General features: G+C 62.7%; 52 protein-coding genes and 1 pseudogene (1 of these 53 only partly in view). 23 read left to right on the top strand and 30 right to left on the bottom strand.

The window, feature by feature from the left end:
* On the top strand, positions 1-245 hold the final stretch of the coding sequence (locus tag PQR42_RS24945) for a Rieske 2Fe-2S domain-containing protein (RefSeq protein WP_408387757.1). The gene continues 700 nt to the left of window position 1, outside the view; 245 of the gene's 945 nt are visible here — the last part of the coding sequence; its start codon lies beyond the left edge, outside the window; it ends in the stop codon at positions 243-245.
* A 33-nt stretch (positions 246-278) separates the two neighbouring features.
* On the top strand, positions 279-1337 hold the full coding sequence (locus PQR42_RS24940; RefSeq protein WP_408387759.1) for a Rieske 2Fe-2S domain-containing protein: 1059 nt from the start codon (positions 279-281) through the stop codon (positions 1335-1337).
* A gap of 47 nt (positions 1338-1384) precedes the next feature.
* Here PQR42_RS24940 and PQR42_RS24935 read toward each other — a convergent pair whose 3' ends face one another.
* The 7 genes from PQR42_RS24935 to PQR42_RS24905 form a co-directional block, all read right to left on the bottom strand.
* Positions 1385-2254 (bottom strand): alpha/beta hydrolase, encoded by an 870-nt coding sequence (locus PQR42_RS24935; RefSeq protein WP_408387761.1) that lies wholly within the window; start codon positions 2252-2254, stop codon positions 1385-1387.
* A 7-nt stretch (positions 2255-2261) separates the two neighbouring features.
* The gene (locus PQR42_RS24930) at positions 2262-2867 is read right to left on the bottom strand and encodes a thiamine pyrophosphate-dependent enzyme (protein WP_408387763.1); all 606 of its coding nucleotides are present in this window, start codon (positions 2865-2867) and stop codon (positions 2262-2264) included.
* Positions 2864-3400, bottom strand: a complete 537-nt coding sequence (locus PQR42_RS24925; protein ID WP_408210534.1) for a phosphonopyruvate decarboxylase — start codon at positions 3398-3400, stop codon at positions 2864-2866. The genes PQR42_RS24930 and PQR42_RS24925 overlap by 4 nt, the downstream gene beginning before the upstream one ends.
* A 120-nt stretch (positions 3401-3520) precedes the next feature.
* Positions 3521-4999 (bottom strand): aldehyde dehydrogenase, encoded by a 1479-nt coding sequence (locus PQR42_RS24920; protein WP_408387765.1) that lies wholly within the window; start codon positions 4997-4999, stop codon positions 3521-3523.
* Between the two features lie 40 nt (positions 5000-5039).
* The gene (locus PQR42_RS24915) at positions 5040-5813 is read right to left on the bottom strand and encodes a fumarylacetoacetate hydrolase family protein (protein WP_408387767.1); all 774 of its coding nucleotides are present in this window, start codon (positions 5811-5813) and stop codon (positions 5040-5042) included.
* An 18-nt stretch (positions 5814-5831) separates the two neighbouring features.
* Positions 5832-6482: an RraA family protein gene (locus PQR42_RS24910; protein WP_408387769.1), complete on the bottom strand. Its 651-nt coding sequence runs from the start codon at positions 6480-6482 to the stop codon at positions 5832-5834.
* 134 nt (positions 6483-6616) lie between these two features.
* Positions 6617-7564, bottom strand: a complete 948-nt coding sequence (locus PQR42_RS24905; RefSeq protein WP_408210524.1) for a LysR family transcriptional regulator — start codon at positions 7562-7564, stop codon at positions 6617-6619.
* A 188-nt stretch (positions 7565-7752) separates the two neighbouring features.
* Between PQR42_RS24905 and PQR42_RS24900 the strand changes: the two genes are divergently transcribed.
* From PQR42_RS24900 to PQR42_RS24885, 4 genes are all read left to right on the top strand, one after another.
* Entirely contained in the window at positions 7753-9183 is a 1431-nt protein-coding gene (locus tag PQR42_RS24900; RefSeq protein WP_408387771.1) for an aldehyde dehydrogenase family protein, read from the top strand.
* 48 nt (positions 9184-9231) lie between these two features.
* The gene (locus tag PQR42_RS24895) at positions 9232-10146 is read left to right on the top strand and encodes an NAD(P)-dependent oxidoreductase (RefSeq protein ID WP_408387773.1); all 915 of its coding nucleotides are present in this window, start codon (positions 9232-9234) and stop codon (positions 10144-10146) included.
* 175 nt (positions 10147-10321) lie between these two features.
* Positions 10322-11713 carry an aromatic ring-hydroxylating dioxygenase subunit alpha gene (locus PQR42_RS24890; protein ID WP_408493885.1) on the top strand — a complete coding sequence of 464 codons (1392 nt, stop codon included), beginning with the start codon at positions 10322-10324 and terminating at the stop codon, positions 11711-11713.
* A gap of 40 nt (positions 11714-11753) precedes the next feature.
* A complete protein-coding gene (locus PQR42_RS24885) occupies positions 11754-12320 on the top strand; it encodes a 3-phenylpropionate/cinnamic acid dioxygenase subunit beta (RefSeq protein WP_408387777.1) in 567 nt (188 codons plus the stop codon).
* 86 nt (positions 12321-12406) lie between these two features.
* Here PQR42_RS24885 and PQR42_RS24880 read toward each other — a convergent pair whose 3' ends face one another.
* Complete coding sequence (locus tag PQR42_RS24880) at positions 12407-13123, bottom strand: DUF2889 domain-containing protein (RefSeq protein WP_408493883.1); 717 nt, start codon at positions 13121-13123, stop codon at positions 12407-12409.
* Between the two features lie 144 nt (positions 13124-13267).
* Here PQR42_RS24880 and PQR42_RS24875 point away from each other — a divergent pair, with 144 nt between their 5' ends.
* The gene (locus tag PQR42_RS24875; RefSeq protein WP_408387781.1) at positions 13268-14068 is read left to right on the top strand and encodes an SDR family NAD(P)-dependent oxidoreductase; all 801 of its coding nucleotides are present in this window, start codon (positions 13268-13270) and stop codon (positions 14066-14068) included.
* A gap of 99 nt (positions 14069-14167) precedes the next feature.
* On the opposite strand, the gene PQR42_RS24870 is transcribed toward PQR42_RS24875, so the two are convergent.
* On the bottom strand, positions 14168-15817 hold the full coding sequence (locus PQR42_RS24870; RefSeq protein WP_408210505.1) for an ATP-dependent acyl-CoA ligase: 1650 nt from the start codon (positions 15815-15817) through the stop codon (positions 14168-14170).
* Positions 15818-15957: 140 nt separating this feature from the next.
* Between PQR42_RS24870 and PQR42_RS24865 the strand changes: the two genes are divergently transcribed.
* The 5 genes from PQR42_RS24865 (at position 15958) to PQR42_RS24845 (ending at position 21134) form a co-directional block, all read left to right on the top strand.
* Positions 15958-16773, top strand: a complete 816-nt coding sequence (locus PQR42_RS24865; RefSeq protein WP_408210503.1) for a TetR/AcrR family transcriptional regulator — start codon at positions 15958-15960, stop codon at positions 16771-16773.
* A gap of 335 nt (positions 16774-17108) precedes the next feature.
* Positions 17109-18191, top strand: a complete 1083-nt coding sequence (locus PQR42_RS24860) for an amidohydrolase family protein (RefSeq protein WP_408210500.1) — start codon at positions 17109-17111, stop codon at positions 18189-18191.
* The gene (locus PQR42_RS24855) at positions 18188-19045 is read left to right on the top strand and encodes a fumarylacetoacetate hydrolase family protein (protein ID WP_408387783.1); all 858 of its coding nucleotides are present in this window, start codon (positions 18188-18190) and stop codon (positions 19043-19045) included. The genes PQR42_RS24860 and PQR42_RS24855 overlap by 4 nt, the downstream gene beginning before the upstream one ends.
* Before the next feature lie 14 nt (positions 19046-19059).
* Entirely contained in the window at positions 19060-19962 is a 903-nt protein-coding gene (locus PQR42_RS24850) for a 3-hydroxyacyl-CoA dehydrogenase (RefSeq protein ID WP_408210495.1), read from the top strand.
* Entirely contained in the window at positions 19959-21134 is a 1176-nt protein-coding gene (locus PQR42_RS24845) for a thiolase family protein (protein ID WP_408210492.1), read from the top strand. The genes PQR42_RS24850 and PQR42_RS24845 overlap by 4 nt, the downstream gene beginning before the upstream one ends.
* 125 nt (positions 21135-21259) lie before the next feature.
* On the opposite strand, the gene PQR42_RS24840 is transcribed toward PQR42_RS24845, so the two are convergent.
* The 4 genes from PQR42_RS24840 to PQR42_RS24825 all read right to left on the bottom strand — a co-directional run bounded on the left by PQR42_RS24840 (position 21260) and on the right by PQR42_RS24825 (position 24717).
* A complete protein-coding gene (locus PQR42_RS24840) occupies positions 21260-21805 on the bottom strand; it encodes a glutathione peroxidase (protein ID WP_408387785.1) in 546 nt (181 codons plus the stop codon).
* A 97-nt stretch (positions 21806-21902) separates the two neighbouring features.
* Positions 21903-22262: a nuclear transport factor 2 family protein gene (locus PQR42_RS24835; RefSeq protein ID WP_408387787.1), complete on the bottom strand. Its 360-nt coding sequence runs from the start codon at positions 22260-22262 to the stop codon at positions 21903-21905.
* Between the two features lie 57 nt (positions 22263-22319).
* A complete protein-coding gene (locus tag PQR42_RS24830) occupies positions 22320-23351 on the bottom strand; it encodes a hypothetical protein (RefSeq protein ID WP_408387789.1) in 1032 nt (343 codons plus the stop codon).
* Positions 23352-23430: 79 nt separating this feature from the next.
* Positions 23431-24717, bottom strand: a complete 1287-nt coding sequence (locus PQR42_RS24825; protein ID WP_408387791.1) for a cytochrome P450 — start codon at positions 24715-24717, stop codon at positions 23431-23433.
* Positions 24718-24947: 230 nt separating this feature from the next.
* On the opposite strand from PQR42_RS24825, the gene PQR42_RS24820 reads away from it, so the two are divergent.
* From PQR42_RS24820 to PQR42_RS24800, 5 genes are all read left to right on the top strand, one after another.
* Positions 24948-25925: an AraC family transcriptional regulator gene (locus PQR42_RS24820; protein WP_408387793.1), complete on the top strand. Its 978-nt coding sequence runs from the start codon at positions 24948-24950 to the stop codon at positions 25923-25925.
* A gap of 126 nt (positions 25926-26051) precedes the next feature.
* The gene (locus PQR42_RS24815) at positions 26052-27470 is read left to right on the top strand and encodes a long-chain-fatty-acid--protein ligase (RefSeq protein ID WP_408210475.1); all 1419 of its coding nucleotides are present in this window, start codon (positions 26052-26054) and stop codon (positions 27468-27470) included.
* Positions 27471-27477: 7 nt separating this feature from the next.
* Positions 27478-28932, top strand: coding sequence for an acyl-CoA reductase (locus PQR42_RS24810; protein ID WP_408387795.1), 1455 nt, complete (start codon positions 27478-27480; stop codon positions 28930-28932).
* A 51-nt stretch (positions 28933-28983) separates the two neighbouring features.
* Positions 28984-29718, top strand: coding sequence for an SDR family oxidoreductase (locus PQR42_RS24805; RefSeq protein WP_408387797.1), 735 nt, complete (start codon positions 28984-28986; stop codon positions 29716-29718).
* Positions 29719-29875: 157 nt separating this feature from the next.
* Positions 29876-30631, top strand: coding sequence for a TetR/AcrR family transcriptional regulator (locus tag PQR42_RS24800; protein WP_408387799.1), 756 nt, complete (start codon positions 29876-29878; stop codon positions 30629-30631).
* On the opposite strand, the gene PQR42_RS24795 is transcribed toward PQR42_RS24800, so the two are convergent.
* A complete protein-coding gene (locus PQR42_RS24795) occupies positions 30587-32233 on the bottom strand; it encodes a phytoene desaturase family protein (protein WP_408387801.1) in 1647 nt (548 codons plus the stop codon). The genes PQR42_RS24800 and PQR42_RS24795 overlap by 45 nt on opposite strands.
* A gap of 195 nt (positions 32234-32428) precedes the next feature.
* Here PQR42_RS24795 and PQR42_RS24790 point away from each other — a divergent pair, with 195 nt between their 5' ends.
* A complete protein-coding gene (locus PQR42_RS24790; RefSeq protein WP_408210461.1) occupies positions 32429-33706 on the top strand; it encodes a cytochrome P450 in 1278 nt (425 codons plus the stop codon).
* Between the two features lie 75 nt (positions 33707-33781).
* Here PQR42_RS24790 and PQR42_RS24785 read toward each other — a convergent pair whose 3' ends face one another.
* The 7 genes from PQR42_RS24785 to PQR42_RS24755 form a co-directional block, all read right to left on the bottom strand.
* Entirely contained in the window at positions 33782-34105 is a 324-nt protein-coding gene (locus PQR42_RS24785) for a 2Fe-2S iron-sulfur cluster-binding protein (protein WP_408210459.1), read from the bottom strand.
* 75 nt (positions 34106-34180) lie between these two features.
* Positions 34181-35305: an acyl-CoA dehydrogenase family protein gene (locus tag PQR42_RS24780; RefSeq protein WP_408210456.1), complete on the bottom strand. Its 1125-nt coding sequence runs from the start codon at positions 35303-35305 to the stop codon at positions 34181-34183.
* 80 nt (positions 35306-35385) lie between these two features.
* Complete coding sequence (locus PQR42_RS24775) at positions 35386-36189, bottom strand: crotonase/enoyl-CoA hydratase family protein (RefSeq protein ID WP_408387805.1); 804 nt, start codon at positions 36187-36189, stop codon at positions 35386-35388.
* A complete protein-coding gene (locus PQR42_RS24770; protein WP_408387807.1) occupies positions 36186-37274 on the bottom strand; it encodes an acyl-CoA dehydrogenase family protein in 1089 nt (362 codons plus the stop codon). The genes PQR42_RS24775 and PQR42_RS24770 overlap by 4 nt, the downstream gene beginning before the upstream one ends.
* Positions 37275-37280: 6 nt before the next feature.
* A complete protein-coding gene (locus PQR42_RS24765; protein WP_408387809.1) occupies positions 37281-38429 on the bottom strand; it encodes an acyl-CoA dehydrogenase family protein in 1149 nt (382 codons plus the stop codon).
* Between the two features lie 186 nt (positions 38430-38615).
* Positions 38616-39929 carry an amidohydrolase family protein gene (locus PQR42_RS24760; RefSeq protein WP_408210444.1) on the bottom strand — a complete coding sequence of 438 codons (1314 nt, stop codon included), beginning with the start codon at positions 39927-39929 and terminating at the stop codon, positions 38616-38618.
* 441 nt (positions 39930-40370) lie between these two features.
* Positions 40371-41219, bottom strand: a complete 849-nt coding sequence (locus PQR42_RS24755) for an IclR family transcriptional regulator (protein ID WP_408210441.1) — start codon at positions 41217-41219, stop codon at positions 40371-40373.
* Positions 41220-41564: 345 nt separating this feature from the next.
* Between PQR42_RS24755 and PQR42_RS24750 the strand changes: the two genes are divergently transcribed.
* The 4 genes and pseudogenes from PQR42_RS24750 to PQR42_RS24735 all read left to right on the top strand — a co-directional run bounded on the left by PQR42_RS24750 (position 41565) and on the right by PQR42_RS24735 (position 44454).
* Positions 41565-41795, top strand: coding sequence for a ferredoxin (locus tag PQR42_RS24750; RefSeq protein WP_408387813.1), 231 nt, complete (start codon positions 41565-41567; stop codon positions 41793-41795).
* 20 nt (positions 41796-41815) lie between these two features.
* Positions 41816-42574, top strand: coding sequence for an SDR family NAD(P)-dependent oxidoreductase (locus PQR42_RS24745; protein ID WP_408387815.1), 759 nt, complete (start codon positions 41816-41818; stop codon positions 42572-42574).
* Between the two features lie 43 nt (positions 42575-42617).
* Entirely contained in the window at positions 42618-43568 is a 951-nt protein-coding gene (locus PQR42_RS24740) for a VOC family protein (protein WP_408210434.1), read from the top strand.
* A gap of 2 nt (positions 43569-43570) precedes the next feature.
* Positions 43571-44454: pseudogene (locus PQR42_RS24735) on the top strand (fumarylacetoacetate hydrolase family protein).
* A 117-nt stretch (positions 44455-44571) separates the two neighbouring features.
* Here the strand turns inward: PQR42_RS24735 and PQR42_RS24730 are convergent.
* From PQR42_RS24730 to PQR42_RS24720, 3 genes are all read right to left on the bottom strand, one after another.
* Positions 44572-45912: an MFS transporter gene (locus tag PQR42_RS24730; protein WP_408387819.1), complete on the bottom strand. Its 1341-nt coding sequence runs from the start codon at positions 45910-45912 to the stop codon at positions 44572-44574.
* A 176-nt stretch (positions 45913-46088) separates the two neighbouring features.
* Complete coding sequence (locus PQR42_RS24725; RefSeq protein ID WP_408387821.1) at positions 46089-46943, bottom strand: SDR family oxidoreductase; 855 nt, start codon at positions 46941-46943, stop codon at positions 46089-46091.
* Positions 46944-47067: 124 nt separating this feature from the next.
* The gene (locus PQR42_RS24720) at positions 47068-48621 is read right to left on the bottom strand and encodes a DHA2 family efflux MFS transporter permease subunit (protein WP_408387823.1); all 1554 of its coding nucleotides are present in this window, start codon (positions 48619-48621) and stop codon (positions 47068-47070) included.
* Positions 48622-48736: 115 nt separating this feature from the next.
* On the opposite strand from PQR42_RS24720, the gene PQR42_RS24715 reads away from it, so the two are divergent.
* Entirely contained in the window at positions 48737-49198 is a 462-nt protein-coding gene (locus tag PQR42_RS24715) for a MarR family winged helix-turn-helix transcriptional regulator (RefSeq protein ID WP_408387825.1), read from the top strand.
* A 69-nt stretch (positions 49199-49267) separates the two neighbouring features.
* Here the strand turns inward: PQR42_RS24715 and PQR42_RS24710 are convergent, their stop codons facing one another.
* From PQR42_RS24710 to PQR42_RS24685, 6 genes are read right to left on the bottom strand one after another with little or no spacing between them, the layout of a single operon-like run.
* Positions 49268-50059 (bottom strand): alpha/beta fold hydrolase, encoded by a 792-nt coding sequence (locus PQR42_RS24710; protein ID WP_408210417.1) that lies wholly within the window; start codon positions 50057-50059, stop codon positions 49268-49270.
* Positions 50056-50913, bottom strand: coding sequence for an SDR family NAD(P)-dependent oxidoreductase (locus PQR42_RS24705; protein WP_408387827.1), 858 nt, complete (start codon positions 50911-50913; stop codon positions 50056-50058). The genes PQR42_RS24710 and PQR42_RS24705 overlap by 4 nt, the downstream gene beginning before the upstream one ends.
* Before the next feature lie 4 nt (positions 50914-50917).
* On the bottom strand, positions 50918-51715 hold the full coding sequence (locus PQR42_RS24700) for an enoyl-CoA hydratase/isomerase family protein (protein ID WP_408387829.1): 798 nt from the start codon (positions 51713-51715) through the stop codon (positions 50918-50920).
* A 30-nt stretch (positions 51716-51745) separates the two neighbouring features.
* Positions 51746-52723 (bottom strand): VOC family protein, encoded by a 978-nt coding sequence (locus PQR42_RS24695; RefSeq protein WP_408210408.1) that lies wholly within the window; start codon positions 52721-52723, stop codon positions 51746-51748.
* Positions 52724-52762: 39 nt separating this feature from the next.
* Entirely contained in the window at positions 52763-55270 is a 2508-nt protein-coding gene (locus PQR42_RS24690) for an efflux RND transporter permease subunit (RefSeq protein WP_408387831.1), read from the bottom strand.
* 31 nt (positions 55271-55301) lie between these two features.
* Entirely contained in the window at positions 55302-56429 is a 1128-nt protein-coding gene (locus PQR42_RS24685; RefSeq protein ID WP_408210402.1) for a WD40/YVTN/BNR-like repeat-containing protein, read from the bottom strand.
* Between the last annotated feature and the right edge of the window lie 18 nt (positions 56430-56447).

Raw genomic sequence — 56447 nt, 5'->3', positions numbered from 1 at the left:
TATGCATCGCCTCCAGTGCTAACCGGCGTGGCACCACCAGCGTGTGCTGGCGCGGCTTCAGGCACGACACGCGAGTGGCCGGCGCGCCGCTGCGCTGGCTTATCGCGCGACGTCGGGCACGCGCACCGTTCCGGATCCATCCGATGATCGACGGTGCCGCGCTGGCCGCGTTGCTGGTGGCGCCGTCGCGTGACCTGGCCGCGGCTCGCGCCGCGCGGCGTGCGCCACTGAGCGAGGCCGCCTGAGTTGCTTTCTATTTCGACAAGGAGCATCGCACGATGAATGCCGTCACCGAAACACTCGCCGACGACGTGGCCAATGCCGCCGCTACACCATCCAGATCCGCGCGCCGCGACTGGACACCGCTCAACTACGATTTGCGCGACGCCTGGTTCCCGGTCTCGCATAGCCGCGACGTGACGGAAAAGCCGATTCGCCGCATCGTCCATTCACAGCCATATTTTCTGTGGCGGGACCACGCGGGTCAGCCGCTCGCCGCCGAGTTTCGCCCCGAGCAACTGGAACAGCATCGTGCACAGGCTAGCGCGCTCACTGGCGGCTCCGGCTTATATCCGGTGGTGGAACGCTACGGCTATATCTGGGCGTGGTACGGCAATCCGGATCACGCCGATGCGCAATTGCTGCCGCACATCCCGTTTCTGCCGCTCGACGGCAGCTTGCCCGGCTATACGCAGCGTACGGTGCGCTTCGATTCGACATCGGCGCTCTCGATCGAAAATCTGATCGATCTCACGCACGCAGATTTTCTGCATGCGAACACCATCGGCGATGGGACTTCCGAGTCCGACATTGTCGAAACGGAATGGACTTCGGAGACGGTCACGCGCACCCGCATCGTGACACGGAAATCGGTGGCGCCGATCATGCGCTGGGTCGGCGGCGTGCGCTCGAAGTACCAGGATTTTCGTGCGGTGCTGCACGTGCATTTGCGCAGCAATGTATGCATTTCCTACCCGCGTTTCCGGCCCGGCTACGACGTGCCGAATCTGCAACCGTTCGTGCCGGTAGGCCGTCATCGCTCGCGCTGTGACGTCACCTTCAATACGACAGCCGCGCCAATTCCGTTGCGCTACGTGATGCCGCGCATCGCGTTCGTAATCCAGCCGCAGGACAATTCGGTGATCCGGCCGCAGAACGAACGCTATTTCGATCCGGACGACCGGCTTGATCTGCATTCGCGTTTCGACGCACCGGGCACGCGTTACCGCTTCCTGATGGATCAACTGGCGCAGCGGCAGGCGCGCGGCGACTTCTCCTACGGATCCGACGCGGAGCCGGGACGCGATATCCGTGCGCTGCTTGGCATGATGGATTGACACGGGGCGCGGGCTTGCGGTGAGGAGCATGACGCCCGCGTATTTCGCTAGCGAGCGCGGATGAAATCGCGGCAGAGTTCGAAGAATGGATGAGTGCGATTCGCGAGCGCCTGTACCACGTCGAAATGATCGCAGTCATCGATCCGGTAATGCGGCATGAAACGCTGCGCATTGCCGAATGCCGTTTCGTAAGCGCGGGCCTGCTGATGAAATGCCGGTGTTTCGGCGCCGCCCACCGCGATCAGTTGCGGCGCGTCGGTCGCGGGCGGATTCCGGAGCGCGCTCACGGCCCGCGCCTGCTCGCGGTCGAGCCGCAGTCCTTCGTTGATCGACGTGTCGCACAGTGGCTCCAGGTCGAACAGCGCTGAGATCAGGATCGCGCCGGTGAGCATCCGCTTTGGTAACTCATCGCCGAACGTATCCCAGTGCGTGGCCATCATTCGCGCGGCCAGGTGGCCGCCCGCCGAATGGCCGCTAACGAACCAGCGCTCGCGCGAACACCCCAGTTCGCCGGCATGACGCCATAGCCATGTCAGCGCCCGCTGCGACTGCGCGACGATCTCTTCGACCGAAACCGCCGGGCACAGCGTGTAATTCACCAGCACGACCGACACATCTTCGGCCACGAACGGCTCGGCCACGAAGCTATACACCGACTTGTCGCCGCGTTGCCAGAACCCGCCATGAAAAAAGATCAACAGCGGCGCATCGGCGGACGCAGCGGGAAAGTAGTCCAGACGATCCCGTTCGCCCGGACCGTACGCCACATCCAGTTGGGCGCCGGGCAAGCGCCTGAAAGCGGTTGAACGTGTAAGCCATTCCTGCAGCAGGCTGGCTTCGAATTCGGGGCGCAGCAGGCGCATGTTGTACTGCGCTTCAAGTTCGGCGGACACCGGAGTCGTTGTGGACAGCGTCATGGCGCGATCACAGCGGAGCGAATCCGAGCGCATGACGGAAACGATTCTTCACGAAGACACCATCGCGTGAAGGCAGCGCGCGTGGCAGCTCGTCCGCTTTGACATGCACCTGCGCAAAGCTAAGGCCGGCTCGCGCATTGATCCGGGCGGCCAATTCTTCAACGCCGTCGAGCGAGTGAATTTCCGCAGCCTGTTCGATGCCGCATGCGCGCGCCACCTGCGCGAGTCGTGTGCCGAGACTGCTATGGCTGCGCTGCATGCCCGTCTCGCCGAAGTGACCATTGTCGAGCACGACCACGGACAGATTGGGCGGTTGCTGCGCGCCGGCGGTCGCGAGACTGCCGACGCCCATTAACTGTTCGCCGTCACCGGTAATCGCCAGCACGGGGCGCTCGGGTTGGGCGAGGGCGAGACCTAGTGCGATCGAGGTCGAGCCGCCCATCGCGCCCCACAGATAGAAGTAACGGTCCGAATCGCCGGAAGCGAAGACGTCGTAGGTAGGCGAACCGAGACCCGTCACCACCAGCGCGTTCGGGCACAGCGCGAGCAGACGCGCGACGAATTCGCGCCGATCGATCGACGCGGAAGATGAGATCGAGGATGAGGCGTTCATTTGCGTTCCCACTTTTTGCGTCCGATGAGCCGCTGCGACAGCAGCACGGCAACTTGTTGACCGCCTTCGAAGGCAGCGTCGAGACCGGCGGACACCATGTCTTCGACTTCTTCCGGCGTGGAGGCGCGCAGGACGGTGATCCCCATCAGTTCGAGCGCCGCTTGCGTTGCCTGGCCCATCGGGCATTGCCACGGATTGAACTCGGCATACTCGCCGCGCATCGTCACCAGCGTCAGAAATGGGAAGCGGCAGCTCTGCAGGAGCGAGAACATGTTCACGCAATTGCCCACGCCGCTGCTTTGCATCAGCAGCACCGCGCGTTGGCCGCCGAGCCATGCGCCGCTCGTGAGCGCGACGCCTTCCTCTTCGGTGGTGAGCACGATGTCGCGCATCTGCGGGTCCTGCTGGACACGGCGAATCACGTGGGCGTGCCCGGCATCGGGTACATAAGCGACCTGGCGCACGCCGCCGCTTTTCAGAATGGAGAAAATGTTCTCCTGCCAGTTCGATACTGGCGACTCGGTTGTGCTCATGTCTCCTCGTGAATCCGTAAATGAGTAACGCTATGCTAGGGCGAGAGGCGGGTGCCGCGCCAATAACAAAGGTTGCTGGTGATATCAGCTTTTGGCATGGACGCGTGGCGCCGTACGCCCTCAACGCATCACGAACGGATTGGCGCTGCCTGCGCCCGTGTTGATCCACACGCTTTTGGTTTGCAAGTACTCGTGGATCGCCTGGGCGCCGTTTTCGCGCCCCAGGCCCGAATCTTTATAGCCGCCGAAGGGCGACATGAAGCTGACCGCGCGATAGGCATTGACCCAGATCGTGCCCGCCTGCAACCGCTCCGACACACGAAACGCGCGGCCGATATCCGAGGTCCAGACGCCCGAGCCGAGTCCGAAGCGCACGTCATTGGCAATGCGCAGCGCGTCGTCTTCGTCCTTGAAGCGAATGATCGAGAGGACCGGGCCGAATACTTCTTCCTGGGCGATGCGCATGCCGTTGTCGACGTCGCCGAAAATAGTCGGCTCGACGAACCAGCCGCGTCCGCATTCGGGCCGTGTGCCGGCGCCGCCGCCGAGCAGGAGCGTGGCGCCTTCGCTTTGTGCGGTATCGATGTAGCGCAGCACCTTGTCGTATTGCGGGCGTGTGGTGATCGGGCCGACCTGCGTATCCATCGACATGGGATCGCCCATGCGCGCGGTGCGAGCGAGCTTCAACAAGCGCTCGACGAAAGTGTCGTAAATCGAGTCCTGCAGCAGTAACCGTGAACCGGCAATACAGGTTTGCCCAGTCGCGGCAAAGATGCCGGCGACCGCGCCGTTCACGGCGTCGTCGAGATTCGCGTCGGCGAAGACGATGTTCGGCGACTTGCCGCCCAACTCCAGACTCACATGCTTGAAGTGCCGCGCGGCGGTCTCGTTGATCGCGCGGCCGGTGCTGTCCGCTCCGGTGAAGGTGATCTTGCGCACCAGCGGATGTTCGACGAGCGCCGCGCCCACATCGCGTCCGAAACCGGTCACGACGTTGACCACACCCGGCGGAAAGCCGGCTTCGGCAAACAGCCTGACGAATTCCAGCGTGGACGCCGAAGTGAATTCGGACGGTTTGATCACGACCGTGCAACCCGCGGCGAGCGCCGGTGCAATCTTCCATGCCGTGAGCAGCAACGGCGAATTCCACGGCGTAATCGCCGCGACCACGCCGAGCGGTTCATGGCGCGTGAAGTTGAAAAAGCCCTTTTTATCGAGCGGAATCACGCTGCCTTCGATTTTGTCGGCGAGACCGCCGAAGTAATAGAACCACTGCGGAATGTAGTTCAGTTGCCCGGCCATTTCGGCGAGCAGCTTGCCGTTGTCGCGCACTTCGGTGGCGGCGAGCTTTTGCGCGTCGCGTGCGATCAGATCGCCCAGACGGCGCAACAGTTCGCCGCGTTGCGTCGCGCTCAGTTGCGGCCACGCGCCGCTCGTGAAGGCGCGGTGCGCGGCCTGAACGGCCAGATCGGCGTCGACGGCGGAGCCTTCCGCGATTTCAGCCCAGGCGTCGCCGGTATAGGGGTTATACGACTCGAACCAGCGTTGGCTTTGCGGCGGCGCATCCTGTCCGTCGATGTAGTGCACATAGCGTTGCATGTCGATTCCTGTTTCGAAAGAGGGCGCGGTGGTGAGCCGGTCAGGCGGCTTCGTCGACGACCGGATTGCTCAGCGTGCCAATGCCTTCGATCGTGATCTCGCAGACATCGCCGCCATTCAGCGGGCCGACGCCGGATGGCGTGCCGGTGAGAATCACGTCGCCGGGCAGCAGGGTGACCGCCTGACTCAGATAGGAGACGATGAAGGGCACGGAGAAGAGCAGATCCGAGGTGTTGCCGTCCTGCCGCCTCGTTCCGTTGACGCTCGACTGCACGCGCAAATTGCCGGCGTCGAGTTCCGTGACGATTACGGGTCCGAGTGGGCAAAAGGTATCGAAGGCCTTGCCGACCAGCAAACACCCGTAGCCCATTTCGCGGTTCTGGATTACGCGTTCGCTCACGTCGTTTGCGCAGGTGTAGCCGAACACGTAGTCGAGCGCATTGGCGACATCGATACGGCGGGCCTTTTTGCCGATCACGATCGCCAGTTCTGCCTCGTGATGAACCACCTGGGCCTCGCGCGGCCGCACGATCGCTTCGTTCGGGCCGATTGCAGCGGTGGTCGGCATCATGAAGAATTGCGGAATCTCGGGCGTCTTCGCGCCAGCCTCGGCAATGTGACCGATGTAGTTCATGCCCACCGCGAACAAGCGGGGCGCGGGCAGCGGGCAAAGGAGTGTCGCATCGGCGAGCGCATCCGTCTGGCCTGCCGACGTGATGCCGTCGAAGGGCGAGCCGCTTAGGCGCTCCAGGTGCTCGCCTTCGAGCACGCCGTAGTGAACGGCATCACGCAATTGATAGCGGGCGATTTTCATGTGGGTCTCCTGAGGTTGCTACAGCTTGCCGAACTCGAGGAAAGCGTCATACGGATCGCGACCGCTGCGGATGGCCATACGCATGCGCGAATCCGTGCTCATTGTCTTGACCGTTTCGGTGATGACGAACTCCGCATGTTCGCGCGCGATCAGGAGCGTGCCGTCGCGATCGCCGAGGATGTAATCCCCAGGCGACACCGTCACGCCGCCGATGACCACGGGAACCTCGGTGGCCTCCAGCCGCCAGCTGCCGACGATATCGATCGGGCTGGTATAGCGGGCGAAAACCGGAAAGCCGATGGCCTCGATTTCGTCGGCATCGCGTGAACCGCCGTCGATGTAATAGCCGCGAATGCCGCGCTGCTTGAGCGCCTCAGCGGCGAGATCGCCCATTGCCGAGCGCGCATGGTCATGCGGCTGGCACACGACGACATGGTCGCGCGGCGCGCCTGAAAGCACTTTGGAAATGAATAGTTCGAGCGATTCGCTAACCGAAATCGTGGGATCGGCGCGGCCGGTCACGGTAAACACCGGTCCCGCGAGTTTCATATTGGGTGCAAGACCTTTGATATCGCGCGGCAGTTCGTGGACCGGCAGGCCGTGAATGCGCAGGACGTCAAAAAGGCCGGGCGTGTTGCAGGTGGCCAGTTGATCGGCGAGTGATGTCATTGGAGTTCTCTTTGCCAAAGGGCGGATAACGCGGATGTGCGTGCGATGCCTTGTCTCCTGGCGGCGCATCCGCGGCTAGGGGATTCTAGGAGCCGCCTGCGCGGCATGTCGAATCACAAAAGTTGATGCTTCGATCAGTCAGGCGCATGGCTGGGTCCAATCCAACGCGCGCCTTCCCACGCGCCGCTGCAAGCGATTTCTCTCACGCAGTTCTGCAGTACGCTGGTCGCGCATCTAACCGCTGTGGAGGACCTTCTTGTCGTCGGAATGGCCAGATAAATCCGCCGTAAAAAGGCCTCTGCGTCGATTCGCGCGGCGCTGAACTCTCCACGTTCGATCTCCTGCTGAACAGCGACGCGAGGCATCACCGTCGCGCCGTATCCCTGCGCAACCAACGCTTTCTGCACACTCAAAGCGTTGGTCTCCGCAGCGAAGGTGATCCCGACTCCGGCCACCGCGCAGGCATGTTCGACGAGACTGCGCAACCGATGCGGCGCACTCGGCAGAACCAGCGGCGCTTCTCCAAGTGCCGCGATGGAAACCGGATAGTCGTCGCTCAAGCCGATCGAAGCCAAGCCGACCAGGCTCAGCGACTCTTCCACCAAAGGCTTGACGTCCAGAGCCGGCGAAGCCGCGGGGTCGTACAGCAGCGCGGCGTCGATCTCACCACTTTCGAGCCAGCGCAGCAGATGGTCGGTATAACCCACTGACAGCGACACCCGGATCTGCGGAAATGCCCGCTGTAAGGCACCCACCAGCGGCGCGGTCAGCAATTCGCAGCTGCTAGGCAGCAGGCCCAAACTCACCGCGCCGGACACGAGTCCAGGCGTCGGCCGGATCTCCTGCTGTGCCGACTCCAGTTCACGCAATGCGCGTCGCGCACGATCGAGCAGGATATGACCGGCTTCGGTCAGCTGCATGCCGCGACGATCACGCTCGAATAACGGCGCGCCCACATCGTCTTCGAGCAACTTCAATTGCCGCGATACCGCGGGTTGCACGATATGCAGCAACTCGGCGGCGCGCGTCGCGCTGCCTGTGTCGGCGATCGCAAGGAAGGTGCGAATCTGACGGATATCCATAGCAAGTCCAGTAGTTCAAAACCATGCTGCACGCAATCGGCAACCACGCATGTCAGTGCGTAATACGCCGATCAGTTTTTGTCATTCGACAACGAATCGCACGCAATCCTAAGATGACTCCCTGCCAAAACACCATCGCGTTCAGCCGAGCGTTTTCGCGAGTGCTGCGCATATCGGAGACGAGCCACATGACAGTGAAGCCCAACCTCATCGGCGGGGAATGGCGCGAGGGATCGAGTTCGATCGAGAGCATCAATCCGTCGGATACACGTGAAAGCATCGGACATTACGCGCTTGCGGACGCGACGCAAATGCGCGAGGCGGTCGCTGCCGCTCGCGCGGCGCAACCTGCGTGGAGCGCGGCGACGACCCAGGTGCGCAGCGATCTTCTGCTGAAGACCTCGATCGAACTCGCTGCCCGCAAGGAGGAAATCGGCGAACTGATCTCGCGCGAAGCGGGCAAGACGCGCGCTGAAGGTATCGGCGAGGTGTTGCGCGCCAGCCAGATCTTTCAATTCTTCGCAGGGGAGGCCGTGCGTTATGGGGGCGAGAATCTGCCGTCGGTGCGTCCCAATATCAACGTGCAGATCAGCCGCGATCCGGTGGGCGTCGTCGCGTTGATCACGCCGTGGAATTTCCCCATTGCCATTGCCGCTTGGAAGCTCGCGCCGGCGCTCGCGTTCGGCAACACCGCCGTGCTCAAGCCTTCGGAGGAGACGCCTGGAGTGGCGTGGGAACTGTTTCGTGTGCTGGAGCGCAACGGCTTGCCGGCCGGCGTTGCGAATCTGATCAACGGACGCGGTGCGGACGCCGGTGAGGCGCTCGTCGAAGGTGTCGACGCATTGAGTTTCACCGGCAGCGTGCGCACTGGCAGAGGTCTCGCGCAGCGTGCGATCGCCAACATGGTGCGCGTCCAGCTGGAAATGGGCGGCAAGAATCCACTCGTCGTTCTCGACGACGCGGACCTCGGCGTCGCGGTCGAATGCGCGCTCAACGGTTCGTTCTTTTCGGCGGGCCAGCGTTGCACCGCATCGAGCCGCCTGATCGTGACCGAGGCGATCCACGACCGATTCGTCGACGCGCTGCGCAAACGGATGCGCTCGCTGAAGATCGGCCACGCATTGACGGCCGGTACGGACATCGGCCCACTCATCAATCAACGTCAACTGGACATGGTGCAAGGCTATCTCCAGACCGGGCGCGACGAAGGCGCAGAACTGGTCGAAGGCGGCCAGTTGCTGCAACCCGGTACGCCGGGCTTCTTCATGCAGCCCGCGTTGATGACGGAGACCTCGAACAGCATGCGCATCAATCGCGAGGAGGTATTCGGTCCGTTCGCGACTGTCATCCGCGCAGCCGATTACGACGAAGCGCTGGCGCTCGCCAACGACACCGAGTACGGCCTCTCGGCAGGAATTTGCACGACCTCGCACAAGTACGCGAGCCACTTCCGCCAGCACGTCAGAAGCGGCCTCGCGATGATCAACCTGCCGACTGCGGGCCTCGACTATCACGTGCCGTTCGGCGGCACCAAGGCATCGAGCTACGGTCAGCGTGAGCAGGGCACCTACGCGGTGGATTTCTATACCAACAGTAAGACGGCCTACGTCGGTTACTGAACCGGCCCGGCACCACGGATAACGATGGACGACAACAGGACCTGAGTGATGGAAAAGATCGGATTTATCGGCCTCGGCCGCATGGGCAAGCCGATGGCGGCCAACTTGCGCAAGCACGGCTTCGAGTTGGTCGTGATGGATTTGAGCCGCGCAGCCGTGGCGGAACTGGTGGAGTTGGGTGCGCGGGCCGGCGAAAGCGTCGCGCAGATCGCACGCGATTGTTCGATCGTCGTGACGATGCTGCCGAGTTCGGTGGAAGTGGAGCAGGTCGCGCTCGGCGCCGACGGCATCTTCGCCAACGCCGCACGCGGCAGCGTATTGCTCGACATGAGCACGATCGATCCGCTCGCCACTGACCGCCTGGAAGCGCAAGCGCGCGAGCATGGCCTCTCGGTGGTCGACGCACCGGTGGGCCGTCTCGCCGAGCATGCGGACCGCGGGGAATCGCTCTTCATGGTCGGGGCGAGCGACGCGGATTTCATCCGAGTCAAACCCCTGCTCGACGCGATGGGCACGACCGTCTATCACTGCGGCGCCGTCGGTACCGGTGGGCGCACCAAGCTCGTCAACAACTACGTGGCCGTGACGCTGTGCCAGGTGAACGCGGAGGCGCTTGCTTTGTCGCAGCGTTTCGGCCTCGACATCACGAAGACTTTGCAGGTGCTCTACGGCACCTCGGCGAGCAATGGCCAACTGCGGATGAACTTCCCGAACAAGGTGCTCGCGGGCGACACCACGCCGGGCTTTACGATCGACCTCGCGCACAAAGACATGGCGCTGGTGCTCGGCGCCGCGCACGCGGCGAAAGTGCCGATGCCGGTGGCGGCGGCCGTGTTCGAGTCGTTCAGTCTCGCGCGGGCGAGCGAGTACGGCCGCATCGATTTTTCCGGCATCGCCGACGCGATCTGCGATCTGGCGAAGATCGACAGGGCGCGCGTGCCGAAGGGCTGGACCGCTTCCTGAACGTAAAGACATGGCTTGCTGCCTCGTGGCGAAAACCGGATGCGAGCACGCATGAACGTGCGCGCTTCGCACCCTAGGGGATTATCCGGAGCAAAAACTCAAAATATGTACACAGATCGTAAAAGTGTTTATATTAACAATTCAACCCCACGAAGGGTAAGTCAAGGAGACAAGCATGTTGACGCAGACCAGTCCCACACTGGCGGACGGCACCAAGGTTGCTGATCTGGTGAACGTCGAAACGCGAGAGGTGCAAATGCGCACCCTCTCGGACCCCGAACTGTATGAACTGGAGATGGAGCGGATTTTCGGCAAGACGTGGCTGTTGCTCGGCCACGAAAGCGAAATTCCGAACTCCAGCGACTTCATGGTTCGCGACATGGGGTCGGACTCGGTGCTGGTCACGCGGGACAAGTCGGGCGAGATTCACGTCATGCTGAATGTCTGTCCACACCGCGGTATGCGCGTCTCCACGCTGGATGCCGGCAATACGCAAATCCATACCTGCATTTATCACGGCTGGGCGTTTCGTCCGAACGGCCAGTTTCTGGGCGCGCCGGTCGAGAAAGAATGCATGCACGGCAAGATTCGTACTAAAGACGAACTCTCGTTGAAAAAGGCGCGCATGACGCTGTACGGCGGCCTGATCTTCGCGACATGGAATCTGAACGGCCCCTCGTTCGAAGAATTTCTCGGCGACGCCAAGTGGTATTACGACATGCTGTTCAAACGCAGCGACAAGGGCATCGAAGTGCTCGGGCCGCCGCAGCGATTCATCGTGCGAGCCAACTGGAAGGCGGCAGGCGAGCAGTCGTCGGGCGACGGGTATCACACGCTGACCTTGCATCGCTGGCTCGGCGAAGTGGGCGCGTATTCGAAGAAAGACGAAAAAGGCGGCGATCTGAGCCCGGAGATGTACGGTGTCGAAATCAGTTCACCACATGGGCACGCGCTGCGTTGCATCGACCTCGGCCGCAAGATTCGCCGTCTCACCGGGCTCGATCCGGATCAGCTAACGGTCGAACAGAAACTCGACGTGCTGCCGCCCGCGGGCATGACAAAGGAAATGGTCAGCCAGCTCAAGCGCAATCTGAACGAAGGCCAATTGCAGGTACAGACCTCGATGCCGCCGCAAGTGGGCGGGATGTTCCCGAACGTGTTGTTCGGCTTCCTCTATATTCCGCAGGCCGACGGTTCGGTGATCGGCTCGATCACGCTGCACGCGTATATTCCGCGCGGGCCGGACAAGCTCGAGTTCGTGAACTGGATCTTTGCGGAGAAGGCCTGTCCGCCCGAGGTGCGCGAGCAGATGCTCAAGCAAACCATCCAGTTGTTCGGCACGTCGGGCATGGTCGAGCAGGACGACTCCGACACATGGCCGCACATGACGCTCGCCGCGAAGGGCGCGCAGGGCAAGAAACAGACGCTCAAGTATCAGGCGATCTATGAAACCGGTGCGCCGGCGGGCTGGCCGGGTCCGGGCATCGTCAACGAAGGCTTCACGAAGGACGACACGCAATGGCACTGGTGGCTGCACTGGCGCGAACTGATGACCTCGGAAAGCTGAGCGCCGCGCGCCAATCAAAGCCATTCAAGGAGACAGGGTGATGAGCGAAGTAAAAGAAGCTGTGGACCAGGCGGCAGCGCCGCAACGCGCTCGCGTGCCGCTCGGTTCAGCCGTATATAACGCGGTGGTCGAGTTTCTGTATGACGAGGCGGTGCTGCTCGACGAGATTCGTCTGGAAGAATGGGGCGCGACGCTCGCCACCGATCTCGTCTACGCGGCGCCGCTGCGGCAAACGCGGCCGTATGCGCAGCACGCGTCGTCGGTGATTCGGACGATGCAGCACTATCACGACAACTATCGCTCGATCATGGGCCGCATCATGCGTCTCACGGGCACCAAGAGCGCGTGGGCCGAAGACCCGCCGTCGCGCACGCGCCGGCTCGTGACCAACGTGCTGGTGTATGAGGGCGATGCGGCCGGCGAATATGTGGTGCGCAGCAATCTACTGATAACGCGCAGCCGTTTCAACTTCGATGAACTGGATCTGATCAGCGGCGAGCGTCATGACGTACTGCGCCGCAGCGGCGAGACGTTCAAACTGGCGCGCCGCGAGATCATTCTCGACCAGGCCGTGCTCGGCACACCGAATCTGGCGATCTTTCTCTAGTCGCCGTGGTTTCTTGAGGCTTCGCGAGCCAAGGAAGTTGCCCCCTGTTTCCGGGGGCTTTTTTATGGCCTGTGGCTTCTAGTGATTCATTCGTCGAAGGCTAGCCACGCCTTGTCGTCGGCGCACAGGTCGGCGGGGCGCGTTGCAAAGTCGAGCGTGGAACCGACGATACGAATCGCCTGTTCGGCTCGCACCGGCTGTTGTGCAAAACAGTTGCCGTTGGGGCGCGCATGCACCTGAGCGTCGAGATTCATGCCGCGCCCCTTGGCGATGCCCGTCGCGCGTCTGAGCACCAGTGCCGCCTCGGCCTCTTCACTCGGTAGCGTTGTCAGCGCCCAGCGCGCCATACCGTGATACAGATCGATGCCCGCATACGGCGGTGGACCCTGGATCACCGTGCCCAGAACATTCCATTCGAGTAACGAAACGCCGTCACGCGCGAGCGTCGAACGGGTGCGATCGTTTACCCGCATCGGCACCTCGATGTCGTATTGACGCCGTAGCGTACCGCGCGCAGCCGCGGCGATTGCCAGGCCGGAAAGTTCGAACAGATGGGTGCATTGTTCGCTGGCGTCCGTGATGCGCGTCACTTCGTGGGCCGTTTGTGCGAGTGCCATGCCGACCAGCGCCTGCAATCGTTCAGCCGCTTGCGCGCACAGTGTGTAGGGGCGGCGCGGCGATGCGGCCTCGATGGAACTCACCTGTCCATGCGCGCTCGCGACTTCGACACGGAAGTGATGAAAGTCGTCTTCGAGTGCCGCGCGCGTCACGCGCTGGGACGTCTCGGTGCGACTGCGGATCACGATGCGGCGCCTGAACATGAAGAAACCCTCGAAAACAGCGTAAAAACATCAACGAAGCCCCATTGCGGCCTGCAAAATACTGACACCTCAATTCTTAAAGTGTACGATATCGCAAATTATGTTCAACAAACAAGAGGCGTCGGCATGGCTTTGCTTAAGGAGAGGGTGAGTCTCGTCACAGGTGCCGGCGGCGGCATCGGCCGCGGCGTCGCGCGCGCATTTGCGCGGGAAGGCGCGGCCGTGGTGATCGCCGAGATCGACGAGCAGACCGGCTTGCAGGTCGAACGCGAAATCAAGGAACTCGGCGGTCGCGCGCTGTTCGTCAAGACCGACGTGACGAGCAAGGCTTCGATAGAGGCAGCCGTGCAGAGCACGGTGGCGCATTTCGGTAGCATCGACATTCTCGTGAACAATGCTTTCATTCCAACGCCCAACGTGCTGTTCGAAGACAAGACCGACGAGATGTTGCAGCAGACCCTGACATCTTCGCTGTGGGCCACCTGGTGGGCGATGCGGGCGGTGATGCCGTCTATGCGCGAGCGCCGCTGGGGCCGCATCGTCAACTTCTATTCGATCGATACCGAGACCGGCGCGTGGCTGCATGCCGATTACAATACCGCCAAGTCGGGCATCGTGGGGTTGACGCGTAGCGCGGCTTCGGAGTGGGGACGCTTCAATATCACCGTGAACGCGATCGCGCCGACCGCAATGGGGGCGACCTTCTTCAAGCTGGCCGAAGAGAATCCCGGCTTTGCCGAACGTTCGGCTGCGGCGCGCCCGCTTGGCCGCTGCGGCGATCCTGAAGAAGATATCGGACCGGCAGCGGTGTTTCTCGCGTCGGAGATGTCGCGCTTTATCACCGGCGAGACGCTGCACGTGGACGGTGGGCTGCATTTGCCGGGCTACAACTCGCGGCCGGCCAATGTGCCTGTGCGTGAGTACTGAACGATATAACGGGCACGCGGCCGAGTACTGGGCCGTACATAAAACGAAAGGGGCCCCGCGGGCCCCTTTACTGCTAATCGCCGGCGAAACAGAACACGATCAGCGTTTGGCCACCTTGATGTCGGTTGCCTCGATATCCCAGGTGGACGCCGTCTTGCCCTCATCGCGCAACTGGTACTTCAGAATGCGGCCTTGCGGGTTCTTCGGCAGCGTTGCGCGAAACTCGATGTAGCGCGGCAGGGCGTAATATGGAACGGCGTCGGTGGCCCAGTGGAACAGGGCTTCGGCGGTTAGCGCGGCACCCGGATTCAGAATGGCGGTGACTTTGACATCGTCCTCGCCTTTGTCCGATGGCACGGCATGGACCGCGACCTCGGCGATATCCGGGTGGCGCGCAAAGGCCGATTCCATCTCGAAGCTGGAAATATTTTCGCCACGGCGGCGCAAATAGTCTTTTTTGCGGTCTACGAAATAGAAGAATCCATCGTCGTCGAACTTGCCTATATCTCCGGTATGGAACCACATGTTGCGCATCAGCTTCAGCGTCTCCTCGGGACGGCGCCAGTAGCCCATGAACATGACGTCCGGTCGCAGCGGACGGCAGACGATTTCGCCCGGCGTATTGGCTGGCAGTTCGCGATCGAGATCGTCGACGATCCGCACGTCGAAGTCGGCAATGCGCTTGCCGGACGAACCGGGCGCCGCGTATTCGCCGCCCGGCAGCGAGGTGATCACGCACGCTTCGGTAAGACCGTAGCCGTTGCCGCCCACCTGTTTGGCGCCGAAGCGCTCGCGCCACACCTGCTTGTTTTCTTCGGTGAACGGATTGCCGCGGACCGTATGAATCTGCCCGAAGCAGCGCTTTGCCGCCTCGTGATCCGGCGCATTGGCGAGCAGGCCGCCCATGCCGCCGAGAATCGACGCGATGGTCGCGCCGCTGCGCTCCACTTCGGGCCAGAAATTGGACACCGAGAAACGCGGGATGATGGCCACGCGCGCGCCCACCAGAATATTCGACAGAATGCCCACCGCCAGCGCGTTCATGTGAAAGAGCGGCAGCGGCGTGATCGTTACGTCGTTGGCACTCGCGGGGCCGGCGCGCAATTGCAGGCGTGCCAGATTGCACATGAAGTTGTAGCTGATCATGCAGCCCTTGGACGGGCCGGTGGTGCCGGACGTATAGATCAGGCTGGCGAGGTCCCAAGGGTTCGGCTTGCGCTCGAACGGCGTGTCGTCATGGCCACGGTGGGCGTCGAGCGGCGCGAGCGGCAAAGGTCCGCAGGTGGAGGCCGTCACAGCCGCCGCGCTCGCCTCGGCACTGCGATACAGCACCTGTTTCACTTCGGACAATTGCGCCGCAACTGCAGCGACCCGCTCGAGATAGTCGGCTTCGCAGATCACGAGCGGCGCGCCGGCATCGGCGATCTGATGGCGCAGGAATTCGCCGCGCAATGCCGTATTGATTGGCACGCTGACCGCGCAGAGTTTGTTGACGGCGAGCCACGAGATCACGGCGTCGATATTGTTGTCGAGCATCGTGACGACGGTTTGCCCGGCCTGAATGCCGAGCGACGCCAGCGAATGGGCAAGGCGGGTGGAAAGACGATCGACGTCCGCATAGGTGTAGAGCGCGCCCGAAAAGTCGAGCAGAACCCGGTCCGGATGCGCCGCGACGGCGCGCTCGAGTGCGGCGATGACGGTGTCCTGTTCGCCGAGCGACCACGTCTCTGCTCTTCCCATACCAGCCATATCAACCTCTCCGAAAATGAACCGGGCATGAACCGGGCAGCTCGCCCTCAAATTCTAACCCCAGAATTGAATTCTAGTGTTTGTATTCCGATCCTGATCTGCGGGGAAACCCGCACACTTTTATAAAAACTGATCAACTTATGGCTAAACAGACCGCTTCACCGAAAACCGGCACGTCGAAAGTCGCTGTCAAACAACCGGCGAAGAAACGCGCCGTCGCCGAGAAGAGCAGCAAGAGCGCGGCGCAGGCCGTGGCGCCCGTGCCGAAAGCACGCAAGAGCCGGACGCCTGCCGTGCAAGCCGCGGCCGCAGCGACTTTGGCGCCGGCGGCCGGAGCCGTTGCAACGCCCGCTGCTCCGCGCCGCCGGCGCAGCAATCGCCGCTCCGAGCAGACCATCGACAACATCTTTGAAGCGACGGAAAAGGTCGTGCTGGAGTCGGGTGCGGACCGCATTTCGATTCTTGAAGTGTGCGAAACCGCGGGCGTGTCGCGCGGCACGTTCTACCGCTATTTCGCCTCGCAGGACGAATTGCTCGAAGCGTTTTCACGCCACAAGCGCGAGAACTTCCATAAGACGCTGGCTGAACTGCTGGTGCGCTACCAGGATCCGGACGAGCGCTTCGACGTGGTCATCAACTACCTGCAGGACTACCTCGATGCGGGCAATTCGCGGCGCATGCTGCTGGTTGCACCGGAGTTCGCGCTGCGTTTCTTCAAGCGCATCTTTCACGACGCCGTGGTGCGCTTCCAGGACTTGCTGGCGCCGGTATTCGACGCCTGGGACGAACGCCTGGGCGTGAAACTCGACCGCGAACTGATTTGCGATTTGCTGATCCGGTTCGTCATGAGCGAACACCTGGTGTCGAACGAATCCGAACGTGGCGCGATGCAACGCCGTATCGGGCGTCTCATCGATTCGATCCGCTTTGGCGGCGTAACGCGCGCGCGCCGGTGAGCGTCTGGTGTTCACGAATCCGCTCGCGCGCACGCCGCCGCCTCGGCAACGGTCTTGCGGCCGGTCTCATGGCCGCAGCCAGCGCGTTGTGATGCGGGATCGCAAGTGGTCGGCCGTAGCGAAAGGCAAACCGAAGACAGGCAATGAAGAACCAGAAGCGCCCGAGAGGAGGTCGCGTAAACGTTAATTTGAACACATTTGCATTAAGTGACTAATATTGGCATGATGGCGAACAGTCTGATCTGCTTCGCGCATCTGGCTTTCGTACGTCCGGGTGTCGGTGAACTGCAGACAGGTCAATCCCACATCTGCGCCGTCGAGCGCCAGGAGACGTCATGCTCATCGACCTACACGCCCACGCTCCCCACCCGGGCTACTACAACCAGCATCCCCATTGGGGCCCGTTCTTCGAACAGCATGAGGACGGAGACGTCAAGCTGCGGGTCGGCGACTGGATCCTGACACTGGGCTCGCCGGAGCGCAAAGCAGCGGTGCGTTCAGGCAAAGGACTGAAGCTCGACGAGTACTTCGCGCGCTGGGCCAATCCGAACGTTCGCCTCGCCGGCATGGATGCCGCCGGCCAGAATGCTCAAGTAGTCTCCGTGCCTTCGCATTGCTACATGTACTGGGCGGAAGCGGACTTTTCGGTGCGCTACGCGAAGAAGGTCAACGACACGCTCGCCGAATACTGTTCCGCCGCGCCCGATCGTCTGATGTTCTGGGCGCATGCGCCGTTGAATGTGCCGGACGAGGCCGCAAAGGAAATCCGCCGTGCGTGCGGCGAACTCGGTGCGAAGGGGCTCGTGGCCGGTGGCGCCAATTTCGGCGGCCTCGAATTCGATTCGCCGGAACTCGATCCGGTCTGGCAGGCGCTGTGCGATCTCGACCTGCCGATGTTCATCCACGGCTACAACCAGTCGGTCACGTGGGGCAAGAAGGCGAACGAGGACCGCTACGAGACCACGGCGATCGTCGGCATGCAGTACGACGAAACGCGCTGCTTCTGGAATCTGGTCTGCGGCGGCGTTTTCGACCGCTTCCCGGATCTCAAGGTGTACATCACGCACGGTGGCGGCTATGTGCCGTATCAGCTCGGCCGCCTCGCTCAGTGCAATACCAATCTCGACTTCGCGCACAACAAAAAGCCGGTGCTCGAGTATCTGAAGAACTTCTATTTCGACGTCGAGTTGCATGAAGTGCCGATGCGCCAGGCGCTGATCGACATCATCGGCGCAGACCGGATTCTGTATGGCAGCAACTTCGGCGGTAGCGATGCGGTGCGTCACGATCTGACCGACGGTTTGCGTTTGTCGGATGAAGACCTGCAAAAGATCCGCTGGCAGAACGCCTGCAAGCTGCTGCATCTCGACCCGTCGAAAATCGGCGTGCCTGCGCCCAAGCAGGCGGTGAGCGCATGAAGCTCGCGCGCTGCACGGACGGTGGCGCGCCGTTCTGGGCCGTGGTGGATACGGAGCGTGGCGAAGCGACCCCGATCGCCGGGGCGTTCGCAGAATGGGCGCCCGCGCTCACGGCGAGACCGGAGAACGGTTCGGACGCCCTCAAGCTCGCAGGCGAGCCGCGCAAGCTGGCTGAGTTGCGCCTGCTGCCACCCATTGAGCGCGGCAACCGCGTGGTCGTCGCCGGCGCCAACTATGCGAAGCATCTGAACGCCGACTTCGGCATGAAGAGCCACAGTCAGCCGGTTGCGTTCCTGAAAGCGTACGGCGCGCTGATCGGCGCGCACGATCCGATTCGTTATCCGCCGCTCACCATGGAACTGGACCATGAAGTCGAACTGGTTGCCGTGATCGGCGCGCAGCGGGTGGATCGAAACGATCCACTCACTAGCGTGCTGGGTTACACGGTGGGCAACGACGTTAGCGCGCGCGATCTGCAACGCAGCGGGCCACCGGGCGTCGGGATGGATCTGTTCGCCGCGAAAAGCCAGGATCGTTCGACGGGACTCGGCCCCTGGATCGTCACGCGCGACGAATTCGCATCCGGCAGTCCGGCGTTGCGAATGACTCTGAAAGTGAACGGCGATACGCGGCAGGACGCATCGTCGGGAGAGATGACCTGGGACGTGGCGGCGCTGGTGCGTTTCGTCGACGAACGCTCGAGCTTCGAAGCGGGGGACGTGTTGTTCACTGGCTCGCCGGAGGGCACAGGCCAGGGCACTGGCCGTTTCCTGAATCCCGGCGACGTGGTGGAAGCCTTGATCGAAGGCATCGGCGCCTTGCGTAATGTCGTATCGGCAAAAGAATCAGCGTGAAGGGAGACAGCGGCATGACTCTGAGAAACAACAAGGTGGTGGTGGTCGGTGCGGGACTGATGGGCACGGGCATCGCGCATGCGTTCGCGAGCTCGGGATTTCACACGGCGCTAGTCGACACGGATGAAAATGCCTTGGAACGAGCCCATAAGGGCATTGGCAAGATTCTCGATGACGGTGTGCGCCTAGGCAAATTCCAGGTCACGGCGGCCGATGCCGCGAAGGCGCGGCTTGCGATCAAAACCGATCTCGCCGCAGCGGCGAATGGCGCGCATCTCCTGATCGAAACCGTGTCGGAGAAACTCGCGGTCAAGCAGGCGGTGGTCGCGCATGCGGCAGACGTGATGGCCGACAGCGCGCTGTTCGCGACCAACACGTCGGCGCTCAGCGTGACCGAGATCGCCACCGCGGTGGCGCATCCCGAACGCGTGATCGGCATGCATTTCTTCAACCCCGTGCACAAGATGAAGCTGGTCGAACTGGTGCGCGGCCTCGCCACGAGCGACGAAACCGTCGCGCTGACTCGCGAGTATTCGGACGCGATCGGCAAGACCTCGATCATCGTCAACGAATCGCCTGGTTTGACGACGAGCCGCATGTCGGCGCTTGCCGGCAACGAAGCAATGTGGATGCTGCAGGAAGGTGCGGCCAGCGCGGAGGATATCGACACGGCGCTGCGCCTCGGCTTCAATCATCCCATGGGGCCGCTGGAACTCGGCGACCTCACCGGCTGGGACACGCGCCTGTCGGTGCTGAGGTATCTCCATCAGACGCTCGGCGACAAGTTTCGCCCGTGTCCGTTGATCATCAAGATGGTGGCCGCCGGGCGCCTCGGCCGTAAGACCGGTCACGGCGTGTATCGCTACGAAGACGGGCAGCGGGTGCCCGGGTCGGGTCTGAAGGGGAGTTCGTTATGAGCAGCGATGTCGTGATCGTCGGTGCGGTGCGCACGCCGATCGGCAAGTTTCGCGGCTCGCTCGCCAGTGTGCGTGCCGATCATCTTGGCGCGCATGTGATCGATGAACTGGTCAAACGTGTCGGACTCGCACCGGATGTCGTGAACGACGTGATCTTCGGTTGCGTCACGCAGATCGGCGAGCAGTCGGCCAATATCGCGCGCACGTCTTTGCTCGGCGCGGGTTGGCCGGACAGCATTCCCGGTCTCACGATCGACCGAAAATGCGGCTCGGGCGAAGAAGCGGTGCACGTTGCCGCCGGCCTGATTGCATTCGGTGCGGCCGACGTGGTGGTGGCCGGCGGTGCGGAAAACATGAGCCGCGTGCCGATGGGCAGCAATCGCGATCTGCATGGCGAAGCGTTCGGCTGGATGGCAAGCGAAAGGTACGAGCTGACGAGCCAGGGCGAGGCCGCCGAGCGTCTGTGCGACGAGTGGGAACTTGGACGCGAACAACTCGATGCATTCGCGGTTGAGAGCCACCGGCGTGCGGCGGCCGCGGCGGCGGAAGGCTGGTTTACGCGCGAGATCGTCCCAGTGCCGGTGCAGCGTCTGCGCGAGAAATCGCTGGAAGGTGATGCACCGCTTTTCTCCGCGGATGAAACAATCCGTCCCGGCACGCATACCGAGAAACTCGCCACGCTGAAGACCAGTTTTCGCAGCGAAGGGCGTCTGACAGCGGGCAATTCATCGCAGATTTCGGATGGCGCTTCGGCGGTGCTGCTGATGTCCGCCGCCAAAGCCAAAGCATTAGGCGTGAAAGCGCGGGCACGTGTGCGAGCGGTCGCCACCGTCGGCGCCGATCCGACGCTGATGCTCACAGGCCCGATCGCCGCAACGCGACAAGTGCTGGCGAAAGCAGGCCTTGGCATCGACGATATCGATCTGTTCGAAGTCAACGAAGCATTCGCTTCGGTGCCGCTCGTGTGGATGAGAGAACTCGGCGTGCCGCATTCAAAGCTGAACGTGAACGGCGGGGCGATCGCGCTCGGGCATCCGTTGGGCGCGAGCGGGGCGCGCATCATGACCTCGATGCTGCACGAACTGGAACGGCGTGGCGCGCGCTATGGCTTGCAGGCGATCTGCTGCGCGGGTGGTCTCGGAACGGCGACGATTATCGAGCGGCTGGACTGAATCGCGGGCCGGCCTGTCGAGAATGATGCTGGAAAACAAACGGCGCGCTATAAACAGCGCGCCGTTTTTTCACGCGGCAGAAGCAGGTGACCGAAATCAGCGAGTGAAATCAGCCAGCCTCATACTTACTTCGCGAGTTCCGCATCGATTGTCGCCACGAGGCGCGGATCGTCCGCGGCCACATCCGGCGCAAAACGCGCGACCACATCGCCGTTACGGTTCAGCAGAAACTTTTCAAAATTCCACAGTACTTCGACCGGATCACCCGACTCGATGCCATAGCCTTTCAGACGCTCACGAAACGGACCATCGCCGATTGCCGACGGCTGCGCGCCTGTTAGTGCCGCATACAACGGATGCTTGTCTTCGCCCGTCACCGAGATCTTCGAGAACAGCGGGAAGTGCACGTCGTAGCTGGTCGAGCAGAACGATTTGATTTCTTCGTCCGAGCCGGGCTCCTGGCCCTTGAAGTTGTTGGCCGGAAAGCCCAGCACTTCAAGCCCGGCTGCGCGTTTGTCCTGATAGAGGCTTTCCAGCCCCGTGTACTGCGGCGTTAGCCCGCATTTCGACGCTACATTGACGACCAGCAGCACTTTGCCGCGATACTGCGCGAGGTTGGCGGGTGCGCCGTCGATAGTATTAACGGGAATGTCGTAGATCGGTGTGCTCATTGCGAGTCCTCTGGTTGCAGACAGATGAAAAAACTCTGACTTGCACTGTACGTGATTCTGCTCGATCTCGTGCGGCGTGCCTTCGTGCGAGTGCAGGTTACTGTTTGATGAAGTAGCGCACGAATAACTGGCCGGCCGTGAAGCGAAAGAGTTCGACCGTTTCGATCGCGCGCTCGGTGCCGACCACGACGTTGCGCACGTAGCAGGCAGCTTCGTTGCCGTTAATGATCTTCGCTACCGGCTCGGCGCGGATATTCGCCCGCTGGTTCTCCCACATATGCTCGAGGACGGCCCAACCGTCTTGCGGCGGCCGGCCGATATATTCGATCGTGAGCCCTGCCGGTGCGACGCGGCGGTAAGCATCGAAGAATGCGGCTTTGTTGCCGGCATTCCAGTGCTCGGTCTGGTCGTGGAGGAAGGCCGCGATGGATTCGGTCGTTTCGTGAGTAGTGGACATGGTCATCTGTTCTGGAGGGAACGCGCCCTCATGGTTCAAGGATGCGTTCGGAACACGTCAGAGATCCGCACCGCGCACATTGCGCGCCGTGCCGTTGCGTCGATCGGATTCGCCCCAGCCGAGCCAGCGGTCCGGCTCGCGCGTATCGCCGACGCGACGCCAGCGGCCCTCCTGCTGCGCCGTAATGGGAAAGCCGCCGACGAAGTCGATCATCTCGCCCTTCGGACAAGGCAGATATTCCCATTCTTCACGCCCGTCGAGCACGATACGCGCGCTGTCCACAAAGTAGCTGCCGTCCTTGTGCGTGACGCTGCCTTCGATATCGGTGGTGGTGCGGATTTCGCCCTCGTGGTTCTGGAAAATCGCATAGCCGAGGTTGTCGTGACCGACCATGAAGGAGCCTGCATCCCACGTGCCGTCTTTATAGACGGTCGCGAACGACCACCAGATCACATGCATCTTGTTGTTGACGACCAGATCCTTCTTGAAGTGGATCGCACCTCCTTCGGCCATATATGCCTGGTCGAAACACATCAGGCCTTTGACCTTGCGGCCGTCGCAGGTGCCGGCGATATCGTAGATCTGCGAGACGTAGAATGTGCCCCATTCGGAGCCCGGCAGATACCACTGCATGCCCTGGCCCAACAGCGGACCGCTCAGATCGAACAAACCGTCCTCTTTCCAGCTCAGACGTTCGGCGGATGCCGTCAGTCGCCACGCCGCGCCTGGTTCGCCTTCCAGGCTCGACCAGCACGCGGTATCGCCTTCGAGCCAGCGCTTCGGGAATAGCGTCATCGCGCGCGGTTCGATACGCGACTTGTCGATCCGTAAATGCTTGCCGTCCACCTGCGTCGACAGGTAGATGAATTTGGTCGGGTTCGGCGTGCTGCCGGGTTCGTTGACGGCGCGCACGAACGCGTAGATTTCGCCGCTTTCATCACGCACGCAACCGAACGGCATGCCCTTGGTCAGTTGCAGTCCGTAGAAGCCGCGCAGGTCGTGCATTGCGCGGCCACTCACTTTATGCGGTGCGACCAGTGTCTGAAATGTGAAATCGCCGCGCTCGGGAACGGTGTCGAAGTGCTTCATGGTTTATTCGAGAGAATTCGTGCTGTAAGGACGCGCAAGGTGCAAACGCGCCGGTATGAACGCGGTATCAGATCCAGAATCAGTCCCAGACGACCGGCACGGACTTCGCACCACGCAACTGGGCGCCGGCAATTTTCGGTGCCGGTTTGCTCGGGTCGAGCCGTACATTCGGGAACAGATCGAGAATCGCGTTCACCGCGCATTGCAATTCCACTTTGGCGACAAACTGCCCGATGCACATATGCGTGCCGAAACCGAAGCCGAAAGAAGGCTTGGGCTTGCGGTCGATATCGAAGGTGTCGGGGTTGTCGAATGCATCTTCGTCGCGGTTCGCGGAAATAACCATGCATTGCACCAGTGCGCCTTTCGCCACCTTCACGCCGCCGATCTCGACGTCGCGCGCCGCTTGTCGCACCTTGAAGGTCGCGACCGGTTCGAAGCGCACGGCTTCGTCGATCAAACGCGGGATCAACATGCGATCGTTGCGTACGCGCTCGACCAGTTCAGGACGCTCGAGCAGCAGCGTCATGACCGAGCTGAAGGTGCGCGTGGTGGTCTCGCCGGCTGCGGGCAGCAGCGAGCGCACGAAGGTGGTCACCTCGTGGTCGTCGAGCATGTGGCCTTCATACTCCGCACGCATCAAGCGGCTGATCAGGTCGTCGCCATGGGCGCCTTCGGCGCGGCGTTGCACCACCACTTCTTTCACCGCGTCGTAGAGATGCTTGACAGCGGCGCCCGCGAGCGGCCCATAGATCTTGATCTTCTCCGGGTCGATCTGATTGCCCGCCACCATCGAAAGCGCCCACGTGGCGTATTGATTGAAGCGCGCGGTGTCGTCGGTAGGGAAACCCATTAACGCGTACATCTCGCGAATCGGAAAGTACAGGCCGAAGTCCATCAGTTCGGCCTGCTTGTTCGGCACCAACGGCTCAAGGAAGTCTTGCCGTATCACGCGGTCGAGCTCGGGCCGCCAGCGGTTCACTGTTTCCGGCATGAAGACGGGCTGTAGCAGGCCGCGTGCGCGACGGTGCGCGTCGCCGTCCATCGCCAGCACGATCAGCCCGTCGAAGAACGCACCGAGACCCTCGGCGATGAAGCCGCTGGTGAAGGTAGTGGCATCGCGCATGACTGCCATCACGTCCTGATACTTGAAAAGCGTCACTGCGCATTGCGCGGCTTTGGCGCCCGCGTTGGTCGGCACGCCGAGGCGGGTGGCGACGAAATCTCCCGGCATCACAGGCTGCGTATGGCGCATTTCGCGGCACAGCGCCTGCAAATCGAGGTCAGGGCCGCGGAAAGTGTCGGAGACGGCGTGATAGGCCGCCTCCAGATCGAGCGTGAAGCCTTCCTGCGTGGGTGCGTTCATGTGTCTCCTCATGGGTCTGTTCGGTCCGGCTGCACGATCGGACTTTGCGATGTGAGCGGACGCGATATCCGTGTTGTCGTGCAGCTTAGCGAGCAACGGCTGTGCTGTCCGCTGGCTTCGTTTGACGCGCTGTCAAACTCGAAGGGATACGGGTTGGTCGCTATTGGCGTCCCGGCGGAAAGCGGCTTATATAGACACATTATCTGTAAATGTTCATGTCGAGGACGCAAATGTCGCACGTTCAGACGGCGAACCCAAACGTCTCCGACCTCTACACGGTGGCCGGCAGCGGCCGTCTGGTGCGGCGCGAACGGATGGCGCCCTCGCATTTATCGGTGGATGCGCATCTGACGACGCCCTCGGTGGAGGTCAACGTGCGCACCTTCACGCTCGCCCACTCGCTCGACGCCGTATTCCGTCCGTCGCTGGGCTACCTTGATCTGTCGCTCGATGCACGCGAGCGCGGCGCATGCGGTGCATTTCGTGGCGCCGCCGGGCAGACAGCATTCGGCCGCCTCGGCGAGAGCGTGCTCGTGCCGGCCGGTCAGACCTTTCATGTGCGTTGCGATCCGATGCAACGGCGCGTGGTGTGCTGCATGTTCGAGCCCGCGCGCTTCGATCAGCTACGCGACTGGCAGTGGGACGCTGCCCGGCTCGAACGGTGCCGTGATTTAAGGGTGCCCCAGGTGCGAGACGCGATGCTGCAACTGGCCGCCGAGGCGCTCAGTCCGGGCTTCGCCAGCGCGGCGCTCGCGGAAAGTCTGTTGATGTCGATGCTCGTGCAGATCGCGCGGCACGTTCGCGGCGCCGATCCGCGTGGCAACGAAGGCGAGGGGAGCAAGCTCGCGCCGTGGCAGTTACGCCTGATACGCGAGCGCGTCGAGAGCGCGTACGGACCGTCACCGGGTGTGATCGAGCTGGCGCAGGCATGCCGTATCAGCGCGCGGCACCTGTCGCGCACTTTCAGGAACAGCACCGGCATGACATTGAGCGCTTTCATTGCCGACGCGCGCATCCGCCAGGCCAAAGCACGGCTGGCCGATGCCGACGTGCTGGTGAAAACGGTCGCGTATGAATGCGGCTTTGCTAATGCAGCGGCATTCGGCGCGGCGTTTCGCAAGCTCACCGGGCGCACGCCGCGCGCCTACCGGCTCGATATGTTGGGCTTACAAACGGCGCCGGAGCACGACATGTCCGTTCAACGATAGTTTGACCGCGCAGCGCGACAACTGGCGGTTCTGTTCGGCGGCTCGTTTTCATAGCATTCATGACACGCACCGCGAACCTTTGCCGCGAGCGGTCCGAATAGTGCAAACAGTCCGAACGGAGACACCATGTCCACGCTGTACCAGCAGCTCCTTGCCGACCCCGCCGCGCTCGTCACCGCCTGCTATGACGACGCCTTCCGCTTCACCCCGCAACAGATCCTCGACGTCCAGCTAAGCGGCGCACGCCGGCGCTTCGGCGAAATGCGCGCGAAGATTCCGGTACTCGATCGTCTCGCCGCCGAACAGGGCATCGAGACGATCGAGAGTATCGACGACGTCGCGCCGTTGCTGTTCGCGCACACGGTGTACAAGTCGTACCCGCTGTCGTATCTCGAACGCGGCCAGTTCGACAAACTCACGCGCTGGCTCAACGGTTTGACCACGGAAGATCTGAGCCACGTCGACGCATCGGGCATCAAACTGATCGACGACTGGATCGATCTGCTCGACGCGCAAACGAATCTGCGCGTGTTCCATACCTCGGGCACCACGGGCAAGCTGTCTTTTCTACCGCGCACTGATTGCGAGTGGCGCCAGAACATCACGCTATCGGCGAGCCGCATTCGCGACTGGCGCGGTCCGGGCACCGGTCCCGACCTGATCGCCAACCCGCGCCCGTTGATTGCGCCGACTTATCGCAAGGGGGCAAGCGCGGCGGCTCGCGGCAGCGGTTATCAGGTCGAGATGTACGCGGGCGGCGAGCACAACGCATTGTTCATGTATCCCGACGCGCGTTTTTCCGCGGATGTCGCCTCGCTATCGGGCCGTCTCGCGGCAGCCGAGGCACAAGGAGAACTCGGCTCGCTGCACATCTCCGAGGCGTTGCTGGCCAAACGCGACGAACTCGTGCGAGTAGAGCGCGAACGTCCGGAGCAGTTGCGCAAGTTCTTCGCCGAAGCGATCAGCCGATTTGCCGGCTGCGACGTCTACATGGGCGCGGTCTGGACGATCCTGTACGACACCGCCGCCGAAGGTCTCGCCCGAGGCGCCCGTCAGGTATTCGGCAATGGCAGCGTCCTCCACACGGGCGGCGGCAAGAAAGGCAAGAACATGCCTGATAACTGGCGCGAGCAACTGGTCGAGTTTCTCGGCTTCGATAATTTCTACGAGTTTTACGGCTGCAGCGAACAGATGGGTTTTTGCATGCGCTGCGAGGAAGGCCACTATCACGTACCGCCTACCACCATCGCATTCCTGCTCGATCCGGCGACCGGCAAACCGCTACCTCGCAAAGACGGCTTGACGGGGCGTTTCGCTTCACTCGATCTGCTGCCAAGCACGTACTGGGCGGGCCTCGTAACCGGCGACGAAATCACGCTGCATGGTTACGAGAAACCCTGCAAGTGTGGCCGTGGCGGCCCCTATCTGCTGGCCGCGATTCGCCGCTATAGCGAGAAGGAAGGCGGCGACGACAAGGTGATCTGCGCCGGCGCACCGGCGGCGCACGATGAAGCACTGAACTTCCTCACCGAACTTTCGGAGTAAGCCGCCCATGAGCACTTCCTACAACGTGCCGCTGATCATTCGCGGCAAGCTCATCGAAGGCGACGAGCTGACATTCGGCGGCCGACGCGGCGGCGTTTCATTCACGGCGCCGGACATAACGCGTCACGTCGACGAACTCACGTTGCGCGCGCCATCGCAGATGGCCGATTTGTACACGCTGAGTCTCGAACAGATCGTCGACTATCTGGTCGAACTCGGCCAGCACCTCAATTTCGCCGATAACCGTCACTTGCAACAGGCCTTCGAATTGTCGTGCGCCACTTCGGGTCTGTCGGAAAGCATTTTGCGTTTTCACTACACGCGCACGCCACGCCTCTTTCAACGGGACGAGTTGTACAACATCGTCGCGCGTTCGGTCGGCGCCGAGTATCTGGAAGGCTGGGTCGAGCAACCGGGCAGTCTGCCGGGCGTGACCGCGCGCACGCGTGCATTCGGCGCACGCTGCGTTCATGTGATAGCGGGCAATGCGCCGGTCGTCGCGGTCCTGACGCTGATTCGCAATGCACTCACGCGCTCCGACGCGATCATCAAGGCGCCGTCGAACGATCCGCTGACCTCGATGGCCCTGGCCCGTACGATGATCGACATGGCGCCGGACCATCCGTTGACGAAGCATCTGAGCGTCGCTTACTGGAAGGGCGGCGATGAAACGGTGGAGCGGCATATCTACGATCCTCGCAAAGTCGAGAAGCTGATTGCATGGGGCGGCTTCGATTCCGTCAAGCACATCACGCGCTATCTGCAGCCGGGCCTCGATCTGATTACGCTGGATCCGAAACTGAGCGGCACGATCATCGGCCACGAAGCCTTCGCCGATGAGCCGACGCTCACGAGCGTAGCGCGGCGCCTCGCACTCGACATCGGCGCGCAGAACCAGGAGGCCTGCGTAAGCGCGCGCGTGATCTACGTGCAGTCGGGCACCGATGAAGCCGGCCTCGCGCGGTGCGCCAGGCTCGCCGAACTGACGTTCGCGGCACTGCAGGCGTTGCCTGAAAATCTCTCCACGCCTCACAAGGCATTCGATCCGCAACTGAAGGAAGAACTCGACGGCATCCGCATGATCGGCGACGACTACACGGTCTTCGGCGGCAGAAGCAATGAGGGCGCGTTGATCGTTTCGCACGACGGCGCGCCCGTCAGCTTTTCGCGCATCCTCGGTTGCCGCGTGGGCAATCTGGTGCCGATCGATGAGATCGACACGGCGGTGCGCTCAGTCAACGCCTATACGCAGACTATCGGCATTTTTCCAGAAGCACTCAAACACACGTTGCGCGACCGGCTCGCGTATCAGGGCGCGCAGCGGCTGGTGTCGCTCGGTGCGGCGGCCACCTTGCAGCACAACCTCGATCGGCAGGACGCGATCGAACCGATTCGCCGCACCGTGAAATGGGTCACTGAAGAGACGGCCGATCCGGTGCTGGTGGAATCGCTGGCGGGTTAGCGCGGTTGGGGCGCCTTTCAACAATCAACCTTAAAAGAAGGGATGTAGCGTATGAATTCGCTTGAAGGAAAGGTGATCATGATTACCGGCGCGAGCAGCGGCATCGGCGAAGCGACGGCCAAACGGCTCGCGCAGCAGGGCGCCAAACTCGTGCTGGCCGCACGGCGCGCGGACAGGCTGAAGCATCTGGCGGAGCAACTCGGCGGCGAGGCCAACGTGCTGTGGGCCGCTACCGATGTCACGCAACCAGCCGAGCTGCAACAACTCGCGCAGAAGGCGCGGGAGCGCTTCGGCCGCGTCGACGTGCTGGTCAACAATGCCGGCATCATGCCGGTATCGATGATCGCGCAAGGCTGCGTGGATGACTGGAACCGCATGATCGACGTGAACATCAAGGGCGTGCTGTATGGCATCCACGCGGTGCTCGGCGGCATGCTCGAACAGGGCACGGGACACGTGATCAATATTTCGTCGGTTGCGGGACTCACCGTGGGGCCGGGCGGCGCGGTTTATTCGGCCACGAAATTCGCGGTGCGCGCGATCAGCGAGGGCTTGCGTCAGGAATGCGCGGGCAAGGTGCGCGTGACCTCCATCTGCCCAGGTCTCGTTGCGAGCGAACTCACCGACAGCATCACGGTGCCGGCTTTCCGCGAGCGCGCCCAGAAACTGTTCGAGGGCGCGATGTCGCCGGACGTGATTGCCGACGCTATTGTCTATGCGATTACGCAACCGGAGCAGGTTGCGGTCAACGAGATCGTCGTGCGTCCGCTCTCGCAAAGTTTCTGAAGCAGAGAATGGCCGGCGGCCCAAAAACGCGGCGCTTATTACCGCCGATCAGCACTACAATGCACTAGCCGAACACCGCCGCGGATTGCGTTCGAGAAAGGCGCATTCAACCGCGTCAGCGGTGCTTCGTTTTCCCTGCATTGTGTGCTGCCTATCCATGCCTTCGACGCTCACCGATACCGCCGCGCCAGCTACGTGCGCAGCACCTTCCTCGCCTTCACGCAAACGCGCCACACTCGGCCGCCTGCTGAAGGAGGCGCGTCTGGCTTTTTCGGAAAAGGGCCTCGCCGGTGCTCGTGTGGACGATATCGCAAGGGCAGCGGGGGTGACCAAGCAACTCGTCTATCACTATTTCAGCAGCAAGGAGCAGTTGTTCGCCAGCGTACTCGACGAGTCCGCGCAAGACGTGCTGGCCGATCTGCTGGCACTCGAACTCGATCACCTGCCGCCGGTGGAAGCGCTGCGAGTATTTCTGCAACATGCGATCGATCAATACCGGTCCGATCCCACGCTCGGCTCGTTGGCGCAGGAAAGCCTGCGTTTTCACGAGCACAACGCGCATCCCGTCGAACGCAATCGCTTTGTCGATCTGGCGCCCGCGCTGGTCGCGCAGATGGAGCGCATCCTGCAGCGCGGGGCGGTGAGCGGGGAGTTCCGCGACGGCGTGGATGCGCGCATGTTCTACGCCGCGTGCGCGCTGCTCACTACTGGCGGTTTCACCAATCACTACACGGTGTCCGCAGTCGCCGGTTTCGATACCACATCCGCCACGGGTGCGGCGGCATGGCGTGAATTCTCGGTGGACTTCGTGCTTTCCAGCGTGCTTGTCGACGGCCGGCCACCCTTGAAGCGGCCGGCGCTGACCGCGTTAGCAGACACCCCACGCGGCGAGAATAGCCGTCACGAAGCCTGATTGCGTCGTGCCGCGGCGCGCGGCCTGGCCGAGATAGCGCTGCACCCGTTGCGCGGCGATGCGGCCCGGCATGCCGTTCACACCACCTCCCGGATGAATGCCCGCGCCGCCGAAGTACAAGCCGCGCACGGGCAACGTAGCGCCGCCCAATCCATAAGCGGGCCGGAACTTGTTCGAACGCATCGTGCTGGTGTCGATATGTACCACGCAGCCGTTGACCGTGTTCAGACGCTGTGTGAAGTCCGGAGCCGCTTCCATGCGGCGCGCGATCTCGAACTCTTTCAGGCCGTCCACATACTCGCTTGCCTGATCGATCACCTGCTGCGTGACGCGCTCGCGAATCGCATCCCAGCCCTCGCGCGGCTGGGTCGGCATGGCGGGCGGATATAGATAGACCGTGTCCTGTCCAGCAGGCGCCTGTGACGGATCGACCGCACTGGGCGCCGTGATCGTCAGGTAGGGCAAGGTGGGTACCTCGCCGCGCGCCGAAGCCCGGAAGTTTTCCAGTACCGCTTCCGTGGTGCCAATCAGCAAGCAGGTCTTGCGCAGATCGAGACCGTCGCCACGTTTCGCCTCGAAGCGCTTGAGCGAAATCTGGCCACGCAGCGCCATGTCGACCTTCAATGGCGACGCGCCGTGCGCATTGGCCGGTGCATGCGCGATGCGCGTCAACAGGCGTTTGTCGACCCGGCCGGGTGTCACCAGTTCGAGCGCGACCTTCGGATGGCAACTCGCGATGACCGCATGCGCATAGAACGTGCGGCCGTCGGCGAGACGTACGCCACGCGCGGCGTAGTCATCCGCGATGATCTCCGCGACACTCGCCGAGGTCATCACTTCACCGCCCAGTTCGCGCAGCCGCGCGGCCATTGCATTGGACAAGGTCTGCATGCCACCCACCACACGGCCCACGCCGAAGCGGTGCAAAAAGCCGAGCAGCGCGTAATAGATGCCGCTGCCGTCGGCTGTAATCGGACCGGCGAGGCCTGTCAGGCAGCACATGGCGGAGATCGTGACCGGATGCTCGAAGTGTTCCTGCGCAGCCTGATAAGCAGAGCCTGTGAGCAGCGCCATGAGTTCGGGTTTCAGCTTGCGATTGCGTAGCGCCGCCTTGAACGCTTCGAATTTGGCTCCGAGGTTTTTATCGGCGGGGTCCACGCGCATCATCGGAATCGCCATGTCGATGAATGCGAACACGACCTTGATGAAGGAAAGAAACGCGTCGGCGTCTTTCGGACTGTAACGGCGAATCTCGGCCGCGGTCTTCTCCGGGTCGCGCCAGAACACGAGAGAGGTGCCATCAGGATGCAGATACACGTAGCCGGGCGTCAGTTCGATCTGGCGAAAGCCGTGTCGCTCCAGCTGAAGTTCGGCCGGCACGCGCGGATGCACGCGCATCGACATCATGTCGAGTGCACACGGATGAACCATGTGCTGCGGCGCGCCATCCAGCAGATACCCCGACGAAGCCATGCCACCCACCTTGTCGAGGGCTTCGAGCACCAGCACCTTCTTGCCGGCCTCGGCGAGATAGCAGCCCGCGGACAGTCCGTTGTGCCCGCCACCGACGATCAACGCGTCGTAAGTCACTTCTGTTGCCATGTGTCTCCGTCCTTTTTTGTTGTCAGGGTGCAGGGGCGTTTGCGTCGATCGCAGTGCGCGCCTTTTGTCTTGCCTCCATGTCTTAAGTGGATCACAATCTGCAAATCTGTTCAATATAATGCGCTGACCTTGGGTCAAACGGTTATCGGGCCGATCCCTGAGATGGCGCGTCGAATATCAACGATGGAGACAGGCATGAGCACACCCGCCGCAGCAACTTCGCTTGAAAGCGCCTTCGCGGGCGTCGCGGACAACTACAAAGGCAGCGACGTCGACCTGTATGCGATTTATCGCGACATGCGCCGCAATTCGCCGGTGATTGCGGAAGACTTCATGGCACGCCTGGGCGTGCCGAACATCGCCGGTCTCGATGCGAACCGGCCTACGTTTACGCTGTTCAAGTACAAGGACGTAATGTCGGTGTTGCGCGATGCGACGAATTTCACCAGCGGCTTCATCGCCGAAGGACTCGGCGCGTTTTTCGACGGATTGATCCTGACCGGCATGGATGGCGAAGCGCATCGCCGCGCTCGCTCGCTATTGCAGCCGGTGTTCATGCCCGACGTGGTGAACCGCTGGCGTGAAACGAAAATGGCGCCGATCGTGCGCAACGAATATATCGAGCCGATGGTGCCGAAGCGCCGCGCCGATCTGATGGATTTCGGCCTGCATTTTCCGATCCGTTTGATCTATTCGCTGATCGGTTTTCCGGACAACCGCCCGGAGCAGATCGAACAATACGCGGCATGGGCGCTGGCGATTCTGGCTGGTCCGCAGGTCGACGCGGAAAAGGCCGCTCAGGCCCGCAAGGCGGCGATGGAGGCCGCTCAGGCGCTCTATGACGCGGTGAAGCGCGAAGTGACCGAAGTGCGCAAGAACGGCGCACAAGGCGACGACCTGATTTGCCGGCTGATCCGCGCGGAATACGAGGGCCGTCATCTCGACGATCACGAGGTGGCGACTTTCGTGCGCTCATTGCTGCCGGCGGCCGGCGAGACCACCACGCGCACGTTTGGCTCGCTGATGGTGGCGTTGCTGGAGCGGCCCGAACTGCTCGAACGGGTGCGGGCGGATCGTAGCCTCGTGCCGAAGGCAATCGACGAAGCCGTGCGTTTCGAACCGGTGGCGACGTTCAAGGTGCGTCAGGCGGCGCAGGACACGGAGATTGGGGGCTTCAGCATTCCGAAGGGCGCGATGGTGCAATGTATCGTGTCGTCGGCGAATCGGGATGAAGAGGTGTTCGAGAACAGTGAGAGCTTCGATATCGACCGCAAGCTCAAACCGTCGTTCGGCTTCGGTTTTGGTCCGCATATGTGCATCGGTCAGTTCATCGCCAAGGTGGAACTCGCGGTGGCGGTGAATACCATCCTCGACTTGCTGCCGAACCTGCGGCTCGATCCGGATATGCCGAAGCCGCAAATCGTCGGTGCTCAGTTGCGCGGACCGCACGCGCTGCATGTGATTTGGGATTGACCAGAAAAGCCGTTGACGTAAAAAAAGGCGACCCATATCGGGTCGCCTTTTACTGCTGCAAGAAAGGCTATTCGCCTAGATTTGCGAAGCGGGCAGGTGCACGACAAGACCGTCGAGTTCCGCATTCATGGTCAGCATGCACGACAGGCGGCTATTGGCCCGGCGTGGTTCGGCCGTGCTGTCGAGCATCGCGTCTTCCATGTCGTCGACCGGCGGCAATCTGTCTTGCCACGCTTCCTCGACAAACACATGGCACGTGCAGCATTGGCATGCGCCGCCGCAGTCGCCGCTGATGCCGGCGATGTTGCGTTCGAGCGCGCTTTGCATCACCGTCGCGCCGACGGCTGCGTCGACGTCGACACGTGTGCCGTCGTGCGCGATGTATGAGAGTTTGGGCATGGTTGTCTCCTGATAGCGTTGTTGAAGCGCCGGTTTTCAAACGGGGTGGGCCTGCGCTGAGCGTAAATGGCAGCCCTACAGCGACCGGCTGATAATTTCCTTCATGATTTCCGACGTGCCGCCGTAGATACGCGCGACGCGTGCGTCGACCCAGGCCTTGCCGATCTTGTACTCGCTCATATAGCCGTAGCCGCCGTGTAGTTGCAGCAGTTCGTCGAGCAGCTTGCCTTGCAATTCCGAGCCGACCAGTTTGCACATCGCACCGACTTCGGCGGTCAGCTCGCCGCGCATTGCCTTGCCCAGACATTCGTCGACGAAGGCACGCAGCATGGTGGCTTGCGCCTTGACCTCGGCCAGCTTGAAACGGGTGTTCTGAAAGTCGAACACGGGTTTGCCGAAGACGCGCCGGTCGCGCGTGTATTGAACGGTTTCGTCGAGCAAGGCGTCGACCGAGGCGGCCGCGCGAATCCCGATGATGGTGCGCTCCCATGCAAGCTGATGCGTCAGATAACCGAAGCCCTGATTTTCTTCACCGAGCCGGTTGCCGACCGGCACGCGCACGTTGTCGAAGAAAAGCTCGGAGGTGTCCTGTCCTTTCAGTCCGATCTTCTCCAGCAGCTTGCCCTTGGAAAAACCTTCGGTGTCTTCTTCGACGCAGATCAGCGTGAGATCGCGCGATTGCGGATCGAGCTTGGTGGCCGTCACGATCAGACCAGCGTTGCCGCCGTTGGTGATGAACGTCTTCTGCCCGTTGATCACGTACTGATCGCCTTCGCGCCGCGCGCCGGTGCGCATTGAACGCAGATCGCTGCCGATGCCCGGCTCGCTCATCGCGATCACGCCGATCAGTTCGCCGCTCGCCATGCGCGGCAGCCAGCGCTGTTTCTGCTCCTCGCTGCCATATGCGACGAGGTACGGCGCGACGATCTCCGAGTGTGTGGTAAAACCGATGGCCGTGGCATTGACGCGCGCCAGTTCCTCGATCATCACCGCGGAATGGCCGAAGTCGCCGCCGCTGCCGCCGTACTCCTCGGGCACGGTCGAACACAGCAGTCCGATTTCCCCAGCTTTGCGCCACAGGGATTTCGGCACGATGCCGGCGTGTTCCCATGCATGCAGATTCGGCACGATCTCGGTTTCGATAAAGCGCCGGGCCTGCTCGCGAAATAATTCGTGGTCTTCCCTGAAAACGGTCCGCATGGTCATGTCCTGCGAGAGTGTTGCTGTACGTGTGGTGGAATGGATGCGTCTATTGCGCGTGACTTATCTCGCTCGTTAAATCATCTGTCCGTGTAGCGAGGCGGCCGTTTGTCGAGAAACGCGTTGACCGCTTCCAGATGATCGTCGGTGTGATGCGCAAGCGCCTGATACGCGGCGGATAACTCCAGCAAGGAATCGAGCCGCATATGCTGCCCTTCGCGCAGAAGCCGTTTGGTCAGGCGCAGTGCATGCGACGGATTGTCGGCAATGCGCCGCGCCATGGCCTGGGAATGCGCGAGCAGATCGTCGGCGGCGACCACATCAGCCACCAGGCCCCATTCGAGCGCTTTGGCCGCATCGATCGTGTCGCCCGTGAACGACATCACGCTCGCGCGCTGCATGCCGATCACGCGCGGCAGCAGCCATGCGCCGCCATCACCGGGCACGATGCCGACTTTCACGAAGCTCTCGGCGAACAGCGCCTTCTCCGAGGCGATGCGGATGTCGCACATGCACGCGAGATCCAGTCCCGCGCCGATCGCCGGACCGTTGATGGCGGCGATCACCGGCACGTCGAGCTCATACAGTGCGAGTGGAATGCGCTGGATCGTATTGCGGTAACTGTCGCGCACCTCGTGCGGCGAACCGGCGAAGATGCCGCCGCGCTCGCGCATGTCTTTCACGTTGCCGCCGGCACAAAACGCGCTGCCGGCACCGGTCAATACGAGTGCTTTGATCGTGCGGTCGCGGCGCACCCGCTGGCACAAATCGACCAGTTCATCCATTTGTGCGGGTTCGGACAGTGCGTTGCGCGTCTCGGGACGGTTCAGCCACACGGTCAGTACGCCGTCATCGCGTTCGACATTGAGAAAGGTGTCGCTCATGCCGCGACTCCTTGCGACGCTGCCATTACGGGCCGATCGAGTGGCGCGAGGCGTCCCGCGGTCAGCGCCGGCCATAATCCTGCGGAGCCGGCTGCGCACACGGCTGCGCCCAGCCGTTGCGCCCACACGGTCGCGTTGCCGAATTCGCTGCGCCACGACCACAGCCGCCGTGTCGAGTGATGCAGCGCGTGTTCATGGGTAAAGCCGATCGCGCCATGCACGGTGTGCGCCACGGCCGCTGCGAAACTCGCTGCCTCGGCGCTGCACACTTTGGCTGCGGCGATCGGCAGCGCCGCGAAGCCGCCGGCGCCGTCGAGCGACGCACTGAATGCGCACTCCGCAGCCACCGCTGAGGCGGCCGCATGCTCGGAGAGCACGGCGATTTGCTGTTGCAGCGCCTGGAACGCGCCGATGGGCTTGCCGAACTGCACGCGCTCGGTGGCATAGAGAATCGTCAGGTCGAGCACCGTCTGCAAGGCGCCTGCAATCTGCGCGCTGCGCAACATCGCTGCGCCTAGTTGCAGCGCGTCGGCTTGCAGATCGCCCGGCAAAGGCACGCAACTCACGCAGGCGGCGCGCTCGAAATGCAGATCGTCGCGCGGTTCGCCCGCGATGTTCTGGCGTAGTGTCGTTTGTGCGTCGGCCGTGTCGAGCAGCACGAGGGCCGGCTCCTTGCCCGCGGTGATGGCGACCACGTGGGCTACATGACGGCCCCATGGCACGTCGAGCAGCGTGCCGCTCACGCGGCCCTGTTGCAGCGTCACCGAGCCGCCGCCTGCGATGCCGAGCGGCGCGTTGATCGCTTCGAGTCCGCATTCGCCGAGCAGCGCATTGGCGAGCAGTGTTTCGGCGAGGGGCAAGGGCAGGTTATGACGGCCCGCCGCGCGCGCTACGACGAATAGATCGGCCCAGTTCGCGCCGGCGCCGCCTTGCGCTTCAGAAGCGGCCGCGACGGCGAAACCGGATTCTTCGATGGCGCTCCATAATGACGCCGGCCAGGCGCCTGCTTCGCTGTCGCGCAGCACTTCGGGCGTGACGATGTCACCGAGCAGTCGCTCGATGGTGGATTCGAAAATTTCTCTCATGGCGTTTTACCGCAGTCCAAGTCCGCGGGCGATGATGCCGCGCAGGATTTCGCGCGTGCCGCCGCGCAGGGAAAAGGAAGGCGCCATCTGCATCAGGTAGGCGAGTACTTGCGTGTGGTCGTTGCTGCCGCCGGTACTGGGCAACGAATCGAGCAGCAGTTGCGCGACTTCGGGAATCTCCTGTTCGAAAGTCGTGCCGAGATCCTTGACGCACGACGCGGCCCACGCGGGGTTTTGTCCGGCGGCCAGTTCCGCAGTGACCGAGAGCGACATCTGCCGCAACGTATAGAGCCGCGCTGTCAGACGGCCGATTTCACGCGCCTGCAAGGCATCGGGCCGGCGGCCGATCGCATCGATCAGCGTATGCAGCAACGCGATGCTGCTGAGAAAGCGCTCGGGGCCACTGCGTTCGAAGGCGAGTTCGGCGGTGACCTGGTCCCAACCCTGGCCTTCGGTGCCGACCAGCGCGTCGGCGCCCAGTTGCACGTCGTCGAAGAACACTTCGTTGAAGTGCTCGCCGCCGGCCAGATCACGGATCGGGCGGATCGTGACGCCCGGCGCTTTCAGGTCGATGATGAATTGCGACATGCCTTCGTGCCGCGCGCTGGATTTATCGCCGGTGCGCACGAGCGCGATCATGTAGTGCGAGTAATGCGCGTTGGTGGTCCACAGTTTGTGGCCATTGAGCACCCAGCCGTCACCTTTGCGTTCGGCGCGCGTGCGGATCGACGCGAGGTCCGAGCCGGAATTCGGTTCGCTCATGCCGATGCAGAAATAGCTCTCGCCGCGGCAGATCGCCGGCAGATAGCGCTCGCGCTGCGCCTCGGTGCCGTAGCGCAGAAGCAGCGGACCGCTCTGGCGATCGGCGATCCAGTGCGCGGAGACAGGCGCGCCCGCCGCGAGCAGTTCCTCGATCACGACGTAGCGCGCAAACGGCCCGGCCTCGCTGCCGCCATAACGTTTTGGCAGCGCCATGCCGAGCCAGCCGCGCCGCCCGAGTTCGCGGCTGAAGGCGGGATCGGCGCCCATCCACGATTCGGCACGCTTGAGCGGCGGGCGCGTTTTCAAGGCCTCGGAGAGGAACGCGCGCACCTGCTCGCGCAGCGGTTCGGCGTCGGTGGGAATGCGGTGATAGCGAAAGGCGGTAGCGGACATAGTTCGGATGGGACGCAAAGGAGCGGGCACCGGGCTGCGCCGATCACGGCGGTGGACGTCGAGCCCTTTACGCAAGCCGCCCCGGCCGCATCGCTCGCCTGTACCACGAAGCCGATATGTGCAGCGCGGCCCGGTCTGTGTTGCCGACGCCGTGGCGATGCGTTGCCACGGCGTGAGTGGACCGCTTTACAACGCGGCCTGTGCGTCGGCCGCGGCGAACATCCGGTTGATGTCGCCGGACGTCACCGGCTTGTTCGGATCACGCACTGGCGCGGCGCCGCCCATGCCAAGCGCGGGCTCGATGCTCACGTGTTTCGCCTTGGCGCGCAGCGCGCCGACCGTGCAATTCTCGCGGCCGAGGATCGAGAACGGGTCGTAGGAAAACTCGCGCATCGCGTTCAGGTGAGTGATCTTGTTGATCACTTCATCGGAGACGTTTTGCGCTTGTGCCTGCTCCCAGAACACGTCGGCGGAATTGGGCCATGTGCAGTCAGAGTGCGGGTAGTCGCATTCCCAGGTGACCTTGTCGAGGTTGATCGAATCGAGATTCTTCAGACCGAACTGATCTTCGATGAAGCAGGTGATGATGTGCTCGTTGAAAATATCGCTCGGCATCTTGCCGCCGAAATTCGACATGGTCCATGCGTGATGGTGACGATGCGTGAAGTCCGCGCGTTCGAGCAGATACGGAATCCAGCCGATGCCGCCTTCCGAGAGCGCCATGCGCAGCGTCGGGTATTTCTTCCACATCGGCCCCCAGATCCAGTCCGCGGCCGAATTGGCGATCGAGATCGGCATGGAGGTGATCCACGCGTCGATCGGCGATTCGTCGGAGGCGTGGTCGGCTTTCGCACCGGTACCGATATGGCAGCAGATCACCACGTTGTTGTCCGCACAGGCTTTGTAGACCGGATCCCAGTGATCGTTATGGATCGACGGGTAGCCGTGCAGCGAAGGATTGTCCGAGAGCGACAGGGCGTGCACGCCTTGTTTGGCCATCCGTTCGATTTCAGCCGCGGCGGCTTGCGGGTCCCACCATGGCGTGATCATCAACGGCATGAAGCGGCCCGGGGCGGCGTTGCACCAATCGTGCAGATGCCAGTCGTTGTAGGCCTGGATCGCTGCGAGCGACACGCCGCGATCTTCATAAGCCTGAAAGCGCTGCCCGGCGAAGCCAGGGAACGTCGGGAAGCAGAGCGAACCGAGCACGCCGTTGGCGTTCATATCGTCGACGCGGGCTTTGATGTCCCAGGTGCCGCGCCGCATATGTTCGTAACCGAGCGGCTCCATGCCGTACTCTTCTTTCGGACGACCCACGACGGAATTCAGGCCCATGTAGCCGGTGGCTTTTTCTTCGAATTCCCAAACATCGCGGCCACTGCGTTGCACGACTTTCGGTTCGCGGCCCTTGTATTTGGCGGGCATGTGGCGTGCGAAAGCGTTGGGCGGCTCGATCGCGTGATCGTCTACGCTGACGAGAATGAGGTCTTCCAGTTTCATCGGGGGTCCCCGTAGTGAAGGGCTCACCTGCGATTCGGCGAGCCGGGTTTGGAGCAAGTTGGTAGTGAGATAGTAGATAACAAGTTGAACACAATCAACGATAATGTTCACTTAAACGCATGTGACGAGGCGTTTTTAGGGTTTACAGGGAGAAGGGCGGGGGGATTTTTTCGTGAGCGACGCACTCTGGCCGCACGTCCGCGGCGCAGCGCGTCGCTGAGTTTGCGTGCGGAGGGCGCCGTCCGAGGCGAAGGTGGTGCGAGTGAGGGGACTCGAACCCCTACACCTCATGCGGATGCGGATCGATACTTCGAAAAGGAATGCTGATGTCTCGAGCGAACGTCGAGACTGCAACGGCGCGCCGGCCTGTGAACAAAGCGTAACGCGAAAAATGCCAACGCTCCGGGCGCACGACCACCGCGCCCGAACGAGAAGAAAAACTCAGAAGAGCACTGACTCCAGCCGGTGAGCCAGATCGCGAACGGCCTCGCCTAGCGCATCGACTTGCGCCTCCCCGCGGTCGCCCCGAATCATGACCGTGGACACGGTAAACGCGATGTTGTCGCTCTTGTCACAGACAGCGGCTGCGATCGCCATGACGCCCGTGGCAAAGTACCCATCATCACTGGCCCAGCCACGCCGCCGCGCTCGATTCACTTCGCGCACATAGGCCTCGAGCGAAATGGGCCGCGCCCAACGCAGTTGTTCGAATTCTTCGCGCAACTGTTCATCGGTGAGGCCGAGGCGCGCGGCGAACAGGCGTCCGCTGGCGCCCATCAAAATCGGCAGCCGCTGTCCAGCCGGCATATCGATGTGCAAATCCGTCGGACTCGACTCCGAACTCACCAGCACGATCCGGTCCGCGCCGAGCCGGCGCCACAAGGTCACGGTAACGCCAAACTCGGCGGCAAGATCCTGCATCAGCGGCGCAGCCAGTTGCAGCCGTTGCCCTTGCGTGACCAGTTGCTCCACCAGTCGCGCCAAACCGAGGCCAGCTGAATACGTCTTCGACAGCGCGTTGAAATCGACCACGTCCTCAGCAACGAGCGTGCGCAGAATGTTGAAACAGGTACTCGGATTGATCGACAGATGCCGCGCGATATCAGCGGCTCGCTCCGGCGCACCTGTGTGCGTGAGATAACGCAGGATACGGATGGCATTCGCAACGGGCTTCACCGTCACCGCGCTGGTTGCGCCACGGCCTCCCGGCACTTGATCAGCAGAGCGGCGCGCCACGCTCGCTCGGGTTCCTACCGACTCGCTTGCAGCAATGTTCTTCTTCGTCGTCATGGGTGGCGGTCTCTTGGTTGCCGTCCGGGCACTGGCATGTGCCGTTCATTTTCTGTCCTCGCCCGCATGAAACGCGGCGCCAAAGGGTGTTCACGGTGTTCTGAAATCGTTCTACAGGCAGTGATTATATTCTGTAGCCAGAATAGTCCCGGCGCAAAGCCTTTGTTCATAGTGGCTTACCCGATCAAAGACGTACAGTCGACGATGCCTCCGCCCGCAACGAGACGTCTCCGTGAAGACACGTCGCCAGGGTCAACCCGGATCATAAAATAAACACATTTGAATAATGTGTGCATATAATTTCCAGCCAATAGCCATGCATGGCCACGCACTCAAGGAGGAGACATGAATTCGGAGATCAGGGCATCAGTGGTGCTGCGCGTGAGCGCGGATCGGAGCCGCTGCTGCGGTTATGGACTCTGCGCGCAGCTGTGTCCGCAGGTCTACAAACTCGACGAGAACGGCCTCGTTTATCTGGAAGCGGAAACGATTCCCGCCGAACTCGAGGCAGACGCGCGCGAAGGCGCGGCCGCCTGTCCCGCTGAAGCGTTGAGCGTCGAAGCAATTGCCGGCTGAGCCGACGGGAGACCGATCGTATGGGACGGTTCGAAGGAAAGGTTGCGCTGATCAGCGGCACAGGTGGCGGCCAGGGCAGGGCGGCTGCGTTGCGCTTCGCGCGGGAAGGCGCCAAAGTGTTCGGTTGCGATCTGAACGCGGCAGCGCAGGCCGAAACCATCGCGTTGCTGCGTGACGAGGGTTTCGACATGGCGGGCGCGGGCAGCGTCGATCTGGGCGATCCGCAGGCGGCACAGGCGTGGATCGAAGACGCGGTCGCCACTTACGGCGGCATCGACATTCTGTACAACAACGCATCGGCGGCGCGCTTTGGTCCGATCAGTGAGATGTCGGTGGACGACTGGCGCTACACGCTGCGCAACGAGTTGGACATCGTGTTCTATCCGACGCGCTTTGCCTGGCGTCATCTCGCGGTGCAAGGCGGCGTGATCGTCAATATCTCGTCGGTGGCGGCTTGGGGTGCGTCGGCGGCGACCGGCATCGGCGCGCATTCGGCGGCAAAGGCCGGCGTGATCGCCCTCACGCGGCAACTCGCCGTGGAAGGCGTCAAGCATCGGATTCGCGCCGTGAGCATCAGCCCGGGCGTGGTTGTGACCCCTGGCACCAAACCGTTCCTCGATAACCCGGCCACGCGCTCCATGCTGCTCGCCGGCATTCCAATGGAACGCGCGGGAGAAGCGGAAGAAATCGTCGCGACGGCGCTGTTCGTCGCGTCGGACGAGGCCTCGTACATCACCGGCACCGACATCGTCGTGGACGGCGGCATGCTCGCGCTGTAACAGCGCCGGGCATGCCTGACAGATCACTATTTCAGGAGACGTCGTGGATATTATCGGCATCGGCTACCTCGGCTTCGAGACGGCCAACATGGATGAGTGGCGTACCTACGGCCCCGAAGTGCTGGGTCTGCAAATCGGTGCATCGCCGGAAACGGACCGCGATTCGCTGTACTTCCGCATGGACGACCGGCGTCACCGCTTTGCGTTTCATCCCGGCAAGGTCGACCGGCTCGCGTATATCGGCTGGGAAGCGCGCGGCAAGCTCGAATTTCAGGCGGCTGTGGCGCGGCTGCGCGAAGCCGGCGTCGAAGTGACCCCAGGCGACGCAGAACTGCGCGGCGTGCGTGACGTGGTGCGTTTTCGCGATCCGGTCGGCTATCAGCACGAACTGTTCTACTCGCAGAAGTGGATGCCGCGCTCGTTCATCCCGGGCCGTCCGCATGGTGGCTTCAATGCTGGCGCGCGCGGCCTCGGGCATATCGTGGTGATCACGCCGGAATTCCCGCCGGAGCTGGAGCACTTCCTGACCGTCGTAATGGGTTTTCACTACTACGGCGCGGGAGCGGGCAAGGGCAAGACCGCGTTCTATCGCTCGAAGCTGAACACGAGCACCAGCCACGATATTGCCTACGGACTTGGGCCGAACAAGATGGGCATTCAGCACATCGGCCTCTTCGTGAACAATCTTCGTGACGTGGGTGAAACCTACGACATCGTCAAACAACGCAAGCTGCCGATGATGATGACGCTCGGCCAGCACACGCAAGACCCGCACGTATCGTTCTATCACTTCTCGCCGGGCGGTTTTGCGTTCGAGATCATCACCGAACTCGAGCCATGGCACGGCGACGGCTTCGAGCTGAATCCGGAAAAGTTGAGCACGTGGGGCCACGAACTGGTCGGTCCGATTCTCGGGCCGAGCGTGCGCACGCCGGAAGAAGTGATGGACGCCGAAGGTCTTGCGATTCTCGCTGCCAGACGGCAGCCAGCCTAGCCATGAAGCTCGCGAGAGTCCGCGACGCGGCGGGCGAGAGTTTCTGGGCCCAGGTCGACGAAAGCGCGCGCGAAGTGCAGCGCATTCGTGCGCCATTCGAAGTGTGGGCGCCAGTGGTTGCGGAGGATGGCAGTGCGGCACTCGAACTCGATGCGCGCCGTTTACCGCTCGCGGAACTGCAATTGTGTCCGCCGGTGAACCCCGGGGCGCGCGTGTTCGGCGTCGGTCTGAACTATCTGTCGCACCTGGCGCGGCTCGGCCGCAAACAGGCGCCGCCGCATACGCTCGCCTACATCAAGCCCGCGTCGACGCTGGTGCCGCCGGGCGGTGAGATTCAGTATCCCGCCGTCACCAATCAGCTCGACTATGAAGTCGAACTGGTCGCGGTCGTTGCCCGTGCATTCGGTGACGAACCGCAGGCGAGCGCGTGTCTGCTCGGCTATACGGTCGGCAACGACATCAGCGCGCGCGATGCCGGCAAGCAGCTCGGCTCGCTCGATCTGTTCACGCAAAAAGCGCTGGACAGCACCGCGCCGATCGGTCCGGGATCACTACGCTCGATGAGTTCGGCGGCCCTGGCCAGCCATGCGTGACGCTGAGTTTGCGCATCAACGGCGAGGAGCGTCAGCATGATACGACCGACCAGATGATTTTCCCGGTCGACGAATTGCTGAACTATGTGGATGCACGCATCGCGCTGCGTCCGGGAGATCTGGTCTTTACCGGCTCGACGTGCGGCGTAGGGCTCGAAGATGGCCGCTTCCTGCAGCCAGGGGATGTGATCGAAGCGCAGATCGAGCGCATCGGTGTGCTGCGCAATCGGATCGGCGCGAAGCGCGTGCTCTCGCCGATGCGCGCGATCGGCAGGTTGGGGCGTGCCGAATAAACAGCTTCGATTGACATGCGCGATTGGCGGATGCGAATGGCAAGCGCGAATGGCTGACCTTACGCACCAGAGTCACACGGCGGCTGAGCACTCACGCTCCGCCGCCGTTTTTGTTATTCACCGACGCTGCTGCGCAGCGTGCAAAGCGGCAAGCGTGCGCGCATACGGCTTCACGCCCGAGCCGATCAGCCACAACCCGAGCAGCGCAGCGGGTGCCGCCGTACACGCCACGGCATAGCGCAAAGCGCCGTCGTGATGAAAGACGTGATCGGTGACGAGCGCAACGGCGGTCGGACCTAGGCCAATGCCAAGCAATCCCGCCAGCAGCAGATACACGGCAATCGCCTGGCCGCGCATCCGGTTAGGGACCAGCGCCTGGATCGCTGCGGGCGCCGCCGACTGCGCAATGCCCAGACCGAACACGCTGACGAACAACAGCGCGAATGCAAGGCGCGCATCCGGCATCAGCGGCCACAGTACGCACGGTAGGGCGAACACCGCTGAGCCGAGCAGCGCGACGTGAAAGCGCGCCGCTGTGACGCCGCGCGCGCTCCATGCGTCGCTGAGAAAACCGCATACGAGCGTGCCGCCCGCGCCGGCAATGGCGATGATAAGGCCGAGCACCGGCCCGGAATGCGAAGGCGGCATACCGAAGCTGCGCTCGAACAATGCAGGCGCCCAGGCAAGCGCGCCATAGCCGATGATCGACAGCAAGGCCGGATAAGTCAGCACGCGGGCAAACGTCGCGGAATGCAGGCGTAGATAACGCACGAAATCACCTGCAGAAGCTTGCTCGCTCGCATCAAGTTCGGCGCTTGCAATAGTCACTTCCTTGCGCGCAGGTTCGCGTACTGTCGCGACCAAAAGCAAGGCGAGCGGCACGGCGGGCAGCGCGGCCAGGACAAACGCGAGGCGCCACGCTGGCACGCTGCCGAAGCCCGCAAGCGCAAGACCGTGCGACGGAATCGCAGCAAGCAACCATCCACCGAGCAGCAATGACGCGCCTGAACCGATTGCAATCGAAACGTAATAGACCGCGATTGCCCGGCCACGCTGCGTCGGCGCAAAGTTGTCGGCGATCAGCGAATAAGCGGCTGGCGCGAGCACGGCTTCGCCGATTCCGACGCCGACCCGCGCGAGTAGCAGATGCATATAACTCTGGCCGAAGGCGAATAGCGCGGTGGCCACGCCCCAGAACAGCAGTGCGACGAAGATCAGATTGCGGCGGTTGCGGCGATCGACGAGACGGCCAAGCGGCAAGCCGGCCAGCGTGTAAAAGATCGCGAACGCATAGCCTTGCAACAGACTGAATGCCGTATCCGAGATGCCGAACTCTTTGCGCAAAGGACGCACCAGCAGGGCGGGCAGTTGACGGTCGAGCTGAGACAGCAAAGTGGCCGCGAATAAAACGGCGATGACGTACCACGCGTAGCGGGCCGATGGATAGCTTGACGCCATACCTGATGCCGTCGCAGTAGACGAGGCGTGCTGCGTCCGTGGCGTTAAAGCGGTGGGCAAAGCGGAACTCCTCGAGGCAGATGGACGACCGCCCGCGCGAGGCGGGCGGTGTCATACGTCATGGAATGCAGCGTGTTGAAACATATGCTGCGAAAGCGCGCTACTTCGCCGCCCGCTTACTGTTCGACCACGGCCTCGCCACGTGCTTTCACCGCTTCGTAGAAGTCGCGTTTGAGCGTCGGATAGTAGGCGATCTGTCCACCCATGCCGCCGGCGATATCGATCGATGCCGCGCTGATGAAACTCGCGTAATCGCTCGACAGGAACAGCGCCATGCCCGCGACGTCTTCCGGCTTGCCGAAGCGGCCCATCGGCACGACCTTCAGCACCATCTGGTCGAACTCCTCGCGCGTGCAGCCTGCCGGCATCTCGCGATAGTGGCGGTCCCATTGGCCCGTGTCGATCCAGCCCATGTTCAATGTATTGACGAGAATGTTGTCTTTCGCGAGCGACATGCCGAGCGATTTCGACATCGCCACACAGGCCGCGCGATTGACGACAGACGGAATACCGTCCGGTGTCGGCACCACGCCGGCGAGCGCATTGATCTCGATGATGCGGCCCCAGCGCTGCTTGCGCATATGCGGCACCACGGCCTGCACGAAACGGAAATGCCCCATTTGCAGGATGTTGGCGTGTTCGAGGATCTGTTCGGGCGTCAGTGTTTCGAGGTTGCCGCCGCGGCCCTGGCCGGCATTGTTGATCAGCACGTCCACGCCGCCCCAGCTTTGCGCCACGTGTTCGACGAACTGTTTGACGCCTTCGGTATCGGTCACGTCGACCGATTGCGCGATCACGGCCGACGCGCCGCGAGCCTTCAGGTCTTCCGCCACCGCCTCGACGTCGGCGCTGGTGCGAGCACAGATGGCGACGCGCGCGCCTTCGGCTGCAAAGGCCCGCGCAATCGCGCGGCCGATGCCGCGTGATGCGCCAGTGACAATCACGCGCTTGCTGCTCAGGTCGATCTGCATATGTCTCCTCATGTCGGGCGCCAGGATAGGCGGCCCGCTGAATGGTTTCTGGTTTTCATAATCTAAACAGAAATGCGATAAATGTACAGATAAACATTCCGCGTCAAGCCGTCCTCATTACCGGCTAGTCCATCGCGACATGAGCGTCGGCGGGCGTGGCCCTCGAATGACGGGCGGGGCGGATGATGGCCAGTAAGGGAATCACCAGCAAGGTGGCGATGAACATTAGCTTGAAGTCATCGATATACGCGATCATCGAGGCTTGCTGGGTAATCTGCATGTCCAGCAGCGCAATGGCGCCTGGTGAATGCAGATCGACCTGGCTCCGCACCACAGGGTCGTACACGGACACATGCGTGGCCAGCGATGCATGCGCCACCTGGGTATTACGCGTAATGAAGGTTTGCACCACCGAAATCCCGATACTGCTGCCGATATTGCGCATGAGGCTGTAGATGGCGGTGCCGTCGCTGCGCAAATCGCCAGATAGCGTGGAGAAGGTGACGGAACTGAGCGGCACGAACACGAGGCCGAGGCCGAAGCCCTGTACGACACCCGGCCAGACAATGTCCGATGGCGATAGCACCAGCGTGTAGTGCGTCATTTGCCATAGCGCGAATGCCGAGATCAGAAAGCCGGTAACGAGCAGCACGCGCACGTCGAAACGGCCGATCAGCCGGCCCACCACCATCATGGCGATCATCGTGCCGACGCCGCTCGGCGCACTGACGAGGCCAGCGGTGGCGGCGTCATAGTTCATCAGCGATTGCAGCATCGGCGGCAATAGCGCGCGCGTGGCGTACATCACCGCGCCGACTACGAAGATAAAGAACACGCCGGTCACGAAATTGCGGTCCTTCAACAACTGATAGCGGAAGAAAGAGCGTGGCCCCGCGGTCGCCGTATGCGCAATGAAAAAGGCAAAACTGACGACAGCCAGTAGCGCTTCAATACGAATTTCCATCGAACTGAACCAGTCGAGCTGCTCGCCGCGATCGAGTAACGCCTGCAATGCGCCGACGGCCAGACTGAGTGTGGCAAAGCCGAAGAAATCGAAACGTTCGCCGCGCTTTCGGCGGTTCTCTGGCAGATAGGCAAGGGTACCGAACAGCGCGAAGGCGCCCACCGGCAAATTGATGAAGAACACCCAACGCCAGTTATAGCTTTCGGTCAACCAGCCACCGAGCGTAGGTCCGAGAATCGGTCCCACCATCACACCCATGCCCCACACGGCCATCGCCTGGCCCTGCTTTTCGCGTGGATTGATATCGAGCAGGATGGACTGCGACAGCGGCACCAGCGACGCCCCGAAGATCCCTTGCAGCAATCGCGCGATGATGATTTGCGGCAGCGAGTCCGCGAGTCCACATAACCCCGAGGCGATCGTGAAGCCCGTAATCGACGCGGCCAGCAGATGCTTGACGCCGAAGCGGGTGGCGAGCCATCCGGTGAGAGGCGTGGCGATCGCCGCGGAAACGATATACGAGGTCAGTACCCACGTGATCTCGTCCTGCGATGCGGATAGCGCCCCCTGCATATGTGGCAGCGCCACGTTGGCGATCGTGCTGTCGAGTGATTGCATCAGCGTGGCCAGCATGATCGACACGGTGATGAGCGGCCGGTTGAGCCCGGCTCCGGGTTGCAGCGGCTGGGCGGCTGCCGTGGAATGTCCTGCCATAACGTAGAGGTCTCAGTCGCGTCGCGCGCAAAATTGATAAGCGTGCTTATTGTAATTGAGACAGATATCGACGTCATGTTCACATTTGGTCGAGTGGACTCGTATAATCGCCGGCATGGAAAACGGCCACGACAATCGCTTGGGCTTTCTGATCACGGACGCGGGCCGTTTGTGCGGCCGGCTTTTCGATGAGCGGGCCAAGGCTCGCCTCGGGTTGACGCGTGCACAGAGCCGCGTGCTCGCTTACCTGTCGTGGTACGGCGAGACGAATCAGGCGAGGCTTGCCGAGACGCTGGAGATCTCGCCGATTTCGTTGACCAGGCTGCTGGACAGGATGACCGAAGGCGGCTGGGTGGTGCGGGTGGCGGATGCACACGACCGCCGGGCTTACTGTGTGCAAGCGACCCGCAAGGCGCGCGCAGCGCTCGCCCAGGTGCTGGACGTCGGGGACCGGGTTGCCGATGAAGCTTTAGCCGGCCTCGACGCTCACGAACGTCAGATGCTGATCGGCTTGTTGCATCGCATGAGGGCGAATCTGGCACAGGCGTTGGCAAGCTGCGGCACTGAGGAAGCGTGAGGTGGCCTTGTTCCCACCCAGCCTCTGACCATGCGCAGAGAGCTACGCGCTGTGCGTCCGACGTTACGCTCAACATCGGCTCAACAAAATCTCCGCCAGCTTCACCGGTTCGCTGATCATTGCGTTGTGGCAGGTATCGAGCTCGATCACTTCATCCACGCCGCCCAGATTGCCGATGAATTCGCGCTGCACCTTCGGCCTTAACGCGCGGTCACGTTGCGTCAGCACCCAGCTCATCGGCACACGCGGGAACGCCGAACGATCGACTGGTTCGGTCGTCACCCGCGTGCTTTCTGCGCACAGACCCGCCACGACGCGTAGCTTCTGTTCCCGCGTCATGCCGTTGGCAAATACCAAGCGCGCGATGAACGCGGGTAAGGGCGCGCTGACGGCCGTGCGCCGTGCGGCTCGCGAAGCGATCACGTTCATCGGCGCGTGCAAGGTATCGAGCACCGTTTTGCCGTCCGGCGGGATGCAGCAGGCGATGAAAACCATCCGTTGCACGAGCGCAGCACCGAGCCGCGCCGCCACACCGGGCAACGTGATGCCCGCCATCGAGTGTCCGACCAGCATCACGCGAGTCGGCCGCGTCGACAGAATCTGCGAGGTCACGCTCTCGACGCATTGCGCGATGGTCAGCGTCGCGAGGTCGCCCGGTTCGTTACCGTGGCCGGGCAGGTCGACGGCGAGTACCTGCGCTGAAGGATCGAGCGCGCGCAATGCGTCGACGGTGGGCTGCCAGCACGCGCCGCTGTGCTGGCCACCGTGCACCAGCACGATGGTCGGCTTGTCGGCGGTCTGCGGCGTCGCCATCGAAGCATCGAAGCCCGAGCGCGCATGAGACGACGGCAGGGCGCTCAATATGCTTCTCTACCGCGCGCGGCAAACAGCGCACGCATCGGCGCCAGCGTCGGCGCATGGCTCGTGAAGCCGCCATCGACGGGCAGCGTCGCGCCGGTGATGAACGCGGCCTCGTCCGAAGCGAGAAAGCACACCACGTCCGCCACATGCTTCGGTTCGCCGAGATAGGGTGTCAGGTGGCCGTCGAGAATCACCGCCTTGATGTCGTCGGGCAGCGGGTGCGCGCCACCGTTCTCCGCGACCACGAGACCGATCTGGATCGTGTTCGAGCGGATGCCTTGCTTGCCGTACTGCGCGGCAATCGACTTGCTCAAAATCGTCAAGCCGGCCTTCGATGCCGCGTACGCGCTCAAGGTGAAATCGCCCTGCGCGCCGAAACCAGACGACGCATGAATGATCGAGCCGCCGCCCGCTTTCAGCATCGCGGGAATCGCGTGCTTCGAACACAGCATCGGGCCGCGCAGATTCACCGCCATGGCGCGATCCCATGCTTCGACATCGACGTTGCACACGTCGCGGTCGCCACTGCGCTGCGCGGCGTCGAGCACGGCCGCATTGTTGTGCAGGATGTCGATGCGGCCAAAGCGCTCCAGCACCGCCGCGATCATCGCCTTAACCTCGGCCTCGGACGAGACGTCGGTACGCAGCCCGATCGCCCGATCCCCGATTGAGGCGGCCACCGCCTCCGCCGCGTCGCCATTGATATCCACCACCGCCACGCACGCGCCTTGCGCCGCGAGACCGCGCGCGCAGGCCGCACCGAGTCCGCCGCCCGCGCCCGTGACGATAGCCACTTTGCCTTCTAGCTTGCCCGTCGCCTGCGTGCCGCCGTTGCCTCCAATACCGCTAGTCATCTGCTCAGTCTCCAGTGAATACAGGGGTGCGCTTTTCCTTGAAGGCCAGCGCCGCTTCCTTCACGTCGTCGCTCGGCGCGAGTAGCGCGAACAGATCGAGCTCGCGATCCAGCCCGCGGCGCAGATCGAGTTCGAGCGCGGCGCGTGCGGCCTGCTTGACGTAGATCGTCGCCGCCGGCGATTTCGCGGCGAGCCGGTCCGCCAGCGTCTGCACTTCGGCGATCAGCGTTTCGGGCGTCGCCGAAATGCGCGTGACCAGGCCGATTTCCTTCGCCTGCTGGGCGCTCATGCGGTCGCCGGTCAGGAGCACGTCGAGCGCGCGGCCGTGGCCGACCACTCGCGCGAGGCGCTGCGTGCCGCCACCGCCGGGAATCAGACCGAGGCCGGTTTCCGGCAACGCGAGCACGGTATCCGGCGACGCGAAGCGGATATCGCAGGCGAGCGCGATCTCCAACCCGCCGCCCATGCAGAAGCCATGCAACGCGGCGAGCACCGGCTTCTGCACCTGATCGAGTGCTTCGATCCAGCGCGAGCGTTCCATCCGCCGCCGCACTTGCAGCGACGATTCGGGCCCGCGCTTTTCCTTGATGTCCGCGCCCGCGCAGAAGCCGCGCGGACCTTCGCCGCGCAGCAAGATCACGTGAACGTCGGGATCGGTGTCGAGGAGTTGCAGTGCCTGCGGTACGCCACGACGAATCTCGTCGTTGATTGCATTGATCTGTTCGGGCCGGTTCAGCACGATCCATGCGGTCTTGCCGCTGCGCTCGATGCGTACAGTGGGGTTGATCGTCAGCCCATTCATGGTTGGGGTCCCCTCGTCGGTAGTCAGCATTTAGCGGGGTGCCTGAAATTCTTCGAACTCGAATAGCTGGCCGTCCAGTTCGGCGGGGTGGATGCGAATCAGCGATCGGCCGCCCACGGCCTCCGACGATTCGACCCAGTCGAAGCCAATGCCGCGCGCCTTCAGTTCTTCCGCCTTCACTTGCAGGCCGTTCACGGCGATGCGCACGAAGTAGGGGCCCGGGCCCCAGCTGTTCAGATAGCGGCCGGCCTCGCCGTCCCAGCGGGTCGCCTCGAGCACGTCGAGCGAGGCGCTATTGGGCAGCGTGAAGCCCATTCGCGCGCGCCGATAACCTTCGCCGACCAGCGTCTCCACCGCGCCGACCGGTTCCCAATCGAGATTCGCCGAGCAACGGCGCAGGGTGTCGTCGAGATCGCGCACGAGAAAGCCGCGCGCGGTGACGCGCACGAGTTGGCCCGGCTGCAGATCGCGTGGTTGCGGCGCGGGCGTCGCGAAGGTTTCCGGCGGCAGTTGCAGCGGCTCCATCGGCATGATCTCGATGCACAGGCCGCCGTCCACGGAAGGTTCGTACTCGGGACGCTCGGGCGTCACGCCGACCCACAAACGGTCGAAGGGCATTTCCGGCGTGCGCTGCGCCATCCGGAAGGGCAGGCGGCGACGCATCAGGCGCTCGACAGTCTGCTCGAACTTCGGACCATGCGCGGCCACCACGATCGAATGCGTGAGAATCGGCCGATGCTTGCCTTGAAACGCTTCGAGGCTCTGCAGAAAATGATGGAACGACGGGTCGCCCGGGTTCGGACGATCCAGATGCACTTGCGGCTCGACGCGCGTCGGCGCCACGGCCAGCGACTTGTGCACGCGCAGAAAATGGGCGATGTACGGATGGTTGTCGAACGCCTGGCGCCAGTTCGGGTGTTTGTGAATCCCCAGCTTGTTGACCAGCAATTCGGTCATCCCGTCCGGGTCCGGAACCATCATGTCGGCGGTCATCAATAGATCGAACATATCGGCGAATCTCCAAAGAGTGTTTGAATGGACGGCGTGTCAGGATGCCTGGCGGGCCACCGGCGCGGCGGCGCGCAGGCGGGTGGCCGAGGTCGCGGGAACGGTGCTCTGCGTGGCCTCGGCGGGTTCGCTGCCGGAGCCGCCGCGCAGGCGTTCGGCTTTCGGCCGCAACAGGAAGTACGAGAGCGCGGGAATCAGCACGAGCGCGCCGACCATGTTCCACAGGAACATGAAGGTGAGCAGGATGCCCATGTCGGCCTGAAACTTGATCGGCGACCAGACCCACGTGACGACTCCGCCCGCGAGCGTGAAGCCGACCAGCATCACGACCTTGCCGGTGAACATCAGCGCGTCACGGTAGGCCTCGCGCAATGTAGCGCCGGCGCGTTGCCGCGCGAGTTGCACGGAGAGCAGATACAGCGCGTAATCGACACCGATACCCACGCCAAGTGCGATCACCGGCAACGTGGCGACCTTCACGCCGATGCCGAGCAGCACCATCAGCGCTTCGCACAACACCGAGGTGAGCATCAGCGGAATCAGCGCGACGACCACGGCGCGCCACGTGCGGAACGTGATGAAGCAGAGGATCGCCACCGACGCATACACCAGCAGCAGCATCTCGCGATTGGCCTGTTCGACCACGATATTGGTCGCGGCGTCGATGCCGGCCGAACCTGCGGCCAGCAGAAAGTGCCGATCGGGTGTGTCGTGCACGGCGGCGAAGTCGTTCACCACGTGCACCACGCGCGTCAGCGTCTCGGCCTTGTGGTCGCTCAGGAAGACCAGCAGCGGTGCGACCGTGCGGTCGGCATTGGTCAGCTCGGGCATGGCCACGACGACGTTGGAAAACGCGTCGCCGGAGACGAATGGGTCACGGTTCACCGTCAGCCACTTGGGCGAGCCTTCGAAGTTGCCAGCCGTGTATTGCCGCACCACGCCGGCCGCCGATACCGTGCCGCGCACGCCCTCGGTCTCGCGCAGCTTCGCTTCGAGGCGGTCCATTTCGGTCAGCGTCGGAAAGCTCTCCACGCCGCCGGCCGGCGTCTTGACGATCACGGCGAACACATCGCTCGACAGGTTGTAATGCTGGTTGATGAAAGCGTTATCGCGGTTGTAGCGCGAGTTCGCTTTCAGTTCGGGGGCGCCGGAGTCGAGATCGCCCACCTGCAGGTGCGTGCTGATCGCCAGGCCACCAATGAACAGCAGCAACGCGCCGACCATTGCGCCGATCGCCCATTTGCGGGTGGAAAAGCGGTCGAAGGCCTGATAGCTGCGCACCACGAAGCCGCGCTTTGCTTGCGGATCGGCGCTCAGGCGAGCGCGGCGCACCGCGGAGCGGCTCACGCCGGTGTACGACAGCAGCACCGGCAGCAGCACGAGGTTGGTGAAGATCAGCACGCCTACGCCAATGCTGGCGGCAAGCGCGAGGTTGCGGATCACGGGCACGTCGATGATCATCAGCACCGCGAAGCCGACCACGTCCGCGAGGAGTGCGGTCAGGCCGGCCAGGAACAAACGCCGGAACGTATGGCGCGCGGCCGCATAGCGATGCACGCCGCGGGCGACGTCGCGGGTAATGCCGTTCATTTTCTGCGCGCCATGCGACACCCCGATCGCGAACACAAGGAACGGCACGAGAATCGAATACGGATCGATCGAGAAACCTAGCCACTGCACGATGCCGAGTTGCCAGATCACCGCGGCGGCGGAACATAGCACGACCAGACCGGTGCTGCGTAGACAGCGCGTGTACGCATAGAGCGCGAGCGCGGCGATCAAGGCCGACACGCCGAAGTAGATCAACACGCCGTCGAGGCCGTCGATCAGATCGCCCGCCAGCTTCGCGAAGCCGACGATGTGAATCTTGACGTTGCGGGTTTCGAGCGAGCGGACCTGTTTTTCCAGATCGTGCGAGAGCTCGCGGTAATTCAGCGGCGCACCGGTGGCCGGATCCTTGTCGAGCAGCGGCACGAACACCACGCTCGAACGCTCGTCGTTGGCGACCACCGAGCCGCCGATGCCGGCGCGCGCCACGTTGCGGCGCAATTCGTCGAGGCTTTTCGCGGAGCCGTCGTAGGCTTCGGGCATCACCGGGCCGCCGCGAAAACCGTCCTCGGTGATTTCCGTCCAGCGCACCGAGGGCGTCCACAACGACTTCATGTAGGCACGGTCCACGCCGCGCATCAGGAACACCTTGTCGTTGATCTTTTGCAGGGTGCGTAGATAGTCGGCGTCGTAGATCGAGCCGTTGGTGTTCTCGACCGAGATGCGCAGCGAGTTGCCGAGCGCACGCAATGACGCGGCGTTGTCGAGATAGTTGCGCACGAACGGATGCGACTGCGGAATCATGTTCAGGAAGTTCGCATTGACTTCCAGCCGCGTGGCGCGCGCGCCGAACAGCGCCGTCAGCAGGATGCAGACGATCACGATGAGCGCGCGATGATTGAAAATCAGCCGCTCGACGGGACCGCCCGAGCGCCGGTCGAAGGGCTGCGCCGGTTGCGGTTGATCCTTCGCTGCCGACTGATCGTGGGGGTTATGCATGTTGAACACCTCTAGTGATGCGATTCAATGCTCAGCGACGCGCGCCGATCGCTTCGACACTCATGCCGCTCGACCCGCCGAGCGCCACGCGATCCGCGCCGTCCGCGGCAATGCCGGCGAACAGCATCGGCGTATCGGCCGACACGCGCTGGAACACGCCGCTGACCGGATCGGCGACCAGCAGCATGGCGCGGCTACCGCAAATCACGATGCGGCCGTCGCCGAGCACGGTGGCGCCGTTCAAGGTGGAGTCGGTGCCTGTGTCGGCCTTTTGCCAACTGGCGCCCTGATCGGTGCTTTTATAAACCGTGCCGCGCAGACCGAACGCAAAGAGCCGCTTGTCATTGCCGACAATGCCGAAGAAGCTGCCCGTGTAGCCCGATTGCAGCCGCTTGAATTGACCGCTCGCGCGATCGAGTTTGAACACCGTGCCACGCTCGCCCGCGATATACACCTCGCCGCCCACGCCGCGAATTGCGTTCAGGTTCAGAAAGTCCGGGTTGTCGATATGTTCGAGGCCCGGTTGCCAGGTCTTGCCGCCATCGCTCGTGACGGCGAACGAGCCGAACGAGCCGACCGCGTAGCCATGGCTTGCGTCGTCGAACCAGACGTCGAGGTAGGGCAGTGAAGGGCCGGCCTTGGCGTTGTTTTCTTCCTGCTTCAGATAGCTCTGCCAGGCCGCGACATTTGCATCGCCTCGCGCAGCGGCGGCGCGGTAGTAGGCGACGAAGCGCTCGTTGGAGACGCGTCCGTCGAGCTGTTTGGTCCAGCTCGTGCCGCCGTTGGATGTGTGCAGAATCACGCCGTCGTGGCCGACCGCCCAGCCTTCGGCAGCCGTGGGAAAGGTGATGGCCGTTAGATCGCTTTGCACGGGGCTGGCAACCTGACGCCAGTGATGCCCGTGGTCGTCAGATACGACGATCACGCCGCGCTGCCCCACGCCGACGAGGCGCTGACCCGCGCTCGCCACCGCCGTCATGGGGCGGGTGGCTGGTGAGACGGCGGTTTCAGCGGGCGCGTCGAGCGGATCGATAAAGCGCGTCGCGCTCGCTGTCTGGGGTCCGGCGCCAGTCGCCGCGGCGAACGCCGGCGGGCACGCGAGTGCCGCAACGAGCGCGGTAACACTCGCCGTCATGTATTGCACTGACCGGAAAGTCATGGGTAAGTCTCCGCGGAC

This window comes from Paraburkholderia sediminicola (genome assembly GCF_046027355.1).
GTDB lineage: Bacteria > Pseudomonadota > Gammaproteobacteria > Burkholderiales > Burkholderiaceae > Paraburkholderia > Paraburkholderia sediminicola_B.
Note: the sequence above shows the minus strand (reverse complement) of the source record. Positions and strands in the feature narration are given on the sequence as shown.

What these genes read in the sequence shown, in the direction of transcription:
- PQR42_RS24790 (WP_408210461.1), top strand. Translation starts at nt 32,429, where the DNA reads ATGAGCACACCCGCCGCAGCAACTTCGCTTGAAAGCGCCTTCGCGGGC.
- PQR42_RS24935 (WP_408387761.1), bottom strand. Translation starts at nt 2,254, where the DNA reads ATGACGCTGTCCACAACGACTCCGGTGTCCGCCGAACTTGAAGCGCAG.
- PQR42_RS24920 (WP_408387765.1), bottom strand. Translation starts at nt 4,999, where the DNA reads ATGCAACGCTATGTGCACTACATCGACGGACAGGATGCGCCGCCGCAA.
- PQR42_RS24725 (WP_408387821.1), bottom strand. Translation starts at nt 46,943, where the DNA reads ATGCAGATCGACCTGAGCAGCAAGCGCGTGATTGTCACTGGCGCATCA.
- PQR42_RS24940 (WP_408387759.1), top strand. Translation starts at nt 279, where the DNA reads ATGAATGCCGTCACCGAAACACTCGCCGACGACGTGGCCAATGCCGCC.
- PQR42_RS24875 (WP_408387781.1), top strand. Translation starts at nt 13,268, where the DNA reads ATGGCTTTGCTTAAGGAGAGGGTGAGTCTCGTCACAGGTGCCGGCGGC.
- PQR42_RS24820 (WP_408387793.1), top strand. Translation starts at nt 24,948, where the DNA reads ATGTCGCACGTTCAGACGGCGAACCCAAACGTCTCCGACCTCTACACG.
- PQR42_RS24775 (WP_408387805.1), bottom strand. Translation starts at nt 36,189, where the DNA reads ATGAGCGACACCTTTCTCAATGTCGAACGCGATGACGGCGTACTGACC.
- PQR42_RS24845 (WP_408210492.1), top strand. Translation starts at nt 19,959, where the DNA reads ATGAGCAGCGATGTCGTGATCGTCGGTGCGGTGCGCACGCCGATCGGC.
- PQR42_RS24905 (WP_408210524.1), bottom strand. Translation starts at nt 7,564, where the DNA reads ATGGATATCCGTCAGATTCGCACCTTCCTTGCGATCGCCGACACAGGC.
- PQR42_RS24860 (WP_408210500.1), top strand. Translation starts at nt 17,109, where the DNA reads ATGCTCATCGACCTACACGCCCACGCTCCCCACCCGGGCTACTACAAC.
- PQR42_RS24780 (WP_408210456.1), bottom strand. Translation starts at nt 35,305, where the DNA reads ATGCGGACCGTTTTCAGGGAAGACCACGAATTATTTCGCGAGCAGGCC.
- PQR42_RS24930 (WP_408387763.1), bottom strand. Translation starts at nt 2,867, where the DNA reads ATGAACGCCTCATCCTCGATCTCATCTTCCGCGTCGATCGATCGGCGC.
- PQR42_RS24705 (WP_408387827.1), bottom strand. Translation starts at nt 50,913, where the DNA reads ATGACTAGCGGTATTGGAGGCAACGGCGGCACGCAGGCGACGGGCAAG.
- PQR42_RS24695 (WP_408210408.1), bottom strand. Translation starts at nt 52,723, where the DNA reads ATGTTCGATCTATTGATGACCGCCGACATGATGGTTCCGGACCCGGAC.
- PQR42_RS24915 (WP_408387767.1), bottom strand. Translation starts at nt 5,813, where the DNA reads ATGAAAATCGCCCGCTATCAATTGCGTGATGCCGTTCACTACGGCGTG.
- PQR42_RS24685 (WP_408210402.1), bottom strand. Translation starts at nt 56,429, where the DNA reads ATGACTTTCCGGTCAGTGCAATACATGACGGCGAGTGTTACCGCGCTC.
- PQR42_RS24770 (WP_408387807.1), bottom strand. Translation starts at nt 37,274, where the DNA reads ATGAGAGAAATTTTCGAATCCACCATCGAGCGACTGCTCGGTGACATC.
- PQR42_RS24730 (WP_408387819.1), bottom strand. Translation starts at nt 45,912, where the DNA reads ATGGCGTCAAGCTATCCATCGGCCCGCTACGCGTGGTACGTCATCGCC.
- PQR42_RS24715 (WP_408387825.1), top strand. Translation starts at nt 48,737, where the DNA reads ATGGAAAACGGCCACGACAATCGCTTGGGCTTTCTGATCACGGACGCG.
- PQR42_RS24720 (WP_408387823.1), bottom strand. Translation starts at nt 48,621, where the DNA reads ATGGCAGGACATTCCACGGCAGCCGCCCAGCCGCTGCAACCCGGAGCC.
- PQR42_RS24840 (WP_408387785.1), bottom strand. Translation starts at nt 21,805, where the DNA reads ATGAGCACACCGATCTACGACATTCCCGTTAATACTATCGACGGCGCA.
- PQR42_RS24785 (WP_408210459.1), bottom strand. Translation starts at nt 34,105, where the DNA reads ATGCCCAAACTCTCATACATCGCGCACGACGGCACACGTGTCGACGTC.
- PQR42_RS24765 (WP_408387809.1), bottom strand. Translation starts at nt 38,429, where the DNA reads ATGTCCGCTACCGCCTTTCGCTATCACCGCATTCCCACCGACGCCGAA.
- PQR42_RS24795 (WP_408387801.1), bottom strand. Translation starts at nt 32,233, where the DNA reads ATGGCAACAGAAGTGACTTACGACGCGTTGATCGTCGGTGGCGGGCAC.
- PQR42_RS24760 (WP_408210444.1), bottom strand. Translation starts at nt 39,929, where the DNA reads ATGAAACTGGAAGACCTCATTCTCGTCAGCGTAGACGATCACGCGATC.
- PQR42_RS24810 (WP_408387795.1), top strand. Translation starts at nt 27,478, where the DNA reads ATGAGCACTTCCTACAACGTGCCGCTGATCATTCGCGGCAAGCTCATC.
- PQR42_RS24800 (WP_408387799.1), top strand. Translation starts at nt 29,876, where the DNA reads ATGCCTTCGACGCTCACCGATACCGCCGCGCCAGCTACGTGCGCAGCA.
- PQR42_RS24850 (WP_408210495.1), top strand. Translation starts at nt 19,060, where the DNA reads ATGACTCTGAGAAACAACAAGGTGGTGGTGGTCGGTGCGGGACTGATG.
- PQR42_RS24700 (WP_408387829.1), bottom strand. Translation starts at nt 51,715, where the DNA reads ATGAATGGGCTGACGATCAACCCCACTGTACGCATCGAGCGCAGCGGC.
- PQR42_RS24830 (WP_408387789.1), bottom strand. Translation starts at nt 23,351, where the DNA reads ATGAAGCACTTCGACACCGTTCCCGAGCGCGGCGATTTCACATTTCAG.
- PQR42_RS24910 (WP_408387769.1), bottom strand. Translation starts at nt 6,482, where the DNA reads ATGACATCACTCGCCGATCAACTGGCCACCTGCAACACGCCCGGCCTT.
- PQR42_RS24750 (WP_408387813.1), top strand. Translation starts at nt 41,565, where the DNA reads ATGAATTCGGAGATCAGGGCATCAGTGGTGCTGCGCGTGAGCGCGGAT.
- PQR42_RS24890 (WP_408493885.1), top strand. Translation starts at nt 10,322, where the DNA reads ATGTTGACGCAGACCAGTCCCACACTGGCGGACGGCACCAAGGTTGCT.
- PQR42_RS24745 (WP_408387815.1), top strand. Translation starts at nt 41,816, where the DNA reads ATGGGACGGTTCGAAGGAAAGGTTGCGCTGATCAGCGGCACAGGTGGC.
- PQR42_RS24865 (WP_408210503.1), top strand. Translation starts at nt 15,958, where the DNA reads ATGGCTAAACAGACCGCTTCACCGAAAACCGGCACGTCGAAAGTCGCT.
- PQR42_RS24855 (WP_408387783.1), top strand. Translation starts at nt 18,188, where the DNA reads ATGAAGCTCGCGCGCTGCACGGACGGTGGCGCGCCGTTCTGGGCCGTG.
- PQR42_RS24805 (WP_408387797.1), top strand. Translation starts at nt 28,984, where the DNA reads ATGAATTCGCTTGAAGGAAAGGTGATCATGATTACCGGCGCGAGCAGC.
- PQR42_RS24815 (WP_408210475.1), top strand. Translation starts at nt 26,052, where the DNA reads ATGTCCACGCTGTACCAGCAGCTCCTTGCCGACCCCGCCGCGCTCGTC.
- PQR42_RS24755 (WP_408210441.1), bottom strand. Translation starts at nt 41,219, where the DNA reads ATGACGACGAAGAAGAACATTGCTGCAAGCGAGTCGGTAGGAACCCGA.
- PQR42_RS24925 (WP_408210534.1), bottom strand. Translation starts at nt 3,400, where the DNA reads ATGAGCACAACCGAGTCGCCAGTATCGAACTGGCAGGAGAACATTTTC.
- PQR42_RS24895 (WP_408387773.1), top strand. Translation starts at nt 9,232, where the DNA reads ATGGAAAAGATCGGATTTATCGGCCTCGGCCGCATGGGCAAGCCGATG.
- PQR42_RS24900 (WP_408387771.1), top strand. Translation starts at nt 7,753, where the DNA reads ATGACAGTGAAGCCCAACCTCATCGGCGGGGAATGGCGCGAGGGATCG.
- PQR42_RS24885 (WP_408387777.1), top strand. Translation starts at nt 11,754, where the DNA reads ATGAGCGAAGTAAAAGAAGCTGTGGACCAGGCGGCAGCGCCGCAACGC.
- PQR42_RS24870 (WP_408210505.1), bottom strand. Translation starts at nt 15,817, where the DNA reads ATGGCTGGTATGGGAAGAGCAGAGACGTGGTCGCTCGGCGAACAGGAC.
- PQR42_RS24835 (WP_408387787.1), bottom strand. Translation starts at nt 22,262, where the DNA reads ATGTCCACTACTCACGAAACGACCGAATCCATCGCGGCCTTCCTCCAC.
- PQR42_RS24825 (WP_408387791.1), bottom strand. Translation starts at nt 24,717, where the DNA reads ATGAACGCACCCACGCAGGAAGGCTTCACGCTCGATCTGGAGGCGGCC.
- PQR42_RS24690 (WP_408387831.1), bottom strand. Translation starts at nt 55,270, where the DNA reads ATGCATAACCCCCACGATCAGTCGGCAGCGAAGGATCAACCGCAACCG.